This is a genomic window from Caldovatus aquaticus, from assembly GCF_019458025.1.
Taxonomy (GTDB): Bacteria; Pseudomonadota; Alphaproteobacteria; order Acetobacterales; family Acetobacteraceae; genus Caldovatus; species Caldovatus aquaticus.
The window spans coordinates 1-52,686 of the sequence record NZ_JAHZUY010000018.1; the positions used below are offsets into that span (position 1 = coordinate 1).

The window sequence follows — 52,686 nt, forward strand, 5'->3', positions numbered from 1 at the left end:
CGAGCCGCTGCAGCGACGGCGCTTGCGGCGACGGCTCCGGCGCGGCGCCTGCCGACCGAATTCACGCTCCCGCCGGTTTCCCGCCGTCCGCGATCCGCTCGCGCTGCGGGCCGCCCGCGGCGCGGCCGCGCCCGCGCTGGAGGCCCGCGCGGGGGGCGGCCGGGCGCTGCCCGTTCCCGCCGCCTCCGGCCGCCCGCGCGACGCCCTGGCGCCCTCTCCGCCCGGGCGCGCCGGCCGCGGCGACTCCGGCGCCGGCGTCCGCCGGGCGGGCTCAGGCCGGCGGCGGCTCCGCCCGCGGCGGGGCGGCGTTGCCGCGCCGCCCTGCGGCTCGAGCAGCACCGCGCGCACGATGCCGCGCACGGCGTCGAGGAAGGCCTGCTCGCGCGCGCCCTCGACGCGGAAGGCGATGTGCCGCAGCAGGTCGGCGGTCGGCAGCTCGGCGAGGAAGCCGGGCGCGCGGGCGGCGTGGAGGGAGATCAGCGCGCGCCCGGTCAGCGTGTTGCGGGCGCCGCGGATGCGGCGGGGGACCTGGAGGAGCAGGTCGGGGCCGAAGGCCGAGATCAGGCGGGCGAGGTCCAGGCTGACCTCGACGGCGTCGCACCCGGCCGCGGCGGCGTCGCAGGGCGGGCCGGCCGCGCCGGGCGCACCCTCCGTCGGGGATGATCCGCGGTCCTGCGCCGCCACGTGTCCGCCTCTCCGGTCCGGCGGCGCCCGCGGTCCGCCCGGGCGCCGGCCGGAGGATGAGAACAGGGGACGCCGGCCGGGCATGACAGCGGCGGAGGCGGGGATTCCGCGCCGGCAACGGCCGGTTCCGCCTGCCGCGCCGCGCCGGCCGCGGGCCGCGGCCGCCCGCCTCGGGGGCATCGCCGCCTTGCATCCGCGCGCGCCCCGCGCGACGTTGCGGCCATGACCGAGCCCCTTCCCCCCGTGCTCCTCGTCGGCTGCGGCAAGATGGGCGGCGCGATGCTGTCCGGCTGGCTGGAGCGCGGCCTCTCCCGCGCCGTGGTGGTCGAGCCGCACGGGCCGGCCGCCGCCGCCTTCGCCGGGGATCCGGTGGTCCGGGTCGTCGCCACGCCCGAGGCGATCCCCGCCGGCTTCACCCCGGCCGCCGTGGTGCTGGCGATCAAGCCGCAGGAGGCCGACGCCGCCCTGCCTGCCTACGCCCGCTTCGCCGGCCCGGACACGGTGTTCCTCTCGATCATGGCCGGGCGCACGGTGGCGGCGATCCGCCGCGGCGTGGGCGAGGACGCCGCCGTCGTGCGCGCCATGCCCAACACGCCCGCGGCGATCCGCCGGGGCTTCACGGTGGCCTGCGCCGGGCCCGGCGTTACCGCCGCGCAGCGCGCGCTGTGCGGCGCGCTGCTCGCGGCGGTCGGCGAGGTCGCCTGGGTGGGGAAGGAGGAGCTGCTCGATCCCGTCACCGCCGTCTCCGGCGGCGGTCCGGCCTATGTCTTCCTGCTCGCCGAGGTGATGGAGGCGGCCGCCGTCGAGCAGGGCATCCCGCGCGACCTCGCCCGGCGCATGGTGCGGGCCACGGTCAGCGGCGCCGGCGCGCTGCTCGCCGCGAGCGACGAGGAGGCGGCGGAGCTGCGCCGCGCCGTGACCAGCCCGAAGGGCACGACCGAGCGGGCCCTCGCCGTGCTGATGGCGCCCGACGCCTGGCCGGCGCTGATGTCGCGCGCCATCGCCGCGGCCACCGCGCGGGCGCGCGAGCTGGCGGGCTAGGCGGCCCGGCCGCGGGCATCGCGGGGACGCCGATGAGCGCCACCGCCTCCTCCACCGGCCTTCCGCACGATGCGGAGGCGCGGCTGCACGCCGCCTTCTGGCGCGCGGTCGCCGCGCAGGGCTGGCACGGGCTCACCATGCGCCGGCTCGCCGCCGAGAGCGGCCTGCCGCTCGCCGACCTGCGCGCGGCGCTGCCCACGCCCCTGCACGCGCTGCGCCTGCACCTGCGCCTGACCGACCGGGAGGTGCTGCGCGGCACCCTGGCCGGCCAGGGCGGCAGCGCGCGCGACCGGCTGTTCGACGTGCTGATGCGCCGCTTCGACGCGCTGCAGCCGCACCGCCCCGGCGTGCTGCGGCTGCTGCACGACCTCGGGCGCGATCCGCTGCTCGCCCTCGCGCTGGCGCCCGGCCTCGTCGTCTCGATGGCGTGGATGCTGGAGGCGGCGGAGATCGGCGCCGCCGGTGCCGCCGGCCTGGTGCGCGCGCAGGGGCTGGCCGGGCTGTGGCTCGCCGCGCTGCGCGCCTGGGAGCGGGACCCGAGCGAGGATCTCGGGCGCACCATGGCGGCGCTGGACCGCCTGCTCGACCGGGCCGAATGGCTGGCCCGCCGCCTCGACCTCGGCGCGGAGGGGCCGGAGGAGGCCGGCGCCGGCTGAGGCCGCGCCGGGGCGCTCGCGCGGGCGTGACCCGTCCGGGGGTGCCGGCATCGGCGGGGCGGCGGGGCGGCGCTTCCGCGGCCCGCGGCCGCGGGTCTAGAATCGCGGCCGTTCCGGCCGGCGGGGCGGCCTCGCCCGGCCGCCGTCGGCCAGAGAGAAGGGAGCCGCCCATGCCCTCCGGTTCCTCCGGTTCCTCCGGTTCCCGGCCCGAGACGGACCTGCTTCGCCTGCTCGCCGAGTTCCGGCTGCCCCCCATGCCGGACCTCGAGGCGCTGGCCAAGGCGCAGCGGCGCAACCTCGAGGCCCTCTCGGCAGCCAACCGCGTGGCGCTCGAGGGCGCGCAGGCCGTGGCGCGCCGGCACATGGAGATCCTCCAGCAGGCGATGACGGAGATGACCGAGGCGATGCGCGCCCTCGCCTCCGCCGGCGATTCGCCGCAGGCGCGCGCGGCGAAGCAGGCCGAGCTGCTCAAGGCCGCCTACGAGCACGCGGTGGCTAATCTGAAGGAGATCGCCGACCTGATCCAGAAGTCCAATGCCGAGGCGCTGGCCCTGCTCAACCGGCGTTTCGCCGAGGCGATGGACGAGGTGAAGGAGATGTTGAAGAAGGCCGAGGCGAAGAAGACCGGCTGAGGCGCGGCCCGCCGGGGTGCGGCGCGGGCGGGCCCGGCCGCGGCGGCGCGTCTGCCCGGGCCGTGCCGGCCGACCCGGCATGTCTTCTCCCGAGGGGGAGGCGGGACGCCCAGGTCGGTCGTCCGGCCTCTCGGCTCCGGCCGTTGGGGGCTACGGCCCGGCTTGCCGCGCCGCGGAGGCGCGACTATGGTCCCCGCGCGCCGCGCGGGCCGCCCCATCGCCGGTCGGGGCCGGGCGCACGGCGCGGGCCGGCCGGGCGCGGCGGCCCCCCTTGAGCGGGATCGGACGCGGGCGCGGGAGCACGCACGGGGCGCGGGACCGCCGCGACGCGGTTCGGACGGGTGCGGACGACGACGACGGGACACGGGATGCGGCTTTCCAACGAGGGCGGATGGCGCCCGGGGGCGGCGGGGCTGCGGCGCATCGGCGCGCGTCTTGCCGCGGGTATCGCGATGGGGCTGGTCGCCACGGGGGCGGCGCTGGCGCAGGCGTCCTCCGCGGGCGGGGCCGAGCCGGCGTCGGGCATCGGCGCGCCGGTGCCCTGGGGCATCGGGCTGCAGCCCTCGGGCGGGCCGGTGAAGGCGGCGATCGCCGAGCTGAACACGATGGTCCTCGCGATCATCATCGCGATCAGCATCTTCGTGACGCTGCTGCTCGCCTGGTGCATCTGGCGCTACCGCGCCAAGGTGAACCCGACGCCGTCGAAGACCAGCCACAACACGGCGCTCGAGATCGCCTGGACGGTGATCCCGGTGCTGATCCTGATCGTGATCGCGATCCCGTCCTTCCGCCTCGTGTACTACCAGGACCGGGCGCGGGAGGCCGACCTGACGGTGAACGTGCAGGGGCGGCAGTGGTACTGGCACTACGAGTACCCCGACCACGGCAACCTCGCCTTCGACAGCCGGCCGGTTCCCGCCGACGAGCTGAAGCCGGGCCAGATCCGCAACCTCTCGGTGGACGAGCCGCTGGTGATCCCGGTCGGCCAGACGGTGCGGGTCCTGACCACGGGCCAGGACGTGATCCACTCCTTCTTCGTGCCCTCGCTCGGCGTGCAGAAGTACACGATCCCGGGCCGCACGCTGGAGACCTGGTTCCGCGCCGACCGGCCGGGCGTCTATTACGGCCAGTGCAACCAGATCTGCGGCACGAACCACTGGTTCATGCCGATCGAGGTGCATGCCGTGCCGGAGCGCGAGTTCCGGGCTTGGCTTGAGCGGGCGCGGGCGCGCGCCGCGCTGGGCCTGCCGCCGGGCGGGGCGCCGGGCGCGGCGGTGGCGGAGGGCGCGCCCGGCGCGCCGACGAACCGGCAGACCGCGGAGGTCCGCCGGTAGTCCCGGCGGCCCGAGGGGAAAGAGGCATCATGGCGACCGCGACCCACGCGCATCACGGCGACCACCACGACCACAAGCCCGGCTTCGTGGCGCGGTGGCTGTTCTCGACCAACCACAAGGACATCGGCACCCTCTACATCGCCTTCTCGATCGTCGCCGCGCTGATCGGCGGGGCGATCTCCTGGGCGATGCGCTTCGAGCTGCAGCACCCCGGGCTGCAGATCTTCCCCGACGGGCAGGTGTGGAACGCCTTCGTCTCCGCCCACGGGCTGATCATGGTGTTCTTCGTGGTCATGCCGGCGCTGATCGGCGGCTTCGGCAACTGGTTCGTGCCGATCATGATCGGCGCGCCGGACATGGCCTTCCCGCGCATGAACAACATCAGCTTCTGGCTGCTGGTGCCGTCCTTCCTGCTGCTCGGTGCCAGCCTGTTCGTGGGCGAGGGGCCGGGCGCCGGCTGGACCATCTACCCGCCGCTGTCCTCCGGCCAGTACCACCCGAGCCCGGCGATGGACATGGCGCTGTTCTCGCTCCACCTCGCCGGCGCGAGCTCGATCCTGGGCGCGGCCAACTTCATCACCACGATCTTCAACATGCGCGCGCCGGGGATGACGCTGCACAAGATGCCCCTCTTCGTGTGGTCCATCCTGGTGACGGCGTTCCTGCTGCTGCTCGCCGTGCCCGTGCTCGCCGGCGCCATCACCATGCTGCTGACGGACCGCATGTTCGGCACCGCCTTCTTCAAGCCCGAGGGCGGCGGCGACCCGGTGCTGTTCCAGCACCTGTTCTGGTTCTTCGGCCATCCCGAAGTGTACATCATGATCCTGCCGGCCTTCGGGATCATCAGCCACGTCGTCTCGACCTTCTCCAAGAAGCCGGTGTTCGGCTACCTCGGCATGGCCTACGCGATGGTGGCGATCGGCTTCGTCGGCTTCATCGTCTGGGCGCACCACATGTTCACCTCGGGCATCGGGGTGGACACGCGCGCCTACTTCATGGCCGCGACCATGGTCATCGCCGTGCCCACGGGGATCAAGATCTTCTCCTGGATCGCCACCATGTGGGGCGGCTCGCTCGAGCTGCGCGTGCCGATGCTGTGGGCGATCGGCTTCATCTTCCTGTTCACCATCGGCGGCGTGACCGGCGTGGTGCTGGCGAACGCCGGCCTCGACCAGATCCTGCACAACACCTACTACGTCGTGGCGCACTTCCACTACGTGCTGAGCCTCGGCGCCGTGTTCGCCATGTTCTGCGGCTTCTACTACTGGATCGGCAAGATGAGCGGCCGCCAGTACCCGGAGTTCTGGGGCAAGGTGCACTTCTGGCTCGCCTTCATCGGCGCCAACCTCACCTTCTTCCCTCAGCACTTCCTCGGCGCCCAGGGCATGCCGCGGCGCTACCCGGACTATCCGGACGCCTTCTGGGGCTGGAACTTCGTCTCCTCGGTCGGCTCGATCATCTCGATGATCTCGGTCGCGGTGTTCCTCTACGTGGTGTACCGCACCTTCGCCGCCGGCGAGCGGGTGGCGGAGAACTACTGGGGCGCGGGCGCGACCACGCTGGAGTGGCAGGTGAGCAGCCCGCCGCCCTTCCACACCTTCGAGGAGCTGCCGCGCGTGCGCTGAGCGCGCGCCGGAGGGAGCCGCACGGCGATGAGCGAGAGCGCCATCGGCCCGGCGAAGGGGGGCAGCGGCGCCCCCCTTCCGCTTTCCGGGCCCGGCACGGCGGCGGACCTGTCCGAGGTCCGCGACTGGATCGCGCTGCTCAAGCCGCGCGTGATGTCGCTCGTCGTCTTCACCGGGCTGGTCGGGCTGCTGGTCGCGCCGGCGCGGCCGCATCCCGCGCTCGCGCTCGCCGCGATCCTCTGCATCGCGGTCGGCGCCGGCGCGGCGGGCGCGATCAACATGTGGTACGACCGCGACATCGACGCGCTGATGCGCCGCACCGCGGGCCGGCCGATCCCCGCCGGGCGCATCGCGCCGCGCGCCGCGCTCGGCTTCGGCGTGACGCTCGCGGTGGCGGCGGTGGCGGTGATGGCGCTCGCGACCAACTGGCTCGCCGCCGGGGTGCTCGCGCTCTCGATCGCCTTCTACGTCTTCGTCTACACGATGTGGCTGAAGCGGCGCACGCCGCAGAACATCGTCATCGGCGGCGCCGCCGGCGCCTTCCCGCCGGTGATCGGCTGGGCCGCCGCGACCGGCGCGGTCGGGCTCGAGCCGCTGCTGCTCTTCGCCATCATCTTCGCCTGGACGCCGCCGCACTTCTGGGCGCTGTCGCTGTTCGCGCACCAGGACTACGCGCGCGCGGGCGTGCCGATGCTGCCGGTGGTGGCCGGGGCGCGCGAGACGCGGCGGCAGATCCTGCTCTACACCGCGCTACTCGCCCCGCTCGGCCTCGCGCCCTGGGCGGTCGGCCTCGCCGGGCCGGCCTATGCCGGCGCGGCGGCGCTGCTCGGCGCCGGCTTCCTGCGCCACGCCTGGCGCGTGCTGCGCGACGCGCAGGACGCGGAGGGGCGCAGCCTCACCGGCGACGCGCCGGCGCGGCGCTGCTTCCGCTACTCGCTGCTCTACCTCGCCGCGCTGTTCGCCGCGCTCGCCGCCGACCGGCTGGTCCTCGGCGGAGGCGCCGGATGACGCCGGAGGAGCGGCAGGCGTTCGAGCGGCGGCGGCGCGGGCGCAACATCGCGCTCCTCGTCGCGCTGCTCGCCCTGGTCGTGCTGTTCTACCTGATCAGCATGGCGCGCCTCTCGCGCGCCGACGGCCTCGGCTGAGGCATCGCCGCGCCATGCCGCCGCACCCGCCGCGCCCCCCCGCCGCCGACCTCGCCCGCCGCAACCGCCGCCTCGCCGCCGGCGCCTTCGCGGTGGTGTTCGGGATGGTCGGCCTCTCCTTCGCCGCCGTGCCGCTCTACCGGCTGTTCTGCCAGGTCACCGGCTATGGCGGCACGCCGGCGATCTCCGCCGGCGCCGGGCCGGACCGCGTCGGCGAGGCGGTGGTCACCGTGCGCTTCGCCGCCGCCACCCACCCCGACCTCCCCTGGCGCTTCGCGCCGGCGCAGGGGCCGATGCGGCTGCGCGTGGGCGAGGAGGCGCTCGCCTTCTACACCGCCCGCAACCTCGCCGACCGGCCGGTCACCGGCGTCGCGGTGTACAACGTCACGCCGGAGAAGGCCGGACGCTACTTCCACAAGACCGCCTGCTTCTGCTTCGAGGAGCAGACCCTCGCCCCCGGCCAGGAGGTGGAGATGCCGCTCTCCTTCTGGGTGGACCCGCGTCTCGCCGAGGATCCGGCGACGCGGGAGGTGCGCACCATCACCATCCACTACAGCTTCTTCCGCAGCCTCTCCGACGCCGAACGCGCCGGGACGCTGGCGAGCGCCGGGCCGCATGTCGGCCGCCGCGCCGCGCCCGCCGGCGCCGCCGCCACCGTGCCGGGCGGGACGGGGGCGAACTGATGCGCCCCGCGCCGCTCCTTGCCCCGCCGCGTGCCCGCCCGGGCTTGATCGAGGCCGGCTTTTCGGCATTGATGCGCCCGACCGTTCAGCACAACCCGTCGCCGCGGCGCGGTCGGGCAGCGGCCCGATGCCAGCGGCGCCCCGCCGCCTGAGACCAGGACAGACCATGGCCAGCACTGCCGCGACCACCGCCACCTCCCTGCCGGCAACCCACGGCCCGGCGACGAGCGTGGCCGCCGACGAGTACGAGGCGCCGCCGCCGCACAAGCACCCCTACCACCTGGTGGACCCGTCGCCCTGGCCGATCCTCGGCGCCTTCGCCGGCGGGCTGCTGGTCGGCGGCTTCATCCTGCTCGGCCACTACGGCCAGATCTGGCTGCTGCTGGTCGGCCTCGCCGCGACCCTCGCCGTGATGGCGCTGTGGTGGCGCGACGTGATCCGCGAGGCCAAGACGCCCGGCCTGCACACCCCGGTGGTGCGCATCGGCCTGCGCTACGGCATGGCGCTGTTCATCGCCTCGGAGGTGATGTTCTTCGTCGCCTTCTTCTGGGCCTATTTCCACTACGCGCTGTTCCCCGAGCACGTCTCCGGCGCCGAGGCCGCGACCTGGCCGCCGCCGGGGATCAGGACCTTCGATCCCTTCGACCTGCCGTTCCTCAACACGCTGATCCTGCTGCTCTCGGGCACCACCGTCACCTGGGCGCACCACGCGCTGCTCGAGAACGACCGCAGGGGGCTGATCAACGGCCTGGCGCTGACCGTGCTGCTCGGGCTGACCTTCACCGGCTTCCAGGCCTACGAGTACGCGCACGCGCCGTTCAAGTTCTACAACGGCGGCGTGTATCCCTCGGTGTTCTTCCTCGCCACCGGCTTCCACGGCTTCCACGTCATCGTCGGCACCTGCTTCCTGCTGGTGAACCTGGTGCGCGCCATCCGCGGCGACTTCACGCCGCGCCGGCACTTCGGCTTCGAGGCCGCGGCCTGGTACTGGCACTTCGTGGACGTGGTCTGGCTGTTCCTGTTCACCGGCATCTACTGGTGGGGCGCGGGCGAGATTGCCCAGCACTGAGGCCCCTCGGGGCGGGATGCCCGGCGCCGTCCCTCCCGCGGCCCCGCCGGACCCTGGCGGGGCCGCGCCGCTTTCCACGGCGGCGCTGCTCGGCCGCTGCCCGCGCTGCGGGCGCGGCGCGCTGTTCGAGGGGCTGCTCGCGGTGCGCGAGCGCTGCGCCGTCTGCGGGCTCGACCTGCGCGCGCAGGACGCGGGCGACGGGCCGGCGGTGGCGGCGATCTTCGTGGTCGGCGCGCTCGCCATGCTCGCCGCCTTCGTCGTGGAATTCCGCTACGAGCCGCCGCTCTGGCTGCATGCGGTGCTGTGGCCGGCCCTGGTGCTGCCGCTCTCGGTGCTGACCATGCGCGTCGCCAAGGCGGCGCTGATCGCGCTGCAATGGCGCCATCGCCGCTCCGCCGAGGGGGTGTGAGCGGGGCGGAGGGCGGCCTGCCGGCGGCGCGCCCGCCCCGGCGCGGCGTGCTGCTTGCCGCGCTCGCCGGGCTGCCGGTGCTGCTGGCGCTGGTCGCGCTCGGCACCTGGCAGCTGCAGCGGCTGGCCTGGAAGACGGCGCTGCTCGCGCGCCTCGACGCGGCCGCGGCGGCGCCGGCCGTGCCGCTCGAGACGCTCGCCTCCCCGCCCGAGCCCTACGCCAAGGTCAGCGTCCGCGGACGCTTCCTCCACGACCGCGCGGCGCTGCTCGGCGCCGAGGTCCGCGGCGGCCGGCTGGGCGCGCGCCTGCTCACCCCGCTGCAGCGCGCGGCGGGCGGCCCGGCGCTGCTCGTGGACCGCGGCTGGGTGCCGCTCGCCCCGGACGGCGCCGCGCCGGACCCGGCGGCGCGCATCGCGCGGCCGGAGGGCGAGGCGACCGTGGTCGGCTATGTCCGCCCCGCCCAGGCGCGCGACTGGCTCGCCGCGGCGGACGACCCGGCGCGCCGGCGCTTCTTCACCTTCGATCCGGCGGCGATCGGCGCCGTGCTCGGCCTGCCCGCGGTCGAGCCCTTCGGCGTGGTCGCGCTCGCCGACGGCGCGGGCGGCGAGACGCTGCCGATCCCGGCCGCCGCCCTGCCGCGCCCGGACAATCCGCATCTCGGCTACGCCGTCACCTGGTACGGACTGGCCCTGGCGCTGGTCCTCGTCTTTCTCGCCTGGGCCCGCCGGAAGGAGTCCCGCGCCGCATGAAGAGCCCCCGCGCCGCCGCCTACGCCCGCCTGAAGGCCCGCTTCGCCCGCATCGCCACGCTCGGCGAGGCGGCTGCGATGCTGCACTGGGACGCGAGCGCGATGATGCCGCCGGGCGGCGCCGCGGCGCGCGGCGAGCAGCTCGCGGTGATCGCCGGCCTCGCGCACGAGCTGCTGACCGCGCCGGAGGTCGCCGAGGACCTCGCCGCCGCCGAGGCGCAGGGCGCGTGGGACGAGGCCAACCTGGCGCTGATGCGCCGCGCCCATGCGCGCGCCACCGCGCTGCCGACCGCGCTGGTCGAGGCCACGGCGCGGGCCAATTCCGCCTGCGAGAAGGTCTGGCGCGAGGCCAAGGCGCGCGCCGACTTCGCCCTGGTGCGCCCGCACCTCGCGGAGGTGGTGCGGCTGCAGCGCGAGACGGCGCAGGCGCTCTCCGCCGCGCTCGGCCTCGATCCCTACGACGCGCTGATGGACGGCTACCAGCGCGGCGTCACCGCCGCCGAGGTCGCGCCGATCTTCGCCCGCTACGAGGCCTTCCTGCGCGAGGCGCTGCCGCGCGCCGAGGCGCTGCAGGCGGCGCGCCCGGCGCCCGTTCCGCCGCGCGGGCCGTTCCCGGTCGCCGTCCAGCGGGCGCTGTGCCGGCGGCTGGCGGAGCGGCTCGGCCTCGACTTCACACACGCCCGGCTCGACGAGTCGCTGCACCCCTTCTGCGGCGGGATCCCGAGCGACGTGCGCCTCACCACCTTCTACGACGAGGCCAATTTCGCCAAGGCGCTGCTCGGCGTGGTGCATGAGACCGGCCATGCGCTCTACGAGCGCGGCCTGCCGGAGGCCTGGGCGCGCCAGCCGGTGGGCGAGGCGGCGGGGATGGCGGTGCACGAATCGCAGAGCCTGCTGGTCGAGATGCAGGCCTGCCGCTCCGACGCCTTCCTCGCCTTCCTCGGGCCGGAGCTGCACGCGGCCTTCGGCGGCGATCCCGCCCCCTATGCGCCGGAGAACCTGGCGCGGCTGTGGCGGCGGGTGGAGCGCGGCTTCGTCCGGGTGGACGCCGACGAGCTGACCTACCCCGCGCATGTGATCCTGCGCTTCCGCCTGGAGCGGGCGCTGATCGCCGGCGAGCTCGCCGTCGCCGACCTGCCGGGGGCGTGGAACGAGGGCTTCGCCGCGCTGCTCGGCCTGACGCCGCCGGACGATGCGCGCGGCTGCCTGCAGGACATCCACTGGTACGACGGCGCCTTCGGCTACTTCCCGAGCTACACGCTCGGCGCCATGGCGGCGGCGCAGCTCATGCGCGCGGCGCGGCGCGAGCTGGCGGAGCTCGACGCCGCCCTGGCGCGGGGCGCGTTCGGGCCGCTGCTCGCCTGGCTGCGCGCGAGGGTGCATGGCGAGGGGGCGCGGCTCGGCTTCCAGGACCTGCTCCGGGCGGCGACCGGCAAGCCGCTCGACCCGGAGGACTTCCTCGCCCATCTGCGCGCCCGCTATCTCGCCGAGGGCTGATCGCGGCCGCGCCGGCCGGGCGCCGGGCGGCGGCCAGGCGGCACGCCGCGGCGGCGCCGGACCGGACGCCTGCGGAGCGGCTTCGCGCCTCCGGCGCCCGCCCTCCGCGATCCGCCCGCGGGGCGGCCCGCTTCCCCGGCGCCGGCGCGGCCCCTACTGTGCCCCGCCATGCGCTATGTCTCGACCCGCGGCGAGGCCGCCCCGCGCGACTTCGAGGGCGTGCTGCTCGCCGGCCTCGCCGAGGACGGCGGGCTGTTCGTCCCCGAGTCCTGGCCCGTGCTCTCGGCGGCCGAATGGCGCGCCCTGCGCGGCCTGCCCTATGCCGAGCTGGCGGCGCGGCTGATCCATCCCTTCTGCGGCGCCTCCCTCTCCTTCGCGGCGCTCGCCGCGATGGCGCGCGAGGCCTATGCGGGCTTCGGCCACGCCGCGGTGGCGCCGCTCGTGCAGCTCGACCACCGCACCTTCGCCCTCGAGCTGTTCCACGGCCCGACCCTCGCCTTCAAGGACATGGCGCTGCAGCTCCTCGGGCGGCTGTTCGACCACGTGCTGGCGCGCCGCGGCGAGCGCATCACCATCGTCGGCGCCACCTCGGGCGACACCGGATCGGCGGCGATCGAGGCCTGCCGCGACCGCGCGGCGGTGGACATCGTGATCCTCCACCCGCGGGGCCGCACCTCGGAGGTGCAGCGGCGCCAGATGACCACGGTGCTCGCGCCGAACGTGCTGAACATCGCGGTCGAGGGCAGCTTCGACGACTGCCAGGACCTGGTGAAGGCGATGTTCGCCGACGCGCCGTTCCGGCGCGAGCTGCGCCTCGCCGCGGTGAACTCCATCAACTGGGCGCGCATCGCCGCGCAGATCCCCTACTACGCGGCCGCCGCCCTCGCCCTCGGCGCGCCCGACCGGGAGGTGGCGTTCAGCGTGCCGACCGGCAATTTCGGCAACGTGCTGGCGGCCTGGGCGGCGCGGCGGATGGGGCTGCCGGTGGCGCGGCTGATCGTGGGGTCCAACCGCAACGACATCCTCGCCCGCTTCCTCGCCGCCAACGACATGTCGGTGCGCCCGGTCGAGCCTTCGCTCTCGCCCTCGATGGACATCCAGGTTTCGAGCAACTTCGAGCGGCTGCTGTTCGAGCTGCTCGGCCGCGACGCGCAGGCGACGCGCGAGGCGATGCGCCGCTTCCGCGCCGAGGGCCGGATGCCGGTGCCGGAGGCGGCCTGGCGCGCGGCGACGGCGCTGTTCGCGGGCTTCGCCCTCGACGATCCGGGCACGCTCGCCGAGATCCGGCGCCTTGCGGCGGAAAGCGGCTACCTCGCCGACCCGCACGGCGCCGTCGGCGTCGCCGCGGCGCGGGCGCGGGCGCCGGAGGACCCGGCGATCCCGGTCGTCGCCGTCGCCACCGCCCACCCGGCCAAGTTCCCGGAGGCGGTGGAGCGGGCGACCGGCCGCCGCCCCCCCCTGCCGCCGCGCCTGGCCGACCTATATGAGAGGACGGAACGCTACCGCGTGCTGCCGCCCGATCTCGGCGCGATCGAGGCCGCGGTGCGCGCCCACGCCCTCCGCAACGACCCCGCCTGACACCAGGAAAGCCGAAGACTTGAGCGAGTCCGTCCGCCTCACCCGCCTGCCCAGCGGCCTGACCGTCGTCACCGAGCGCATGCCGCGCGTCGAGACCGTCTCGATCGGCGCCTACGTCGCCGCCGGCACGCGCAACGAGCGCCCGGAGGAGAACGGCGTCTCCCACTTCCTCGAGCACATGGCCTTCAAGGGCACGGAGAAGCGCGACGCCGCCGCCATCGCGCGCGAGATCGAGGCCGTCGGCGGCCACCTCAACGCCTACACCGCGCGCGAGCAGACCGCCTACTACGCCAAGGTGCTGAAGGAGGACCTGCCGCTCGCCGCCGACATCCTCGGCGACATCCTCACCCACTCCACCTTCGTTCCCGAGGAGCTGGAGCGCGAGCGCGGCGTGATCCTGCAGGAGATCGGCCAGGCGAACGACACGCCGGACGACATCGTCTTCGACCACTTCCAGGCCACCGCCTATCCCGGCCAGCCGATGGGCCGCCCGGTGCTGGGCACCGAGGAGACGATCCGGGCGATGCCGCGCGCGGCGCTGCTCGACTACATGCGCCGCCACTACGGGCCGGAGCAGATCGTCGTCGCCGCCGCCGGCGCGCTCGAGCACGAGACGGTGGTCGAGCTGGTGCGCCGCCACTTCGCCGACCTGCCCGAGACCGCGCCGCCGCCGCCCGAGCCCGCGCGCTACGAGGGCGGCGAGTTCCGCGAGGAGCGCGACCTCGACCAGGTGCACATCGTGCTCGGCTTCCCCGCCGTGCCCTACCGGCACCCGCTCTACTGGCCGACCCAGCTCCTCTCGACGCTGCTCGGCGGCGGCATGTCCTCGCGCCTGTTCCAGGAGATCCGCGAGCGGCGCGGGCTGGTCTATTCGATCTACTCCTTCGCCTCGCCGTTCCGCGATTCGGGGATGCTCGCCATCTACGCCGGCACCGGCGAGGCGGAGGCGGAGGAGCTGATGCCGGCCACGCTCGAGGAGCTGCGCAAGGTCCAGCGCGACGTCACCGAGGAGGAGCTGGTCCGCGCCAAGGCCCAGCTCCGCGCCTCGCTGCTGATGTCGCTCGAATCGACCGGCAGCCGGATCGAGCAGCTCGCCCGCCAGATCCAGGTGCATGGCCGCGTCATCCCGGTCGAGGAGACCAAGGCGCGGATCGCCGCCGTCACCGTCGAGCAGGTGCGCGAGGCGGCGGCGCACGCCTTCCGCGGCCGGCCGACGCTCGCCGCGATGGGGCCGGGCGGCCGGGTGCCGCGGCTGCCGGAGATCGCGGAGAGGCTCGCGGCATGACAACGGCCGCCTCCGACCCCGTCGCGACGCTGCAGGAGCTGGTCGCCGCCGCGCGCCGCGCCGGCGCCGACGCGGCGGATGCGGTCCTCGTCGCCGGCCGCGCGCTCACCGTGCAGCGCCGGCTCGGCCGGATCGAGCAGCTCGAACGCGCCGAGGACTGCGATCTCGGCCTGCGCGTCTTCGTCGGCCGCCGCCAGGCGATCGTCTCCACCACCGACCCCGCGCCCGCGCGCTTCGCCGCGCTCGCCGAGCGCGCGGTGGCGATGGCGCGGGCGGTGCCGGAGGATCCCTTCGCCGGCCTCCCCGAGGCGCCGGACGGCGACCCCGCGCTCGCCGCGGCGCTCGATCTCGAGGACCCGGCGGAGCCCTCCGCCGAGGACCTGATCGCCCGCGCCGCCGCGGCCGAGGAGGCGGCGCTCGCCGTCCCCGGCGTCACCAACAGCGAGGGGGCGGAGGCCGGCTGGTCGCGCAGCCTGATCGCGCTCGCCGCCAGCAACGGCTTCGCCGGGGCCTTCGTCCGCACCGGCCACTCGGTCTCCGCCACCGCGCTCGCCGGGCAGGGCACGGCGATGGAGCGCGACTACGACTTCGCGACCGCGGTGCACCTCTCCGACCTCGAGGACCCCGCCGCCATCGGCCGCCGCGCCGGCGAGCGCGCGGTGGCGCGGCTGAACCCGCGCCGGCCGCGTACGGCGCGCCTGCCGGTGGTGTTCGACCAGCGCGTGGCGGGCTCGCTGCTCGGCCACCTCGCGGCCGCGATCAACGGCGCGGCGGTGGCGCGCGGCACCTCCTTCCTCAAGGACCGGCTCGGCGAGCGGGTGATGGCGCCGGGCCTCGCCGTGCGCGACGATCCGCTGCGCCGCCGCGGCCTGCGCTCGCGCCCCTTCGACGGCGAGGGCATGGCGGGCGCGCCGCGCGCGGTCGTCGAGGACGGCGTGCTGACCACCTGGCTGCTCGACTGGCGCAGCGCGCGCCAGCTCGGCATGGCCTCGACCGGGCATGCGAGCCGCGGCACCTCCGGCCCGCCGGCGCCGGCGCCGAGCAACTTCTGGCTCGCCCCCGGCGCGCCGACCCCGGCCGAGCTGATGGCCGATATCGCCGAGGGGCTCTACGTGACCGAGCTGATCGGCATGGGCGTGAACATGGTGACCGGCGACTACAGCCGCGGTGCGGCCGGCTTCATGATCCGCGGCGGCAGGCTGGCCGAGCCGGTGAGCGAGTTCACCATCGCCGGCAACCTCAAGGACATGCTCCTCCGCCTCACGCCGGCGAACGACCTGGTGTTCCGGCGGGGGACGGACTCGCCGACGGTGCGGGTCGAGGGCCTCACCCTGGCGGGGGCCTAGAGCGGATCGCGGACGGCGGGAACCGGCCGGGGGCGTGACCGGCGCGCGCCCGCCCGCGGCGGGGGCGGATGGCGGGGCGGGGGCGGAGCGCGATCCGCGCCGCGGACCGCAGCGGCTCCGGCCGGGGAAGGCGTCCGCCACCCGGCCGGCGAACACGGAGGACAGCCATGGCGACCGAGGAATGGAAGAAGGATCTCGCGCGGATGCGCGCCGAGGCGATCGCCGCCATCGCCGCCCTCGCCTCCGGCCGGCAGCAGGCCACGGCCCCGGCGCGCGAGACCGCCGCGCTCGCCATTATCGCCGCCCACCAGATCCCGGAGCTGGTCGAGGCCGGGGCGTTCCGGCCGGGCGACCTCGACGACCATGCGATGCGGGCGATGGCGACCGTGGTGGACATCGCCGCGGGCTGGGACGACGAGGCGGAGGCCCTGGAGGCGTATGTCGGCAGCCTCGCCGAGGACGAGCTGCGCGACCTGATCGTCGCCGCGGGGCCGTGGGCGCGCGGCGTGTGGGAGACGATGGTGCCGCTCGACGAGGAGGAGAAGCGCCGGACCCTGGCGGCGCTGGGGGGCTGAGCGGGGCGTGCCGCTCCCCGGTCCGCCGGGGCGTCCGGCCGGATCGGCCTGCCGCGGCGGCCGCCGCGCTCGCGCGCCCCTGCCGCAGGCGGAGCGGATCGGAAGGCGGTCGCCATCCGTCCGAATCTTACCTATATTCAAGTTCACGGTAACCTGCCGGAGATGCCCGCCGCCATGCGCCGCCTTCCGACCCTCCTCGCCGCCGCCGCGGCGGTCGCGCTCGCCCTCGCCCCCGCGCTGGCGGATGCGCGCGTGGGCGGCGGCCGCTCCTCCGGCAGCGCCGGCAGCCGCACCTACTCGGCCCCGCCGCCGACCCAGACCGCGCCCGGCCCGGCGCGCCCGGTGGAGCGCAGCATGACCGAGCCTTCGCGCGCCAATCCCGGCCTGGCGGCGCCGGCGAGGCCGGGCATGCCCGCCGCGGGGGCGCCCGCGACCGGCGGCTTCTTCTCCCGCTCGCCCTTCCTGGCCGGGCTGATGGGCGGCCTGATCGGCGCCGGCCTCGGCGGGCTGCTGTTCGGCGGCGGCCTGTTCGGCGGGATGCATGGCTTCGCCGGGTTCCTCGGCTTCCTACTGCAGATCGCGTTGATCGCCGGGCTGGTCTGGCTCGGCCTGCGGCTGTTCCGCGCCCTGCGGGGCGGGCAGCCGGCGCCGGCGGGCGGCGTGCCGCCGCACGCCCTCGGGCGGACCGGGCACGGCCCCGGCCTGGGCGCGGCCGGCGGCGGCCCGGCGGGCGCGGGGATGAGCGCGGCCGCCGCGCCGCACGGGGGCGAGCCGATCCGGCTCGAGAAGGCCGACTTCGACACCTTCGAGCGCCGGCTGATCGAGGCCAACGAGGCCTGGTCGCGCCAGGACCTCGCCGCGCTGCAGCGGATCGCCACCCCTGAGATGGTGCAGTACTTCGCCGACGACCTCGCCGAACTCGCCAGCCGCGGCCTGCGCAACGAGACCCGCGACGTGCGGCTCGAGCAGGGCGACCTCGCCGATGCCTGGCGCGAGAACGGGCGCGACTACGCCCGGGTGGCGATGCGCTTCTCGATGGTGGACGTCACCCGCCGCCTTTCCGACGGCGCGGTGGTGGAGGGCGATCCGGAGCGCCGGACCGAGGCGACCGAGATCTGGACCTTCGTCCGCGCGCGCGGCGGGGAGTGGCTGATCTCGGCCATCCAGCAGACGGTGCCGGCCTGAGCGCGCGCATAGCCGAGCGGGAACGGCTTTGGCGCCTTGTCTGACGCACGAACTCGCGCTCCCGGCTGTTTCCGGACGTCGGCAGTCCGCTCTGGGGCGGAGCGCGGATGGTCGGGAACGGCCGGGCGCGTGAGCCGGCCGGCAAGCAGCGCGCCGGCGCCGGTGCCGCGCGCATAGCCGAGCGGGCTCGCCTCCGCGCGCGGGTCGCGCCGGCGGGCGTGCCGGGCGCCGGCCGGGCCGCGCGCCGGAGGGCGGGGGCCTCGGCCGATCAGGCGGCGCCTCTCGCGCGCATGTCCCGGCGGGAGCCTGCGCCGCGGCACGGCCCTCCTCCTCGCCCCCCGAGCGACCGCGGACGGCTGCGGGGAGCCGGGGGCGTGAACCGACTCCCGCGCCGCATCCGGGCGGACCCGGCGTCGCGGCGCTGATCGCGCTGCCGGTCTCCGGGCCGCCGTCGCCCGGCACGGGGCGGGCCGAGCCGGGCCGGGGGTGACGCGGCGCGGGCTCCGTCCGGCCCTCGCCTTCCGCTCCCCCTCCTCTTGCCCCCGCGCCGCCGATCGGGTCCGGTTGCGCCAGGCACGCCGCGCATCCGCGGGCGGATGCGATGGCCGGGCGAAGGGAGATCCGGGGATGCAGCAGCCGATGACGACGCCGGGGGAGGCGTCCACGCCGGGGGCCGACGACCTGCCGCGCAACGCGGCCAACCACGTGCCGCTGTCGCCCGTCTCGTTCCTGTTCCGCGCCGCCCGCGTCTGGGGCGGGCGCGTCGGGGTGGTGCACGGGCCGCGGCGCATCACCTATGCGGCGCTGCTCGAACGCTCGCGCCGCCTGGCCTCCGCCCTGGTGCGGGCAGGCGTCGGCCCGGGCGAGGCGGTCGCCGCGCTGCTGCCGAACGTGCCGGAGATGCTGGAGGCGCATTACGGCGTGCCGATGGCCGGCGCGGTGCTGTGCCCGATCAACACCCGGCTCGACGCGGCGACGATCGGCTTCATCCTGCGCCACTCCGGCGCGCGGGTGTTCGTGGCGGACCGCGAATACGCCGCCGTCGCCGCCGGCGCGCTCGCCGCGATGGAAGGGCCGCGGCCGCGCGTCGTCGTGGTGGACGATCCGCTCGGGCCGGGCGGCGCCGCGCTCGACGGCACGCCCTACGAGGAATTCCTCGCCTCCGGCGACCCGGATTTCGCGCCGCGCCCGCTCGCGGACGAGTGGGCGGCGATCTCGCTCTCCTACACCTCCGGCACGACGGGCGACCCGAAGGGCGTGGTGATCCACCACCGTGGCGCCTACCTCAACGCCTGCGGCAACGCGCTCGCCTTCGAGCTCACGCCGCGCAGCGTCTATCTCTGGACGCTGCCGATGTTCCACTGCAACGGCTGGACCTACACCTGGGCGGTGACGCTCGCGGGCGGGGTGCATGTCTGCCTGCGCCGCGTCGAGCCGGCGGCGATCTTCCGCCTGGTCGCCGAGGAGGGGGTGACGCATCTCTGCGCCGCGCCGGTGGTGCTGACCATGCTGATCCACGCGCCGGCCGAGGTGCAGCGCCGCCCGGCGCAGGTCGTGAAGGTCGCGACCGGCGGCGCCGCCCCGCCTTCCGCCGTGATCGCGAAGATGGAGGCGATGGGCTTCTCCGTCCTGCACCTCTACGGCCTGACCGAGAGCTACGGCCCCTCGCTGCTCTGCGCCTGGCAGCCGGGGCTCGAGGACCGCCCGCTGGAGGAGCGCGCCGCCTTCATGGCCCGCCAGGGCGTGCCGCTGCCGACGCTCGAGGACGCGACGGTGCTCGACCAGGCGACCGGCCGCCCGGTGCCGGCGGACGGCGCGTCCCTCGGCGAGATCGCGCTGCGCGGCAACACCATCATGAAGGGCTACCTGCGCAACCCGAAGGCCAACGAGTCGGTGTTCGTCGCGGGCTGGTTCCGCACCGGCGACCTCGGCGTGCTGCACCCGGACGGCTACATCGAGGTGAAGGACCGCGCCAAGGACATCGTCATCTCCGGCGGCGAGAACATCTCCTCGCTCGAGGTCGAGGAGGCGCTGTACCGCCACCCGGACGTGATGGAGGCGGCGGTGGTGGCGCATCCGGACGAGAAGTGGGGCGAGGTGCCGCACGCCTTCGTCACGCTGAAGCCGGAGGCGGAGGGGCGGGTGAGCGCGGAGGACATCATCGCCTGGTGCCGCGGCCGGCTGGCCCGCTTCAAGGTGCCGAAATACGTCACCTTCGGCCCGCTGCCGAAGACGGCGACGGGGAAGATCCAGAAGTTCGAGCTGCGCGCGCGGGTGCGGGGCGGATGACGGGCGCGCCGGCCATCTCCCGCGCCGGCGCCGGTCGCCGAGGGGCGGACCCGGCGGGGAGCGCGCGCCGGCCCCGGCGGAGGGGCTAGCGCCGTTGCCGCGCGCCCGGCCGGGCGAAGACGCCGGCGCGGCGGCGGCCCCCGCCCTGCCGCGCCGCGAGGCCCGGCGCGCTCTGGCCGGCGCCGGGCTCGCGCACGCGCTGCACGACGGCTACGCCGACCTGATCTACGTGCTGCTGCCGCTCTGGCAGGCGGAATTCGGGCTCGGCTACGGCGCGCTCGCCGCGCTGCGCGGGCTCTACTCCGCCGCCATGGCCGGGCTGCAGATCGCCGCGGGGCGGCTCGCCGAGCGGTGCGGCGGGCGGCGGGTGCTGGCGGCGGGAACGGCGCTCGCCGCGCTCGGCTACGCGCTCGCCGGCCTCTCGGGCGGCCTGCTCGGGCTCGGGGCGGCGCTGGCGCTGGCCGGCGCGGGGAGCAGCGCCCAGCATCCGCTGGCCGCGGCGGCGGTCGCCCGCGCCTACGGCGCGGCGGCGCGCGGCCCGCTCGGCGCCTACAACTTCGCCGGCGATCTCGGCAAGGCGGCGCTGCCGGCGCTGACCGCGCTGCTGCTGGTCCGGATGCCCTGGCGCGAGGCGCTGTGGCTGCTTGCCCTGGCCGGGCTCGCCACCGCCCTCGCCGTGCGGGCGCTGGTCCCGGCCGGTGCCGGGCCCGTCGCGGCGGCGGAGGGACGGGCGCCGCCGGCCGCGGCGCCGGCCCGCGGCCGGGGCGCCGCCTTCGCGCTGCTGCTCGGCATCGGCGTGCTCGACAGCAGCGTGCGCGCCGGCTTCCTGCTCTTCCTGCCGTTCCTGCTCGCCGCCAAGGGCGCCGGGCTGCCGCTGGTCGGCCTCGCCCTGACGCTGACCTTCCTCGGCGGCGCCGCGGGCAAGTTCGCCTGCGGCTGGCTGGCCGCGCGGCTGGGCGTGCTCGCCACCGTGCTCGCCACCGAGCTCGGCACCGCGGCGGCGATCCTCGCCGTCCTCGCCCTGCCGCCGGCGCCGGCGCTGGCGGCGCTGCCGCTGCTCGGCGCGCTGCTGAACGGCACCTCCTCGGTGCTCTACGGCACGGTGCCGGAGCTCGCGCCCGCCGGGCGGATCGAGCGCGCCTTCGCCCTCTTCTACACCGGCACCATCGGCTCGAGCGCGCTGTCGCCGGTGCTCTACGGCGTGATCGGCGACCTTGCCGGGCCGGCCTGGGGCGCGGCCGCGGCGGCGGGAGCGGCGCTGCTCGCCTGCCCGCTCGCCCTGCTGCTCGCGCCGCGGCTCGGCGCGGCGCGGTGACGGCGGGGCCGGACCGCGGGGCGGGGCCGCGCGCGATTTTCGTCCGGATGGGCTTTTCGCGCGCGCGCATTCGGTCCACCTTGCGCCGCGACCGGGAAAGGGGAACGGATCGGCATGGCCGGGGCGCTCGAGGGCGTGCGCGTTCTGGATCTCACGCGCGTGGTGGCGGGGCCGCTCTGCGCGCAGACGCTCGGCGACCTCGGCGCCGAGGTGGTGAAGGTGGAGCGCCGCGGCGACGGCGACGACCTGCGCGCGCTCGGCCCCCCCTTCGTGCCGGGCAGCGAGGACTCCACCTATTTCGTCGCGCTCAACCGCAACAAGCGTTCGCTCTCGCTCGACTTCGCCCGGCCGGAGGGCGCGGCGATCCTCCGGCGGATGGCGGCGCGGGCCGACGTGCTGCTCGAGAATTTCCGCCCCGGGACGCTCGCGAAGTACGGCCTCGACTGGCCGAGCCTGCGCGCGGTCAACCCGCGCCTCGTCTACTGCTCGATCTCCGGCTTCGGCCAGAGCGGGCCCTACGCCGACCGCTCGGGCTACGACTTCGTCGCCCAGGCGATGTCGGGGCTGATGGAGGTGACGGGCGAGCCGGACGGCGCCCCGGGCGGCGGGCCGCAGCGCGTCGGCGTGCCGGTCGCGGACATGTTCACCGGCCAGGCGGCGGCGATCGCCGTGCTCGCCGCGCTGCGCCACGCCGAGCGCACGGGAGAGGGGCAGCAGGTCGAGGTCTCGCTGTTCGAGACCATGACGGCGCTGCTGCAGCATCCGATGTCGGCCTGGCTCAACGCCGGCGTCCTGGTGCGCCGCAGCGGCAACGAGTCGCACGTCGCCGTGCCCTACGGGGTCTTCTCCGGCTCCGACGCGAAGCTGGTGATCGGGGTGCTGAACGACCGCGAGTTCGTGCGCTTCGCCGCCGCGCTCGGCCATCCCGAATGGGCCGAGGACGAGCGCTTCCGCCGCAACCGCGACCGCGTGGCGAACCGCGAGCTGCTGCTCGGCATGATCCGCGAGGCGATGGCGACGCGCCCGCGCGCCGAGTGGCTGGAGCGGCTGCGCGCGGCGAAGATCACCTCCGGCCCGATCAACACCCCGGCCGACATCGAGCACGACCCGCACATCCGGGCGCGCGGCATGATCGTCGAGGTCCCGCACCGCGGCACCGCGGGCAGGGTGCGCGTGCTGGCGAGCCCGATGCGCCTCTCCGCCACGCCGGCCGAATACCGCCGCGGCGTCCCGACGCCGGGCGAGCACACCGACGCGGTGCTGGCCGAGTGGGCCGGCATGAGCGAGGCGGAGATCGCCGCCGCCCGCGCCGCCGGCATCGTGTGAGGGAGGGGCGGATGCCCGGCCTGCGCTTCGACCTGCGCGACGCCCCGCCCGGCAGCGCCGCGCTGCGGCGCGAGGTGCGCGCCTTCCTCGCCGAGCACGGCCGCGGCTGGACTCCGGAGGTGCGCGGCCGCTCCTGGATGGGCTTCGACCGCGCCTTCTCCCGCGCCGTCGGCGCGCGCGGCTGGATCGGCATGACCTGGCCCCGGCGCTACGGCGGGGGCGAGCGCAGCGCGCTCGAGCGCCACGTCGTGCTCGAGGAGATGCTCGCCGCCGGCGCCCCGGTCGGCGCGCACTGGATCGGCGACCGCCAGTCCGGCCCGCTGCTGCTGCGCTACGGCACGGAGGCGCAGCGGATGCGCCTCCTGCCCGCCATCGCGCGCGGCGAGGCGGCGTTCTGCATCGGCCTCTCCGAGCCCGATGCCGGCTCCGACCTCGCCGGCCTGCGCACGCGGGCGGAGCGCGTGCCGGGCGGCTGGCGGCTCAACGGGCGCAAGGTCTGGACCAGCTTCGCCCATCTCTGCGACTGGATGATCGCGCTGGCGCGCACCGCGCCGGCCGGGGAGGGGGAGCCGCGCCATGCCGGGCTCTCGCAGTTCCTGGTGGACCTCCGCCTCTCCGGCATCGCGATCCGCCCGATCCGCGAGCTGACGGGCGAGGAGGGCTTCGCCGAGGTTACCTTCGACAACGTGCTGCTGCCGGAGGACGCGCTGATCGGGCGCGAGGGCGCGGGCTGGGCGCAGGCGACCGCGGAGCTCGCCCTCGAGCGCAGCGGGCCGGAGCGCGTGCTCTCCAGCTATCCGCTGCTCGCCGCCGCGGTGGAGGTGGCGGCCGATCCGGTGCCGCTCGGCCGCCTGGTGGCGCGGCTCGCCACCCTGCGCGCCATGTCGCTCTCGGTCGCCGGCATGCTGGAGGAGGGCCGGACGCCGGCGGTCGAGGCGGCGCTGGTCAAGGATCTCGGCGGCGCCTTCGAGCAGGCGGTGCCGGAGCGGCTGCGCGACCTGCTCGACGTCGCCGACGCGCCGGAGGAGCTGCGCCGCCTGCACGCCTGCGTCACGCAGGTGGCGCCGACCTTCTCGCTGCGCGGCGGCACGCGCGAGATCCTGCGCGGCATCATCGCGCGCGGGCTGGGGCTGCGATGAGCGCGACGCACGACGCCGATCCGGGCGCGCTGCTCGCCGGGCAGGTCGGGCGCCTGCTCGCCGCGCGCTGCGATGCCGCCACCCTCGCCGCGATCGAGCGGGGCGAGTGGCCGGGGCCGCTGTGGGACGCGCTGGAGGAGCTCGGCCTGCCGCTCGCCCTGGTGCCGGAGGCGATGGGCGGAGCGGGGCTCGGCTGGCAGGCGGCGGGCCGGGTGTTCGTCGCGCTCGGCCGCCACGGCGCGCCGGTGCCGATGGGCGAGACCATGCTCGCCGCCGCCCTGCTCGCCGCCGTCGGCATCGCCCCGCCGGCGGGACCGCTCTCGCTCACCGCCAATGGCGGCGAGCGGGTGCCGTGGGGGCGGCATGTGCGCCATGTCGCCTGCTGCGACGGCGAGACCGTCGCGCTCTGCGACGCCGCCGGCGTGACCTGGACGCCGGGCGCCAACCTGGCCGGCGAGCCGCGCGATTCCGCGTCGCCCGGCGGGGTGGTGCTGCGCGTGGCGCCGCTGCCCGAGCGCCTCGGCGGCGAGGCGGCGGCCTCCGGCCTCGCCCTGCTGCGCGCCTGCCAGATGGCGGGGGCGCTCGCCGCCGCGCTCGACCTCGCGGTGGACTACGCCGGCACGCGCCGGCAGTTCGGCCGGCCGATCGGGCGCTTCCAGGCGATCCAGCAGCAGCTCGCGGTGTTCGCCGGCGAGGCCGCGGCGGCGCAGGTGGCGGCGGAGCGCGCCTGCCGCGCGGTGGACCGCCACGGACTCGCCGCCGCCGCCTTCGAGATCGGCTGCGCCAAGATCGTCGCCGGCGAGGCGGCGGGCACCGGCGCCGCCATCGCGCACCAGGTGTTCGGCGCCATCGGCTTCACCGCCGAGCACCCGCTGCACCACCTGACGCGCCGCCTCTGGTCCTGGCGCGAGGAGGCGGGCACCGAACGCTACTGGGCCGCGCGCCTCGGCCGCGAGGTGCAGGCGCTGGGCGGCGCCATGCTGTGGCCCTTCCTCACCGCCCGCGACGACCAGGACCCCATCCCATGACCGCCGAACCCTTCCTGCGCGTCGAGCGCGACGGCCACATCGTCACCCTGACCCTGAACCGGCCGGACAAGCGCAACGCCATCTCCACCCGCGAGGAGTGCGAGGAGATCGTCGCCGCCTGCCAGCGCATCCAGCACGACGATTCGGTGCGCGCGGTCATCCTGACCGGCGCCGGGCCCGCCTTCTGCGCCGGCGGCGACCTCAAGGGGATGAAGGCGCGCACCGGCATCACTGCGGGCGACACCGGCGCCGAGATCCGCGAGAGCTACCGCCGCGGCATCCAGCGCATCCCGCTCGCCCTCTACGAGCTCGACGTGCCGACCATCGCCGCGGTGAACGGCCCGGCGATCGGCGCCGGGCTCGACCTCGCCTGCATGTGCGACATCCGCATCGCCAGCGAGCGCGCGAGCTTCGCCGAGAGCTTCGTGCGCGTCGGCATCGTGCCGGGCGACGGCGGGGCCTGGCTGCTGCAGCGCGCCGTCGGCCTCTCGCGCGCGATGGAGATGAGCTTCACCGGCGAGACCCTGGATGCGCAGGCCGCGCTCGCCTGCGGCCTCGTCAGCCGCGTGGTGCCGGAGGCGGAGCTGATGCCCGCGGCGCGCGCGCTGGCCGCGAAGATCGCCGCCAACCCGCCGCAGGCGGTGCGCATGACCAAGCGCCTGATGCGCGAGGCGCAGCACACCAGGCTCTCGACCCTGCTCGAGCTCTCCGCCGCCTTCCAGGCGCTGGCGCACGGCACGCGCGACCATGCCGAGGCGGTGGACGCGCTGCTCGGGAAGCGCGCGCCGCGCTTCGAGGGGCGCTGAGCGGCCTCAGCGGAGAGGCCGCGGCGCGCCGCCGCCCGGGTGGACGCGCCCGCCGGCGCGGCGCAGTCTTGGCGCGCCGCGGCCGGCCGCGCCGCATCGCCGCACGCGCAGGAGGAGCGCCATGTCCGACCCCGAACCCTACCGGCACCCCCACGACGCCACCCGCCTCGCCGGCATGGTCGCCATCGTCACCGGCGCCGGCTCGCGCGGCGAGGGCATCGGCAACGGCCGCGCCATCTCCATCCTCCTCGCCCGCCGCGGCGCCAGGGTGCTGCTGACCGACATCCAGCCGGAGTGGATGGAGGCGACCGCGCGCATGATCGCCGCCGAGGGCGGCGAGTACGCGACGCGGATCTGCGACGTCGCCGACGAGGCGCAGTGCCGCGCCGCGGTCGAGGCGGCGGTCGCGCGCTGGGGCCGGCTCGACATCCTGGTCAACAACGTCGGCATCTCCGGCCCGCCGGGCGATGCGACGCAGGTGGACCCGGCGGCCTGGGACCACGCCATGCGCGTCAACGTCGCCTCGATCATGCTGATGTCGAAGTACGCGATCCCGGAGATGCGCAAGGCGGGCGGCGGGGCGATCGTCAATCTCGCCTCGATCGCGGGCCTCCAGGGCGGCCACCCCGGGCTGCTCTACCCGACGAGCAAGGGCGCGATCGTGCAGATGACGCGCGCCATGGCCTCGCACCACGGGCCGGAGGGCATCCGCGTCAACGCGGTGGCGCCGGGCTACGTCTACACGCCGATGGTCGCCGCGCGCGGCATGTCGGAGGAGCTGCGGCGCTTCCGGCGCGAGATGGGGCTGCTCAAGACCGAGGGCACGGCGTGGGATGTCGCCGAGGCGGTGGCGTTCCTCGCCTCGCCGGCGGCGCGCTGGATCACCGGGCACACCCTGCCGGTGGATTCGGGCCGCTCCTCCGGCACCACCCATCGCGGCTCGCCGGTGCCGGACGGCGCGCCGCGGTAGGGACCGGGTCCTCGGCCGCGCGCCCGAGTGGGGCGGAGCCGGCTCCCGGGCGGCATCCGGCGCGGCACGCGCGGGGCGGCGGAACGCCGTGCCGCCGCGCTCGTTGGTGCGGCTGGGCCGACCGTCCACAGGAGCATCCGGATGAACTGGGAACAGATCAAAGGCATTTGGAATCAGCTCAAGGGCCGCGTGAAGCAGCAGGGGGGCAAGCTCACCGACGACGACCTCACCCGCATCGAGGAGCATCGCGACGAGCTGATCGGCCGGCTGCAGGAGCGCTACGGCTACGCGAAGGAGGAGGCGGAACGCTCAAGGCCCGGGAGCAGTCCGCCCCGAGCCGCCGCGAGCCGGGGATGTGACGACCGCGCCGCGGGGGGCCGGCGCCATGCCCGGCCTCCCGCGGGCTGCGGGCGGGCGCTGCCGGGTCACGCGCCGTCGCTCGGCGCCCGGCGCAGCCGTGCCGGTCCGAGGCTCGCATACACGTCGCCGCTGTTCGCCGCGTGCGGCAGGGCGGCGATCCAGGCGGCCATCGCCGCGGCGTCGAGCGGCGCCGCGTGGGCAAACGCCATCGTCTCGCCGAGGCAGGCGTTGAAGGCGCGGTAGCCGAGCGCGGCAAGGCGCGCGAGGCATTCCCGCGCCACGGCGCGCTGGATGGTGGTGAACTCGAAGGAGAGCGTCCGGATCGGGCGCGACAGGCCGGCGAGCACTGCGGCCTCGTGGCCCTCGACGTCGATCTTGGCGAAGGCCGGCACGCCGTGCGCCGCGATCAGCGCATCCAGCGTGGTGACGGGCCGCGCGATCGCCGCGTCCCACACCTGGTCCTCCCAGCCCGGCGCGCCGGAGGCGGCGGCGATGAAGGACGCGGAGGCGGTGGCGACGGTCGGATTGGCGGTGTTGAGCCGGAGCACCGCCTCGCCCGGCGCCGCGCCGAGCAGCGCCTCCACCCGCACGACGCCGGGATCGCGCCCGAACAGGAGACGCAGGAGCCGCGCGAGGCGCGGCTGCGGCTCGACCGCGACGACGCGGGCGCCGAGGCGGCGGAAGCTCGCGGTGCGGTCGCCGACATGGGCGCCGATGTCGAAGGCGAGCTCGCCCGGACCGAGGAAGCGCGCGTGGAAGGCATCGAGCCGCGCCGCCCGCCCCGGCGCGTAGTAGGTGCGCAGGCTGCGGCCGATCGCCGCGGCGGCGCTCATGCCGGCGCGAACACCACCGCCGCGCCGCCGGCGTGCTCCGGCGGCACCATCAGCCCGCCCGCCGCCGCTTCCGGCGCCGCGCGCAGCGGCAGCCCGGCGAGCAGGCGCCGCACGGCGGCGTTGCCGTCCGCCGTGCGCAGCACCATTCCGGCCATCGCCGGCAGCGCCGGCGGCGCCATGCCGGGCAGCACGCGCGCGAGCCCCTCCGGCGTCAGGATGCGCACGCGGGTCTCCATCGCCGGCGCGCGCGGCCCGGCCGCGCCGGCCGCGCCCGGCAGCGCCAGCGCGAAGCCGCCGGCGGGGTCGGGCTCGACCGGCAGGCCGGCGAGGCGCGAGAGCCGCGCCGCGCTCTCCGCCGGGGCGGCGGCGACCAGGATCGCCGCCTCCAGCGCCACCGCGCGGTTGGCGTGGTCCATCCAGCGCTCCTGCCACAGCAGCTCCGGCGTCAGGTGGCGGATGAGCTGGATGCGGCCCTCCGGCGCGTCGGGGAAGGGCAGGCGGGCGAAGCGGGCGACCGGCCCGCCCTCCTCCACCGGCCGCTCCAGGTAGGCGACGCCCGGGATCGGCACGCCGGCACGGCGCAGGCGCGCGAGGTTCGCCTGCTCGTCCGCCATCGCCAGCGCCAGGATGTGCATCCCCTGGTAGCGGGCGAGGAAGGCGCCGAGGCCGTTGTCGTGGAGCGCGGGGTCGAGGATCGCGATCAGCTCGACATAGCCGTGGCGGAGGAAGGCGCAGCGGTTGCCGGTGCCGAACCGCTCCACCGGCAGGTCGGGCCGCCGCCGCCCGCTCTGCTGCGCCACCGGCGTCAGGGTGAAGCCGAGCCGCTCGTAGGCGGCGGCGAGCGGGGCGAGGTCGCGCGCCGCGACCCCGACATGGTCGAGGGCGAGCACGGTGCTCATCGCGACACCGCCCCCGGCGGGTTCTCGTACTTGTCGAGCAGCCAGGCCGCGGGCTCGGCGAGCGCCGCCGCGTACCACGTCTCCATCAGCGGATGGGCGCGCACCGCCGCGACGTAGGCGCGGCTCGCCGGCGCGAGCTCCGGCTGCCAGGTGAGGAAGCGCGTCACCACCGGGGCGAACATCGCGTCGGCGAGGCCGAATTCGCGCCCGAACAGGAACGGGCCGCCGGAGGCGGCCAGCGCCTCGCGCCAGATCGCCTCGATGCGCGCGATGTCGGCGAGCGCCTCCGGCGTGCGGCCGCCGCCCGGGAAGGTGCGGCCGAGATTCATCGGCATCGCCTGGCGCAAGGCGCGGAAGCCGGCGTGCATCTCGGCGGCGATGCTGCGGGCGTGGGCGCGCGCGGCGGGATCGGCGGGCCAGAGGCCGCTCTTCTGCTCGGCGCAGTACTCGGCGATGGCGAGGCTCTCCCACACCCGCGCGCCGCGGTGCTCGAGATAGGGGACGAGGCCGCTCGGCGTCGCGGCCTTGATCGCCGGGGTCCCCTCGGCGCCGAGCGGCAGCACCACCTCCTCGACGTCGAGGCCGGCGAGGCGCACGGCGAGCCAGCCGCGCAGGCTCCAGGACGAGTAGCGACGGGTGCCGAGGACGAGACGGCCTGCGGGCATGGAAAGGCGGCCTCCTTCGCGATGGGGGCGCGCACCATGCCATGCGCCGGGCGCGGGACGAAGCCGGTGCCGGCGCGGCCGCCGCCCCCGCGTCAGAGCGCGGAGATCGGGCGCCTGATGCCGGGCGTCCAGGCCGCGCCGGCGCGCGGCGTGCGGGGGCGCGGGGCGAAGGTGGCGCGCAGCTCCTCGGCGCCGTCGATGCGGGCGACGTCGAACATGCGCCAGCCTTCGCGCGAACCGGAGCGGCCGAGGCCCGCGGTCTGCCAGGCGAGCAGGACGAGCTTGCCGCGCGCGGTCCGCCCGACGGCGTGCGGATGCACCACGCGCCAGGACCCGCCGTAGAGCAGGTACAGCGCGCGGTGCGCGCGGACCGCCGCGCCCAGCCAGGCGGCGCGCCGCGCGAGGCGGGGATCGTCGTGGTCGCGATGCCCGTCGTCCTCCGGCTGCGCCGCCGCGGCCAGGGGCGGCGCGGGCGCGGCGGGCCATGGCCCGGATATATCTTCGCCGGATTCGAGGCGCGGAAACCCGCGCGGAACCACGCTTGCAGCGAGGGAACGGACGGTTTTCCGAACCATCCGCCCGGCCGCGCGGGTTGCAGGAGAAGGGCCGCGGCGGCACCGGCGGGAGGCTCAGCGCCGGCGGGGCAGCGGGTCCTCCTTGCAGGTCACGCTGCCGTCGGGCCCGCGTTCGAAGGTGACGCGCGCCGTCGCATCGAAGCCGCGCCAGCCCGGAGCGTCGCGCGGGCGCAGGCGGATGCCGTCCTCGACATGGGCGTTGGTCAGGCACACCTCGCGCCAGGCGCCGTTCGCGCCGCGGGTCGGCGCGAAGACCGCGCATCCCGCGGTGCCGCACCAGCCGGGGAGGTCGAGACGGAGCAGCACCTCGGCCCGGCCGTCGCCGTCGAGGTCAACCGCGATCTGGCGCAGGCCGCGCGCGGGGCGGAAGCGCGCCGCCCGGGCATCGGCGGCGAGGTCCGGATCCTCCGCGCGCAGCGCCCGCCAGGCCGCTTCGCCGGTCGCGTCCGGCACGCGCCAGCGGAGCGGGCCGGGGCCCGTCTGCGCGAGGACGGGCGGGGCGCACGGCGGGAGGAGAGCGGCCGAGCGGGAGAAGAACGCGCATGCCGCCGGAATGATTTCGCCCTCCGCGCGCCCTGTCCAGCGAGCGCGCCCCGGGCGGGCGCCGCCGCCGCGCGGGACGGAAGGCGGGGCCGGCCCGCTTGCGGGCCCGTCAGTCCCGCTTCTTCCGGCTGCCGAGCGCGCGGTGCGCCTCCGCCAGCAGCCGCGCCGCCTCGGCCGCCTCGATGTGCAGCGCGCTGGCGGCTTCCGCGACCGACAGCCGGTGCACGCCGGTGAGCAGCAGGAGCCGCCGCGCGGTCCGCGGCAGCGCCCGTCCCTCCTTGCGTTCGAGGGCGGCGACGATCTGCTCGGGCGTGGCCGCGGCGGCCGGGATCACGTCCTCCCAGCGCGTGCTCTCGTCCGGCTGGTACCATTCCCAGAAGGACTCGTCGTCGTCGTAGAGGGGCTCCGGCGGCACCGGGGCCTCGAGGGACACCGCCGCCGCCTCGCGCCGCCGCGCCTCCTGCCGGGCGAGGCTGTCCGCCACGCGGAACAGCAGCCCGAGCAGCCAGGGGCGGAGGCCGAGCAGCGGCGGGCGCCGGTGCCGGTCGCGCCAGGCGCGGGCCAGCGTCTCGCCCACCAGCTCCTCGGCCGTGAGGTCGTCCAGGGTGAGGTCCCCGACCGCCTGGCGGTATTCCAGCTCGTGCCTCGCGGCCGAGAGGAGCTCGTCGAGATGCGGCTCGACCTGGGCGCGGAAGGCCTCCTTTTCCTGCGCCTCCCCCTGCGGCGCGGCGCCGTGCGGCCCGGTTTCGCCCGCCGGGCGCGGGGGGGGCGGTTCGGCGGACATGGCCGGCCCCTCAGGCCTTCTCCGGCGGCGGCAGCGCGAGGGGCTCCTTCAGCCGCACGATCTGCCGCCGGCCGTCCGCGTCCACGATCTCGACGCTCTCGAGGCCTTCCGGTCCCTCCAGGACATAGACTTCCTGCGGCGCGCGGATGAGGTGATCGAGCCCCTCCAGCGCGATCTCGAACAGGTTGTCCTTGGGGTCGAAGGTGATGCCGTAGATCGGCAGCCACTCGGCCTGGACCTGGTGGCCGAGGTCGAGGCTCACCACCTCGACCTCGGCGCGCTTGCCGACGAGGGCCTTGGAAACGCGGTCGGAATAGGGCTTCCACTCCGACCGTTCGAGCTTGCGCGAGCGCATCGTCATCCTTCCTTCCGTTCGGTTGCTGGCCGCGAATGCCGGCCTGCCGGGCGGGCGCCGGAGCCCCCCGCCGCGCGTCGGCCACAACGCCGGACGGTCGCGTCAGTCCCTGCCCGGTCCATGACCGGCCCCGTCCCGCAGGCGGGCAATCCGCTGCGCCAGTTCGTGCCAGCCGGCCTCCAGGCGGCTGCGCAGCCGCGACCAGGCGCGCTCGCCGGAGGCCTCCACCTCCTTGAGCAGTTCGGCGAACCGGTCGGCGGCCCGCTCCAGCTCCGCGAGCCGCCGCTTCAGCCCCTCCGCGAGGGACTCGCCGGCCTTTCCGGCCCGCTCCCGCAGCTCCTCGAGCCGCGCCCGGAGGCGGCCGAGCTCGTCGCGGTAGCGGGCGAGGGCGTCCTGCCGCCCTTCCGCGGCGCGGACGGGGATGCGCCGCGCGCCCGGCGGCGGCTCCTGCCGGCGCGGCAGCACCACCGTCAGCACGCCGTTCCGCAGCGTCGCCTCGGCGCGATCGCGGTCCACGCCCGGCGGCAGCAGGACCGAATGCTCGAGCAGGGCGCAGCCCTCCTCCCGCCGGTCGCCGCGGGCGGCCGCCGCGAAGCGGCGCTCGGCCCGGATGGTGAGGAGGCCGTCGGCGAGGAGGACGTCGATGTCCTCCTCCTCGACGCCGGGCAGCTCGGCGCGGACGGTGAGGTTGCCGTCCCGGTCCTCCTCGACCGCGAAGCGGAAGCCCGGCGGGCCGGCAGCGGCCAGGGCTTCGATCTCCGCCAGGCGGCGCCGCATCTCCGCGAGCGCCGCCTCCAGGCCGCCGAGGGGGTCCGGCGGCCGGGGGAGGAGGACGTCATGGCCCTCCGCCGGCAGCGGCACGATGGCCCGGCGCGCCACGGCGCGCTCCTCCCGCGCCGCTCAGGCCCGCCGCACCGCGATCCGGCGCGCCGGCTCGGGCGCCGCCTTCGGCACCGTAAGCCGCAGCACGCCGTCCGCCGCCACGGCGTCGATCCGCGACGGGTCCACGGCGTCGGAGAGGGTGAAGGCGCGCTGGTAGTCGGCGTCGCGGTATTCGGCGTGCACCAGGGTGCAGCCGGGCGGCGCCTTCGCCGAGCTGCGGCCGGTCACGGTCAGCACGCGGTTGTCCACCGCGATCTCGACGTCGTTCGCGTCCACGCCCGGCATCTCCATCAGCAGGACCAGTGCGTCCCGCGTCTCGTAGATGTCGGTCACCGGCGAGCGGAGCGGAACCTTCCGCGTCGTCTCGGGCTGGGTCTGGGCCGGTGTGGCGGCGGTCTGCTCGGACATGGTTCGGCTCTCCCTGCCTCAGGCCTTCTTCACCTGGATGCGGCGCGGCTTGTCGGCCTCGGGGCGCGGCAGCTCCACGGTGAGGATGCCGTTGTCGAAGCGCGCGTTCACCTTCTCCGGATCCACGCGGAAGGGCAGCGCCACCGTGCGCGCGAAGCTGCCGTAGCTGCGCTCCTGCCGGTGGTAGGCGACGTCCGGGGCCGCGGCCTGCGGATCGGGCTCGCGCCGGCCCTTCAGCGTCAGCGTGTTCTCGTGCACCGTGATCTCGAGATCGTCCGGCCGCACGCCCGGGACCTGCGCGGTCACCACCACGCCGTTCTCGCCCGCCCAGATGTTCATCGGCGGGAATTCGCGCCGCAGCGTGGGCATCAGTTCGCCGAACAGGCGGTCCATCTCCTGGCGCATCCGCTCCATCTCGCGCAGCGGATCGAGCCAGCCGGAGCCGGGCGTGGTGTAGAACATGGCGGTTCCTCCTGCCGGTGAGAGGGATCAGGCGTGCGCGGCACCGCGCGGTGCCGCGGCAGAACGGCGTGCCGGAGGGAAGTCTACCCTCTTTCCACCCCCGACATTTGACATGCGTCAATCGCGCGGCTCTTTCACGCGCCCGTGCCGGCCGCCGCGGCGGCCGTCGCCTCCTCGTGCCGCAGCGCGTCGCGGAGGCGCTCGGCGAGCATCCCGATCGTCCGCCGCACCTCGGCGGGCGGCTTCCCCACGACCATCGCCACCTCCTCCGGCGCGAATCCCTCGTGGAAGTGCAGGTCGAAGATCTCGCGCTCCGCCGCGGACAGTCCCGCGAGCGCCTGGTCCAGGGCGGCCACCAGCGCCTGGCGCGCCTGGTCCGCCTCCGCGGGCGAGGCGGGCGGCGCGGACGGCGCGGCCGGTGCGGCGCCGATCCGGCGCAGCCGCGCCTGCAGCGCCTCGCGCACCAGGCGGTAGTGCCAGGCGCGCTCGCTCATGCGCGCGGGCTTGTCCGCCATCAGGGCCGGCAGCTTGTCCGCCGCCTCGCCGACCAGGCTCGCGACCTCGGCCTCCACCCGCTCGGCCGGAAGGGACGGCGCGGCGCGGCCGAGCAGGCGGCGGGCGTAGCGCGCGAGGCCCGCGCGGTGCATCTCGAACAGGCTGCGCGCGACCTCGCCCGCGGTTTCGGGCCCGGCGCCGGCCGGCAGCGGCTCGGCCGCGAAGGCGACGCGTTCGCGACGCGCCTTGCGCTTCCAGGCGGGCTCGCGGCGCAGCCGCTCCTTCAGCGCCTCGAGCTGGCGCACCAGCACGCTCACCGCCTCCTCGACCGCCCGGGCGGCGTCGGCATGCGCCTTCTCGGCATGCAGGATGTTGGAGGGCAGGCGCAGGGTCAGCGCCGCCGTGATCCGGTTCGGCTGCGCCTCGCCGTCCAGGCGGATCTGCAGGTGCACCGTGTCGGGCGGGAAGGTCTGCAGGTGCCGCTCGAGCCGCGCGATGGCGCGGCGCAGCCGCTGCCGCAACTGCGGATGGCCGTGGACCTCCTTGGTGACGATGTTCCAGCGGAAGCTCTCCGCCGCGGCGGGCGTCATTGCGTCCATGCGGGATCTCCGGTTGCGTGGTCTCGGCTTCTCGGTGCCGGTCCTGGGCCGGCGGGCGGCGCGGGAGCGGCGGCGGGGGCCGGCCGCGGGCCGCCGCGCGGTCAGCCCGTCCCCGGCGCGGGGGCGGCGCCGGCGGGGGCGGCGTGGCCGCCGAGCCGGAGTCCGGTCCAGCCCGGCGGATCGCTGGCGGGGAAGGATTCGCGGCTTGCCTCCTCGACGGCATCGGGCCGCTCGCCGCGGGCGGGCGCACCGCCTCCGGCCGGCGCCGCGGCGTCGCGCCACGGTCCCGTCTTCCCGATCGCCCCGGCGAGCTCGTAGCGGAGCTGGTCGGCGTAGCTCCGGTAACGGATCCGCCGCGGCGGCGGCGCCTCGACCTCGTAGCGCCACCCCTGCCGCTCGGCGAAGGCGATCGCGCTCTCGGCGTCCGGGAATTCGAGGCGGAGCTGTGCGAGCGGGTCGGCGCTGCCGGTCCAGCCGGTGAGCGGATCCACGAAGGGCCGCACGCCGTGGCCGAATTCGAGGACCCAGAGGTCGCGGCCGCGGCCGGACTGCAGCACCGATCGCGCCAGGCGACGGATGCGCACGGAGGGCAGCGGCGCGGCCGGCGGCGTCGTGGTGCCGGGAAGGCGCGGCGGCGGGCGCAGGGCCTCCGCCGCGCGGGGGGCCGTTCGCGTCGGTTCGGGCGACATCCCGCGCGTCATCGGTCCGTCCTCCGCTGTCACGCGCTCGCGCCGCCCGAGTCGCGCGCCGGCTCGGGCTCGGCCTCGCGCCGGTCCTGGTCGCGCACCAGCCAGTACACCGCGCCGAGCGCGAGCACCGACGCGGCGAGGCCGATGATGGTCAGCGGCGCGGTGTGGGCGGCGTCGAGGATGATGAACTTGCGCACCAGGGCGAGCAGCGCGATCAGCACCACGGTGCGGAGCTGCACGATGCCGTGCCGGCGCTGCAGCACGCCCAGGATCGTGTGGTTGAACTCGAGCGCGATCAGCACCGTCATCACCATGCCGAACACGGCCTGGAACACCGCCTGATCGGCCGGGTCGGCGAGGTTGTAGAGCACCAGCAGCACGATGTTTATGGCGAGGTGGATCAGCGCCGCAGCGATCACCACCGAGACCAGCGCGCTGATCACCAGCACCGCCACCTGCTCGAACCGCTCGTAGCCGGTCAGGCCGGGCCAGGCCTCGCGGGTCTGGCGCAGGCTCGTCGCCGCCGCGTCGGGCCAGCGTCTCGCGGCACCCTCCGGCGCGGAGGCCGGCGGAGCGGGGATGCTCGCCGCATCCCGGTTCGCCTGCATCTGGTCGGGCGTCATGGGGCGCTCCTGCGCTGTTGCCGTGCGCGGGCCATGGCGGTTCGGGCTCCGTGTCGCTGGTCGCTGCCGGGACGTTGGCGTCGTTCTCTAGATGAGACGGGAGGCCGCCGTTCCAAGATCCGCCGGCCGCATCCCCTGTTCCCGCGGGCGGCGGCCGCGGCGGGCAGGGTGCCGGCCCGGCCCCGACCCGCCGCCCCCCTTGCCAATTCCTTGCCCAGGCGCATAGGATTCGCCTGCGCACCACCGCGGGGACCGGCGGTCGGCCGCGTCAGGACGCCGCACGGGCCCCGGCCCGGCGGACGGGGGCGAAGGGATTCCGAATGGCGGCTCGGCAGGCGCGATGATTCCCGTCCGCGATTCGGTGCCGGTGCGCGCGCCGCCGTTCGTCACCTGGGCGCTGATCGGCCTCTGCGTCGCCGTGTTCCTGTTCCAGGTCTCGCTGCCGCCGCGCGCGGCGGAGGCCTTCGTGCGGCGCTACGGCCTGGTGCCCGCCCGCTATGCCGATCCCGCCTGGGCGCTTGCGGCGGGGCTGCCGCCGGACGACTGGCTGCCCTTCCTGACCCACATGTTCCTGCACGGGGGATGGGCGCATCTCCTGCTCAACATGTGGACGCTCTGGCTGTTCGGCGCCGCGGTGGAGGATCGCCTCGGCCACCTCCGCTATCTCGCCTTCTATCTCGCCTGCGGCCTCGCCGCCGGGCTCGCCCATGCCTGGGTGAACGCGGCCTCCACCGTTCCCGCCCTCGGGGCCTCCGGGGCCATCGCCGGCGTGCTCGGCGCCTATGCGCGGCTGTTCCCGCGGGCCTGGATCATCCTGCTGGTGCCGGTGCTGTTCGTGCCCGTGTTCTTCGCCGTGCCGGCCATGACCTACGTCGCCGTCTGGTTCGCGCTGCAGCTCCTGCAGGGCACCGCGGCGGCGCTGCTGCCCGGCGAGAGCGGCGTCGCCTGGTGGGCGCATATCGGCGGCTTCCTGGCCGGCTGGGCCCTCGTGCCCCTGCTGCGCCGGCCGCGGCCTGCCCGCCGGCCGCTGTACGCCGACGAGGGCGTGCTGGGCTTCGGCCCGTGCGGCCAGAGATGACAGCAGCCGAGGGTCCTGCCGATGAGCCTCATCGACCTGTTCTGGATGTTCCTGATCGTCTCCTCGCTGCAGCCGGTGCTCCAGCAGCGGCTGCTCCTGGCGATGCGCCAGCGCAAGATCGCCGAGATCGAGCGCAAGCGCGGCTCGCGCGTGATCCTGCTGGTGCACCGGCAGGAGACGATGCGCCTGCTCGGCTTCCCGGTGATGCGCTACATCGACATCAACGATTCCGAGGAGGTGATGCGCGCCATCCAGCTCACCGACCCGGAGGTGCCGCTCGACATCGTGCTGCACACGCCGGGCGGGCTGGTGCTGGCGGCGCTGCAGATCGCGCGGGCGCTGAAGCTGCGCAAGGCGAGGACGACGGTGTTCGTGCCCCACTTCGCCATGTCCGGCGGGACGCTGATCGCGCTCGCGGCCGACGAGATCGTGATGAGCCCGCACGCGGTGCTCGGGCCGGTGGACCCGCAGCTCAACGGCCTGCCGGCGGCCTCCATCCTGCGCGCCGTCGAGCAGAAGCCGGTCGGAGAGCTCGACGACCAGACGCTGATCCTGGCCGATGTCGGGCGCAAGGCGATCGCCCAGGTGCAGGGCGCGGTGACCGAGTTCCTGGCCGAGCACATGCCGCAGGACCGCGCGGCGGAGCTGGCCGGCCGGCTGAGCCGGGGCGAGTGGACCCACGACTACCCGATCTCGCCCGCCGAGGCGCAGGCCCTGGGCCTGCGCGTCTCCACCGAGATGCCGCCGGAGGTGCTGGAGCTGATGACGCTCTACCCGCAGCCGGTGCGCACCCTGCCCACGGTCGAGTACCTGCCGCAGCCGCGCTCGCTGCCCGGCCAGCGGCCGCGCTGAGGCGCGCCGCAGCCGGGTCAGGCCGGCGCCGCCCGCCCCGACAGGGCGCCGATCAGCGGGCAGCCCGGCGCCTCGCCCGCGTCGCAGCGCCGGACCGCCTCGGCCAGGGCCGCCTCCATCGCCCGCAGGTCGGCGATCCGCGCCCGCACGTCGGCGAGGTGGGCCGCGGCGAGCTCGCGCGCCTCGGCGCAGGCGCCCTCGCCCTCCGCGGCGAGGGCCAGCAGGGCGCGCACCTCCTCCAGCGTGAAGCCGAGCTCGCGCGCCCGCCGCACGAAGGCCAGCCGTGCCACGTCCGCGGCGCCGTAGAGCCGGTAGCGGCCCCGCCGGGCCGGCGCCGGCAGCAGGCCGATGCGCTCGTAGTAGCGGATCGTCTCGACGTGGCAGCCGGTGCGCCGCGACAGCGCCCCGATCGCGATCCCGCTCCGCCGGTCCATGGCCGCCTCCCCGGAAAGGGGCTTGAGTCTGTAGTCGCTACAGACGGTAGGGTCGCCCCCGGGTTCCGGACAGAGGAGGGCGGCCATGCCCGACACGTCACCGTCGCCCGGCCCCGGCGGGCGGGAGACGGGCGCCGCGCTGCTGGCCGCGGGCGGGCTCGCCGCGGCCTTCGGCGCCGCCGCCTGCTGCGCCCTGCCGGCGCTGCCGGGCGCGCTCGGCCTGGGCGGCGCCTGGCTGTTCGGCCTCGCGCTCCTCGCCGGCCCGCACCGGACGCTGCTGCTCGCCGCCGCCGCGGTGTGCCTCGCGGGGGCCGCGCTCCTGCTCTGGCGCCGGCGCCGGACGGACGCCGCCACGGCCTGCGCGCCGGGGGCGGCCTGCCCGGCGCGCCCGGCCCTCCGCCGCCTCGCCGCGGCCGGCCTCCTGCTCGGCACCGTCCTGCTCGCGCCCGGCTACGCCTATGCCTGACGCCGCGCCGATCCTGCAGGCCACGATCACCTGCCCGGTCTGCGGCACCGCCCGGACCGAGACGATGCCGACCGACGCCTGCCGGTTCTTCTACGACTGCACCGGCTGCGGCGCGCTGCTGCGCCCGAAGCCGGGCGACTGCTGCGTGTTCTGCTCCTACGGCGACGTGCCCTGCCCGCCGGTCCAGGCGGCGCGCCGCGCCGCGGCGCCTGCGCCCGGGCGCCCGGCCGCGGGGGAGGGCATCACGGCGGACGCCGGCGACCCCCCGTCCGCGGCGCCGGAGGGGCGGTGCGGGCCGCGGGCGCCCGGTTCCGGGCGGCGACCGGACTGACCGCCGCGCCGGCGCCGGCCCCGCGCGCCGGCCGCGCTGACATATCAGACGTGGACCAGTCCCGCCCGCCGCCGCTAGACTGCCGTCGCGAGCCCGGGGAGGACGAGGATGCCGAACGCGAGCGAAGCCGAGCCGGCCCGGCCCGGCGGCGCGCAGCGGCGCTGGCGCGCGCGCGCCGCCGTGCTGCGCGAGATCGGCCGGCCCCTGCGCATCGAGGAGATCGCGGTCGGCCCCCTGATGCCGGGCGACGTGCTCGTGCGCATCCGCGCCGCGAGCCTCTGCCACACCGACCTCGAGGCGATCGAGGGCCAGCTCCCGGTGCGCCTGCCCGCCGTGCTCGGCCACGAGGCGGCGGGCACCGTCGCGGCGCTCGGCGAGGGCGTGGAGGGGCTCGCGGTCGGCGACCCCGTGGTGCTCTCCTGGAACCCGCACTGCGGGCATTGCTTCTGGTGCGCGCGCGCGCAGCCGATCCTCTGCGCGCAGTACCTCGCCAACGGACCGAAGGCGCTGCACTTCGACGGCCGGCCGCGGCTCGCCTGCGACGACGGCGCGGTGCTGCACCAGCTCATGTACCTCGGCAGCTTCGCCGAGTACTGCATCGTGCCCGCGCATTGCGCGGTCAAGGTGCCGCCCGGGATGCCGCTCGACCGCGCCTGCCTGCTCGGCTGCGCGGTGATGACCGGGTTCGGCGCGGCGACGCGCATCGCCGATCTCCGCTGGGGCGCGGCCTGCATGGTGATCGGCGCCGGCGCGGTCGGCCTCGCCGCGGTGCAGGGCGCGCGGCTCGCGGGCGCGGCGCGGGTCATCGCCGTGGACCCGAACCCGCAGCGGCGCGCGCTGGCGGCCGAGATGGGGGCGACCGACCTCTGCGACCCGGCCGCGCAGGACCCGGCGGCGCTCGCCAGGGCGCTGACCGAGGGGCGCGGGGCGGACGTGGTGATCGAGGCCGCCGGCGTGCCGGCCGCCTTCCGCGCCTCGGTCGAGTGCGTGCGGCCGGGCGGCCAGGTGGTCTGGCTCGGCAAGGTCGGCGTGAACGAGGAGGTCGCCTTCCGCTGGGGGGCGCTGATGCAGGAGAAGCGGATCACCCGCTCGAGCTACGGCGGGGCGCGCCCGCAGCAGGACTTCCCGGCGCTGGCGCGCGCCTATCTCGACGGCGCGCTGAAGCTCGACGCGCTGGTCACGGCGCGCATCCGGCTCGAGGAGATCAACGAGGGCTTCGCGGCGCTGAAGCGCGGCGCGGCGATCCGCTCCGTCGTGGTGTTCGACCGAGGGAGGGAGGCAGGATGAAGGTCTATGAGGGGGGCCGCGGCCTGGCCGGCGCGCAGGTGACGGTGAACGGCGCGCCGCTCGATCCGCGCTTCGACGTCAGGCGCTTCTCGCCGGCCGGCTTCGAATGGACCTATGTGGGCGACGGGCCGCGCCAGCTCGCCCTCGCGATCCTCTGCGACCATCTCGGCGACGAGCAGCGCGCCCTCGCGCTGACCGAGGCCTTCATGCGCGAGGTGGTGGCCGAGCTCGACAACGGCTGGGAGCTGACCAGCGCGGACATCGACGAGGCCCTGGCGCGCCTCGGCGCGGCCGCGCGCTAGGGCGATCGCGGACGGGCGGGGACGGCGGGGAGCGCGAACCGGCCCGGCAAGCAACGGGCCGGAGCCGTCGCGGCGGGAACGGCCGGGCGGGAACGGCCCTAGGCGGCGGCCGCGACGATCGCCATCGCCGCGGGGTCGGCGCGCAGCGCCGCGAGCGTGCCGCCGAAGACGATCTCGCCGCGCTCGATGACGTGGACGCGGTCCACCTCCTCCGGCACGTGATGCAGGTTGCTCTCGGCGATCAGCACGGCGCGGCCCTCGGCGCGGATCGCGCCGATGCCGCGCGCGATCTCCGGGATCACCAGCGGCGAGAGGCCCTCGAAGGGCTCGTCGAGGAGCAGCAGCTCCGGGTCGAGGGCGAGGGCGCGCGCGATCGAGACCATCTTGCGCTCCCCGCCCGAGAGCTGCGCGCCGCCGCGCGCGAGGTACTGGCGGAGCTTCGGGAAGACGGCGTAGGCGTGGGCGATGCGCGCCTCCGCCGGGCGCCCCTCGGGGCGGGTCCAGGTCGGGAGCGCCACGTTCTCCGCGACCGTCAGCTCGGCGAAGACCTCCGACTCCTCGGGCGAGAAGCCGATGCCGAGGCGGGCGATGCGGTGCGGCGGCAGGCCGAGCAGATCGCGGCCGCGGAAGCGGATCGCGCCGCCCGCCGCGCGGCGGTGGCCCATCACCGCGTTCAGCGTCGTCGTCTTGCCCGCGCCGTTGCGCCCGAGCAGGCAGACCAGCTCGCCGGCGCCGACCGCGAGCGAGACGCCGCGGAGGATCGGGCTGCCCGCGATGTCCACGCGGAGGTCGCGGATCTCCAGCATCTCAGCCCTGCGCTCCCCTGGCCGGGCGGCGGCCGACCAGGGCGGCGGTGACCTCCTCGTCGGCGAAGAAGGCGCGCACGGGCAGGTCCGCCAGCACCTCGCCGCCGCGCAGGCCGACCACGCGCGTCGCGTAGGTCTCGACCAGGTCTATGTCGTGCTCGACCAGGAGCAGCGCCTGCACGCCGGCGCGGCGCGCGGCCTCCGTCAGCGTCGCCATGATGCCGTGCTTGTCGGCCGTGGCCACGCCGCTGGTCGGCTCGTCCAGCAGGATCACGGTCGGGCGGAGGGCGAAGGCGGAGGCGACGTCGAGCAGCTTCTTCTGCCCCTGCGAGAGCTCGCGCGCCGGGCGGTGCAGGACGGGGCCGAGGCCGAAGACGGCGGCGACCTCCTCGACCCGGGCGCGCAGCGCGCGATCGGCGCCGAGCGAGGCGAGCATGCGCCGCCCGCGCCCCGCCTGCGCGAGCGCGCCGACGGCGATCGTCTCCGCCGCCGTGAGCTCGGGGAAGACCTGCACGAGCTGGAAGGCCCGCGCCATGCCGAGCTGGGCGAGCCGCACCGGCCCGGCGCCGGCGATGTCGGAGCCGAGGAAGCGGACCCAGCCCTCCGAGGGCCGCAGCAGGCCGGTGAGGACGTTCACCAGCGTGGTCTTGCCGGCGCCGTTCGGGCCGACGATCGCGACCGTCTCGCCCGGATGGACGCGCAGCGTCACGTCGCGCAGCGCGACGAAGTCGCCGTAGCGGCGGCCGACCCGGTAGGTCTCGAGCAGCGGCGGGCTCATTCGGCGGGGGCCGGGTGCGGGGCGGCGGCGCGGCGGCGCCGCGCGGCGAGGCGGGCGCGGAGCAGCGCCGGCAGGCCCATCAGCCCCTGCGGGCAGGCGAGCACGATGAGCGCCAGCACGGCGCCGAGCAGCAGGCGCCAGTAGGGCGTCAGCGACATCAGCCAGTCCTGCAGCAGCACGTAGGCGAGCGCGCCGAGCAGCGGCCCGGCGAAGTGCGCGAAGCCGCCGAGCAGCGTCATGAAGACGAGCGTGCCGGAATGCGTCCAGTAGGCGAGCTCCGGGTCGGCGAGGCCGGTCGGCACCGCGAGCATCGCCCCGCCGACCGCGCCGAAGGCGGCGGAGACGAGGAAGGCGACGAAGCGGGTGCGGCGGACCTCGACGCCGAGATACTCGGCCTTGCGCGGGTTGTCGCGCTGGGCGCGCAGCGCCAGGCCGAAGGGCGAGCGGACGATGCGCCACATCAGGAGGGCGAGCAGCGCGGCAACCGCGAGGCAGTACCAGTAGTAGGGGCCGACGAGGAAGGCGGTCTTGTCGAGCTCCTCGAATTCGAGGCCGAGCAGCGTCGGCCGGCGCACGCGCATGCCCTGGTCGCCGCCGGTGAGCCCGTAGAACTTGAACAGGAAGGAGTGGAAGAGCATGCCGAAGGCGAGGGTCAGCATGCCGAAGAAGATCTTGGTGTAGCGCGCGCAGAGCGCGCCGACCGGCAGCGCGAGCGCGAGCCCCGCGGCGGCGGCGGCGAGCAGCACCGCCTCGAAGCTCTCGATCCGCCAGACGCCGGTGACGACCGCCGCGGCGTAGGCGCCGGCGGCGACGAACATCGCGTGGCCGAAGGAGACGAGCCCGCCGTAGCCGAACAGCAGGTTCAGCCCGAGCAGCGCCACGCCGTAGCCGAACACCGGCAGCAGCAGCGTCGTGCGGTACTCGCCGAGCAGCGGCGGCGCCGCGGCGAGGGCGGCGACGGCCGCGAGGGCGGCGAGGAGCGCGCCGCCCCTCACGCCGCCGGCCTCCCGAACAGCCCGGCGGGGCGGAGCAGCAGCACCGCGACCACCACGGCATAGACCGCGAGCAGCTCGAGCTCCGGCCAGACGAGCAGCGCACCCGCGCGCAGCAGGCCGACGATCGCCGCGCCGGCGAGCGCGCCCGGCATCGAGCCGAGGCCGCCGATGACGACGACGGCGAAGGCCTCCACCACCAGCTCCACCGCCTTCTCCGGCACCGCGGCGGCGGCCGGGACGACCAGCGCGCCGCCGATCCCGCCGAGCGCCGTGCCGAGCGTGAAGACCGCGGCATAGACGCGGCCGGTGTCCACGCCGAGCGAGGCGGCCATGCGGCGGTTCTCCGCGGTGGCGCGCAGGATGCGGCCGAAATCGGTCCGCTGGAGGAAGAGCCCGAGGCCGCCGGCGATCGCGATCGCCGCGGCGAGGACGAGCAGGTTCCAGACCGGGATGCGCGCGGCGCCGAGCTGCACCTGGCCGTAGGCGAGATAGACGCCCTCCACCTGCTGCGGCTGGCTGCCCCAGCCCATGCGGATCAGGTCCTGGAACATCAGCACCAGGGCGAAGGTGAGCAGGAGCTGGAAGCTCTCGTCGCGGTCGTAGACCAGCCGGAGCAGGCGCTCGACCGGCGGGCCGAGCGCCGCGACCGCGGCGCCGGCAAGGACGAGCAGGGGCAGGGCGAGCAGCGGCGAGAGGCCGGCGCCGAGCGCGAGGCCGCCCGCGGTGACGCCGAGATAGGCGCCGAGCGCGTAGAAGGAGCCGCAGGCGAGGTTGAGGATGCGCTGCACCCCGAAGACGAGCTGCAGCCCGGCCGCCACCAGGAACAGCACCGCGGCGTGGAACAGCCCCGCCGCCAGCACCTCGATCAGCGCCGCCATGCCCGCTCCCTGTTCCGCCGTTGCCCTGCCCGCGGGCGGCTAGAGGTCGAACCGCGCCTCGGCGATCCAGCGCCAGAAGTCCTGGCCCGGGCCCTTCTGGAGCTGCCTTCCGTCCATCCGCGTGATCCGGTCCGGACCGAGGATCGGGAAGTCGTAGCGCGGGTCGTGGACGGTCAGGCCCTGGATGAAGGTCTGCTCCGCGACGCCGTCGGGGCGCATGCGCCCGGGGCCGCCGAGCGAGACCACCTCGATGCCGCGGATCGCCTCGGCGATCTCGGCGTTGCTCGGCCAGGCGCCGCCGCCCTTGGCCTGCACCGCCTTCTCGACGCCGCGGCGCCAGACCTCCATGGCGAAGAAGGCGCGGTCGGCCTCCCAGTGCGGCCAGTCGCGCGTGCGCTCGTGGTACCACTGCACGAACTCGCGCGCGAGCGGCGTCGCCTGCGGGTCGGCGAAGTAGAGCGTGTTGTGGCCGAAGACCATGCCGGGCGGGGTGAACTCCTTCTTCAGCGCCGTGTGCTGGAAGCCGGCCGCCGGGAACACCCACTTCCGCCCCTCGAGCAGGCCCGCGGCGTGCGCCTGGCGCATGAACACGGGCAGGTCGGCGAACAGCAGCGAGGAGAAGACCAGGTCCGGATTCGCCGCCTTCAGCGCCGCGACGTTCGCGGTGAGGTCCATGCCGCCGACGCGCGGCCACTGCTCCGTCACCACCCGGTGCTCGATGTTGAAGCGCCGGAGGAGGGCGAGGAAGGCGGCCCAGTTGTTGCGGCCGTAGGAGTAGTCCGGGTTGATGCCGGCGACCGTCAGGAATTGCCCGCGGAAGTGCTTGATGGCCATGAGCGAGCCCATCACCGCCTCGCACTCGTTGTCGGTGCTGCGGAACACCCAGCGCGGGCGCGGCATCGTCTCGTTCACGCCGTCCTGGGTGGTGCCGTCCCAGAACACGGTGAGGATGCGCGATTCCTCGAGCGCCGGGCCGAGCGCGAGGGAGACGCCGGAGGAGACGACGCCCTGGATCACGTCAACCCGCTCCTGCAGCGCGAGGCGGCGCGCGCGCTCCACCGTCTCGCGCGGGTTGGTCTCCTCCTCGATCACCAGCTCGACGCGCCGCCCGGCGACGCCGCCCGCGGCGTTGAGCTTCTCGACCGCGAACTCGACGCCCTTGAGGCCGACCTCGCCCACCGTGCCCGCCACGCCGGCGCGCGGCGCGAGGATGCCGACCCGGAGCGGCCGCGCCTGGGCGTAGGCCGGCAGCGGCAGCGCGGCGCCGAGCGGCGCGGCCGCCGCCGCGGCGCCGGCGAGGAGCTCTCGTCGTGTGGTGCGCATCCCGTTTCCTCCCGATCCGCTCAGGGGCGGAATTCCGTCTTGCCGGTACCGGCGTAGAGCGCCGCGACCTGCCGCGCCATGGCGTCGCGGTGCGCGGCGAGCGCCGCCTCGTCGAGGTCGGCGCGCGGCGCGGGCTCGAGCGCGTAGTGGCCGCCGGTGTCGCGGCCGCGCACCAGCGTCGCGCTGTCGCGCACCTTGAGCTGGCGCACGTGCGGCGGGATGTAGCGGATGGCGAGGCCGATGCGCCGGTCGCCGGTCCGGTTCGGCCCGCTCGCGTGGGCGAGCTTGACGTGGTGCAGCGACATCTCCCCGGCGGCGAGCGGCACCGCCACCGCCTTCTCCGTGTCCACCTCCACCGCGATCTCCTGGCCGCGGGAGAGCAGGTTGTGCTCGTGGAAGGTGTCGGCGTGCGGCAACTGGCCCATGCGGTGCGAGCCGGGGAGGAACTCCATCGCGCCCGACTCGACCGGCGCGTCGGAGATCGCGACCCAGGCGGTGATCACGTCGTCGGGATCGAGGCCCCAGTAGGTCGCGTCCTGGTGCCAGGAGACGTAGGCCGGGCTGTGCGGCTCCTTGATGAAGAAGTTGGTCGTCCAGCAGAGGATGTCGGGGCCGATCAGGTCCTCGACCGCGTCGAGGAGGCGCGGGTGGCGGATCAGCTCGGCCGCCCAGGTGAAGAGCAGGTGCACCTTGTGGCGCATGTTGGAGGCGATCGGGCCGCCCGCCGCCCGCTCGTAGGCCTCGAGGCGGGCGCGCATCGCGCGCGCCTCCGCGGGCGCGAGGACGCGCACCGGGAAGTGGAAGCCGTCGCGCCAGAACGCCGCGACCTCGGCCTCGGTCAGCACCTTGGGCACGCCATTCCTCCCCTCCCCGCGCGGGCCGTGCCACGCGAGTGACATATCATTGGACTGGCAGCGTGGCCGCGCCGGGGGCGGGCTGTCAACCTCCTGTCGCCGCCCGCGGGGCGCGGTTGCGCGCCGGCCGTCTTCGCGCCAAATGCTCCGCCCGCCATGCCCGACACCGCCCCGCCGCGCCGCGCCGGGGCGACGGCGCGCCGCCCCTCCGCCGGCGACAAGCCGCGCCGCCGCGCCGCGCCGCCGCCCGACGAGACGCTCGCCGAGCGCGCCTACCAGGCGCTCGAGGAGGAGATCGTCACCCTTCGCCTCCCGCCCGGCGAGGTGGTGAGCGAGGCGCTGCTCTCCGCCCGCCTCGGTTTCGGCCGCACCCCGGTGCGCGAGGCGCTGCAGCGCCTCGCGCGCGAGCGGCTGGTGCGCATCCTGCCGCGGCGCGGCATCGTGGTGGCGGCGGTGGACGTGCGCGAGCAGCTGCGCCTGCTCGAGGTGCGGCGGGAGCTCGAGCGCCTCCTCGCCCGGCTCGCCGCGCGCCGCGCGGACCCGGCGCAGCGTGCCCGCTTCGCCGCCATCGCCGAGGGCATGGACCGCGCCGCCGCGACCGGCGACGAGACCGCCTTCCTCCGCCTCGACCGGGCGCTGAACCTGCTCGTGCTGGAGGCGGCGCGGAACGAGTTCGCCGCCGCCGCGATGACGCTGATGCACGGGCTCTCGCGCCGCTTCTGGTTCATCCACTGGCGCCAGAGCGCCGACCTCGCGGAGGCGGCGCGGGTGCACGCGGACCTCGCCCGCTGCATCGCCGCCGGCGACCCGGCCGCCGCTGCCGCCGCCTCGGACCGGCTGCTCGACTACATCGAGGCGTTCACGCGCGCGACCGTGAGCGCGGACGCCTGAGCCGGTCGCCGCCGGCGTTGACCCCGCGCCGCGGGGTCTGATATATCAGCGCCACGGCAACCCGCCCGGAGGGCGCACCCATGACCGTCTCCGCCACCCCCGCGGCCGAGTCCCGCGCCGAGAGGATGTCGCGGCGCCAGGCCGCCTTCCGCGCCGACTTCCGCGCCAAGATCGGCCGTCTCTACAGCGGCTGGGCGCATGTCGCGCTGATCTACGCGATCGGGCTTGCGGCGATCTGGTACTTCGCGCGCCAGGTCGATAGCCCCGCCTGGTACGAGTGGCTGGCCGTCCCGGTCGCCTTCCTCGCCGCCAACATCTTCGAGTGGTGGATCCACAAGTACATCATGCACCGCCCGGTGAAGGGGTTCATGGGCATCTACAAGCGCCACACCCTGGCGCATCACCAGTTCTTCACCGAGCACGAGATCAGCGTGGACAACAGTCGCGACTTCCGGATCGTGTTCTTCCCGCCCTACGCGCTCGTCACCTTCATCGCGATGACGCTGGTGCCGGCGGCGCTGCTGATGCGGGCCGGGCTGCCGAACGCGGGCTGGCTGCTGCTGATCACCAACACCGCGATCTACCTGAACTACGAACTGTTCCACTACTGCTGCCACGTGAAGGACGACCGGATCGTGCGGCACATCCCGCTGGTCAACACGATCCGCCGCCACCACGCGGCGCACCACAACACCTCCATCATGATGGAGCGGAACTTCAACCTGACCTACCCGATCGCGGACTGGCTCTTCGGCACCTCCGACCTGCGGCGCGGCCTGCTTGGGCACCTCTTCAACGGCTACGACACGACCCATCTGCGCCCCGACCTGCGGCGCGCGAAGCACACCAAGGACGACCCGCGCGCGGGCGAGCCGCGGGTGGCGCGGACGGCGGCCGCGGAGTGAGCGCGATGGACGCCCGTCCGCCGTCGCCGCTGCGCGGCGAGATCAAGACCTCCCGGGTCTCGCTCGCCGGCGGGATCGCGGTGGCGGTGGCGGTGATGGCGCTCTGGGTCGCGCTCGCGCGCGACCTCGGCGCCGACGGCGCGGGGCCGGTCGCGCTCGGGGCGCTCGTGGCGGCCGGGATCGGCGCCTGGATCTGGAAGGCGGAGCTCTGAAGCCGCCCGGGCGCGGGCAGCGGCGCTCCGGAAGCCGGGCGAGCGCCAACCGCGCCGGGCCGCAGCGGACGACCTGCCTCGGGATCTTCCCCGGAATGCGAGGCGGCGCCGGCCTCCGGAGGGAAGGCCGGCGCTGATCCGCGGCTGGCGGACGGAGGCGGGCGCGGACGCGGCGCCCTGGCTCGCGCCCCGCCGGCCGAACCCGCCGCGCCGGCGCCGGATCGCCGCCGGTTCGCGAGGCGTCGGGCTCCCGTCCTGCCCGGCGGCGAGGGGCGCGGTGCCGGCGGACGTCGCTGTGGTCCGCCCCCTTGGCCGGGACACGTGGCGTGCAAGGCGCGGCCGGGCCTCGGCGGCGAGAGGGAGGGGGCCGGCCTTCATCGTCCGCCGGGGGCCGGGGCAGGGCGCGTCCCCGGATCGCCCCCACGGCCGCCGGCACCGGCGGGAAACCCGAGGAGCTGGCGGAGGGAGTGGGATTCGAACCCACGAGGCCCTTTTGGGGCCTACGCGCTCTCCAGGCGCGCGCCTTAGACCACTCGGCCATCCCTCCAAAGGGCTGCGGACCATAATCGCCGCGCCCCCGGGCGGCAACAGACCGGCGGCCGGGCGGGAGTTCCCGGCTGCGGCGCCTCCGCCGCCTGCGGCCCGTCCGTCGCCGGTCCCGGCATGGCCCGCCGCAGCGCGGTCCGGAAGGCGAAGACCGCAGTCCGCGCCGTGCGGGTGGCGCCGCCGCGACGCCCCGGCAGCCCCCGCCGCGGCGTCATGTTCCGCTTGCGTTCTCGCTCGCTCTCTGGGAAAATATTCTCAACTTCCGCGCAGCGAGGAGACGCCGCATGACGCCTTTCGCCGGCAAGGGCCTGCCGCTCACCGACCAGGGCTTCCGCACCGCGCTCGGCCTCGCCGGGCTCGGCGGCGATCCGGCCGCGGACGCGCCGCGGCTCTGGGCGGTGCTCCAGGTGGAGAGCGCCGGCTTCGGCTTCGACGCGCGCCGCCGGCCGCGCCTCCTGTTCGAGCGCCACGTCTTCCGGCGCGAGACCGGCGGCGCCTACGACGCGGAGGCGCCCGATCTCTCGCACCCCACGCCCGGCGGCCACGGCCCCGCGGCCGCGCAATACCGGCGGCTCGCGCGCGCGCTCGCCCTCTGCGCGCGCGACGGCCGCGGCCCGGAGCCGGCGCTGCGGAGCGGCTCCTGGGGGCTCGGCCAGGTGATGGGGTTCAACGCGGAACAGCTCGGCTACCCCTCCGCCGCCGCCATGGTCGCGGCGATGCGCGAATCCGAGGACGCGCAGCTCCGCGCGGTCGCGGCGTTCCTCCGGCGCCACGATCTCGCCGCCGCGCTGCGCGCCGGCGACTGGCGCGCGGTGGCGCGCGCCTACAACGGCGCGGGGTTCGCGCAGGGCCGCTACGACGAGCGGCTGCGCGAGGCGCATGCGCGCTTCGTCGCCCGCGGCGTGCCCGACCTCGCGCTGCGCCAGACCCAGGCGGCACTGCTCTACTGCGGCTTCGACCCGCGGGGGGTGGACGGGGTGCCCGGCCCCGGCACGCGGCGCGCGATCCGCGCCTGGCGGCGCGCGGTGGGCGCGGGCGAGGGCGAGACGCTGGACGCCGCGCTGCGCGAGCGCCTGCTGCGCCAGGCCGGCCTGGCCGCGCTGCTTCCCGCGCGGGCTGGGCCCCGGCCGCGGAACCGCTACGGCGCGGCGAGCAGGGCGAGCGCGGCCGCGGGATCGATCCGCCCGTCGTAGAGCGCGCGGCCGACGATCACGCCCTCGATGCCCTCATGCGCCACCGCCTTGAGCGCGGCGAGGTCGTCGAGCGAGGCGACGCCGCCCGAGGCGATCACCGGCGTCCGCACCGCGCGCGCCAGCGCCACGGTGGCGTCGAGGTTCACGCCGCCCAGCATCCCGTCGCGCTCGATGTCGGTGTAGATGATCGCCGCCGCGCCGGCGTCCTCGAAGCGCAGGGCGAGCTCGCGGGCGGTGACGGCGGAGGTCTCCGCCCAGCCCTCCGTCGCCACCAGCCCGTTGCGCGCGTCTATCCCGAGCGCGACGCGGCCCGGGAAGGCGCGGCAGGCGGCGCGCGCGAACGCCGGGTCCTTGACCGCGGCGGAGCCGAGGATCACCCGCCGCACGCCGCGCGCGAGCCAGGCCTCGGCGGTCGCCATGTCGCGGATGCCGCCGCCGAGCTGGACGCCGAGCGTGGGGCCGGCGGCGGCGAGGATCGCCTCCACCGCCGCGGCGTTGGCCGGGCGCCCGGCGAAGGCGCCGTCGAGGTCCACGACGTGCAGCCAGGTGAAGCCCGCGGCGCGGAAGGCGCGCGCCTGCGCCGCCGGATCGGCGGAATAGACCGTGGCCTCGGCCATCTCGCCGCGCCGGAGCCGCACCACCGCGCCGGCCCGGAGATCGATCGCGGGATAGAGCGTGAGGGTCACGGCGGCGCCTCCGCCGCCCGCGCGGCGCGCCGGCCGCCGCGCGGCGGGTCGAGCAGCTTGTAGTAGTAGTGCCCGGCCACGATCCTGCCGCGCACCCGCGCATAGGCCGGGTGCGTTCCCCAGCGGACGTAGCCGAGCGATTCGAACAGCGCGATCGCCGTGGTCTGGGTCTCGCGCACGTCGAGGTTGAGCACGCGATGGCCGAGCGCGGCCGCGCGCTCCTCCACCCGCCGCACCATCATGCGCGCGAGGCCGTGCCCGCGCGCGTAGGGCGCGAGGTAGGCGTGGGTGAGGTGCGCCGCGAAGGCCTGCGCCTCGTTGTTGCGCGGCGGGCGGACGAGCTGGACCGAGCCGACCACGTGGCCGTCGAGGCGGGCGATGAACAGCTCGCGCTCCGGCACCAGCAGCACGCCGCGGAAGTGGCGCTCGAGCGCGGCGCGGCCCTGCGGCTCGATCCAGCCGAAGCCGCCGCCCTCGATGATCGCGGCGTCGGTCGCCTCGCACAGCTCGGCGAGCTCGGCGTCGCTCAGCCGCTCGCAGCGCTCGACCTCGAGCACGTGCTGCCGCGGCGCGGCGGCCGGGGGCGGATCGGCGGTGTCGCTGCTCATGGCTCCCAGCGCAGGAAGTTGGTCAGCAGGCGCAGGCCGACGGCCTGGCTCTTCTCGACATGGAATTGGGTGCCGACATAGTTGGCGCGCCCGACGATCGCCGCCACCGGGCCGCCGTAGTCGGTGGTCGCCAGCACGTCCTCCGCATCGCGCGCGCGGAAGGCGTAGGAGTGCACGAAGTAGGCGTGATCGCCCGGCGCGATCCCGTCGAGCAGCGGATGGTCGAGGTCCGGCGCGAAGTCGAGCGCGTTCCAGCCCATCTGCGGCAGCGGCAGCGGCGCGCCGTCGGGCCCGCGCGGGTCCATGAGCTCGACCGTGCCGGGAATCCAGCCGAGGCCGAAGGAGACGCCGTGCTCCAGCCCGCGCTCGGCCAGCAGCTGCATGCCGACGCAGATGCCGAGGAAGGGCACGCCCTGGCCGCGCACGCGCGCCTCCAGCGCCTCGACCATGCCGGGCAGCGCGTCGAGCCCGCGCCGGCAGGCGGCGAAGGCGCCCTGGCCGGGCAGGATGATGCGGTCGGCGGCGCGGAGATCGGCCGGATCGGTGGTGACGCGGACGCGCAGCGCCATCTCCGCCTCGCGCGCGACGCGCTCGAGCGCGCGGCGGACCGAGGCGAGGTTGCCCGAGCCGGGATCTATGACGGCGACCTGCATCGGCGGGGGGCTCCTGCGGCGCGGACGGTCGGGGCTCACGCGAGGGCGGCGGCCCGGGCCAGGTCGGGGCACGCCCGGAGAAGCCGCGCCCAGGCGGCGTCCTCGTCGCGCGCGGCGACGACCGCGGCGAGGCGCCAGCCGTGCCGCTCCAGCGTCCAGCGGCGCAGATCGCGCGCGTGGAAGCCGACGAGGAGGTGCAGCGCGAGGGCGGCGTAGGGCGCCGCCCCTTCCGGCAGCAGCGCGCCGATCAGCGCCGCGGTGGCGAGGTAGAGCGCGAGGACGAGCCACATCCGGTGCCAGAGGAGCCACGGGCCGGCGAAGAGGAAGGCGCCCCAGGAGAAGCCCTCGCGGAGCAGCACCGGCGCCCGCGGGCGCCGCGCGGGCTCCCCGCCGGCCGCCGCCCCGGCGGCGGGGTCCGGCGCGGCCGGCTCGGGCTCCGTCCCGGGCGGGGCGTGGACGGTCCAGACACGCATGCGCGGCTCAGCCCTCCAGCACGCCCTTGGTCGAGGGGATCGCGCCCGCGGCGCGCGGATCGGGCTCGCAGGCCGCGCGCAGCGCCCGCGCCGCGGCCTTGAAGCAGGCCTCCGCGACGTGGTGCGCGTTGCTGCCCGCCTTCAGCGCGAGATGCAGCGTGATGCCGGCGTTGAACGCGAAGGCGCGGAAGAACTCCTCGAACAGATCGGTGTCCATCCCGCCGACCTTGTCGCGCGCGAACGGCACCGACCAGGCGAGGAAGGGGCGGCCCGAGAGGTCCACCGCGCATTCCGCCAGTGCCTCGTCCATCGGCACGAGGGCGTGGCCGTAGCGGCGCACGCCCCGCTTCTCGCCGAGCGCGCGGCGCAGGCACTGGCCGAGGACGATGCCGACGTCCTCGGTGGTGTGGTGGAAGTCGATGTGCAGGTCGCCGCGCGCCTGCACGTCGAGGTCGAACAGGGCGTGGCGCGCCAGCGCGGCCAGCATGTGGTCGAGGAAGCCGATGCCGGTCGCGACCTCCGCCCTGCCCGCGCCGTCGAGGTCGAGGCTGGCGCGGATGTCGGTCTCGGTCGTGGCCCGGTGGATCTCCGCGCGGCG

60 protein-coding genes, 1 tRNA gene and 1 pseudogene are annotated in these 52,686 nt (G+C 76.0%); 35 read left to right on the forward strand and 27 right to left on the reverse strand.

Annotated elements, in window-relative coordinates; all coding sequences use genetic code 11:
• The coding region (locus K1J50_RS08820) for a hypothetical protein (protein ID WP_456304554.1) at positions 1 to 684 on the reverse strand (684 nt) is incomplete at its 3' end.
• 222 nt (positions 685 to 906) lie between these two features.
• Between K1J50_RS08820 and proC the strand changes: the two genes are divergently transcribed.
• The 25 genes and pseudogenes from proC to K1J50_RS08945 form a co-directional block, all read left to right on the forward strand.
• On the forward strand, positions 907 to 1,725 hold the full coding sequence (gene proC / locus K1J50_RS08825) for a pyrroline-5-carboxylate reductase (RefSeq protein WP_220117347.1): 819 nt from the start codon (positions 907 to 909) through the stop codon (positions 1,723 to 1,725).
• 32 nt (positions 1,726 to 1,757) lie between these two features.
• Positions 1,758 to 2,381 (forward strand): TetR family transcriptional regulator, encoded by a 624-nt coding sequence (locus K1J50_RS08830; protein ID WP_220117348.1) that lies wholly within the window; start codon positions 1,758 to 1,760, stop codon positions 2,379 to 2,381.
• A gap of 170 nt (positions 2,382 to 2,551) precedes the next feature.
• Entirely contained in the window at positions 2,552 to 3,013 is a 462-nt protein-coding gene (locus K1J50_RS08835) for a phasin family protein (protein ID WP_220117349.1), read from the forward strand.
• A 368-nt stretch (positions 3,014 to 3,381) separates the two neighbouring features.
• Positions 3,382 to 4,347 carry a cytochrome c oxidase subunit II gene (gene coxB / locus K1J50_RS08840; protein ID WP_255575108.1) on the forward strand — a complete coding sequence of 322 codons (966 nt, stop codon included), beginning with the start codon at positions 3,382 to 3,384 and terminating at the stop codon, positions 4,345 to 4,347.
• A gap of 29 nt (positions 4,348 to 4,376) precedes the next feature.
• Positions 4,377 to 5,972: a cytochrome c oxidase subunit I gene (gene ctaD, locus K1J50_RS08845; protein ID WP_220117350.1), complete on the forward strand. Its 1,596-nt coding sequence runs from the start codon at positions 4,377 to 4,379 to the stop codon at positions 5,970 to 5,972.
• A 27-nt stretch (positions 5,973 to 5,999) separates the two neighbouring features.
• Positions 6,000 to 6,980, forward strand: coding sequence for a heme o synthase (locus K1J50_RS08850; protein ID WP_220117351.1), 981 nt, complete (start codon positions 6,000 to 6,002; stop codon positions 6,978 to 6,980).
• Positions 6,977 to 7,117 carry a hypothetical protein gene (locus tag K1J50_RS08855; RefSeq protein ID WP_220117352.1) on the forward strand — a complete coding sequence of 47 codons (141 nt, stop codon included), beginning with the start codon at positions 6,977 to 6,979 and terminating at the stop codon, positions 7,115 to 7,117. The genes K1J50_RS08850 and K1J50_RS08855 overlap by 4 nt, the downstream gene beginning before the upstream one ends.
• Positions 7,118 to 7,131: 14 nt before the next feature.
• Positions 7,132 to 7,800, forward strand: coding sequence for a cytochrome c oxidase assembly protein (locus K1J50_RS08860; protein WP_220117353.1), 669 nt, complete (start codon positions 7,132 to 7,134; stop codon positions 7,798 to 7,800).
• A gap of 166 nt (positions 7,801 to 7,966) precedes the next feature.
• A complete protein-coding gene (locus K1J50_RS08865; protein WP_220117354.1) occupies positions 7,967 to 8,869 on the forward strand; it encodes a cytochrome c oxidase subunit 3 in 903 nt (300 codons plus the stop codon).
• Between the two features lie 16 nt (positions 8,870 to 8,885).
• Positions 8,886 to 9,278: a DUF983 domain-containing protein gene (locus K1J50_RS08870; RefSeq protein ID WP_220117355.1), complete on the forward strand. Its 393-nt coding sequence runs from the start codon at positions 8,886 to 8,888 to the stop codon at positions 9,276 to 9,278.
• A complete protein-coding gene (locus tag K1J50_RS08875; protein ID WP_369413560.1) occupies positions 9,275 to 10,027 on the forward strand; it encodes an SURF1 family protein in 753 nt (250 codons plus the stop codon). Before K1J50_RS08870 ends, K1J50_RS08875 begins: the two co-directional genes overlap by 4 nt.
• Entirely contained in the window at positions 10,024 to 11,523 is a 1,500-nt protein-coding gene (locus tag K1J50_RS08880) for a carboxypeptidase M32 (RefSeq protein WP_220117357.1), read from the forward strand. Before K1J50_RS08875 ends, K1J50_RS08880 begins: the two co-directional genes overlap by 4 nt.
• Before the next feature lie 168 nt (positions 11,524 to 11,691).
• Entirely contained in the window at positions 11,692 to 13,101 is a 1,410-nt protein-coding gene (gene thrC / locus K1J50_RS08885) for a threonine synthase (protein WP_220117358.1), read from the forward strand.
• 19 nt (positions 13,102 to 13,120) lie between these two features.
• Entirely contained in the window at positions 13,121 to 14,386 is a 1,266-nt protein-coding gene (locus K1J50_RS08890; protein ID WP_220117359.1) for a M16 family metallopeptidase, read from the forward strand.
• Positions 14,383 to 15,732, forward strand: a complete 1,350-nt coding sequence (locus K1J50_RS08895) for a TldD/PmbA family protein (protein WP_220117360.1) — start codon at positions 14,383 to 14,385, stop codon at positions 15,730 to 15,732. Before K1J50_RS08890 ends, K1J50_RS08895 begins: the two co-directional genes overlap by 4 nt.
• 167 nt (positions 15,733 to 15,899) lie before the next feature.
• Complete coding sequence (locus K1J50_RS08900; RefSeq protein WP_220117361.1) at positions 15,900 to 16,307, forward strand: hypothetical protein; 408 nt, start codon at positions 15,900 to 15,902, stop codon at positions 16,305 to 16,307.
• A 174-nt stretch (positions 16,308 to 16,481) separates the two neighbouring features.
• A complete protein-coding gene (locus K1J50_RS08905) occupies positions 16,482 to 17,492 on the forward strand; it encodes a Tim44 domain-containing protein (protein WP_220117362.1) in 1,011 nt (336 codons plus the stop codon).
• A 627-nt stretch (positions 17,493 to 18,119) separates the two neighbouring features.
• Positions 18,120 to 19,781, forward strand: a complete 1,662-nt coding sequence (locus tag K1J50_RS08910) for an AMP-binding protein (protein WP_255575109.1) — start codon at positions 18,120 to 18,122, stop codon at positions 19,779 to 19,781.
• A 94-nt stretch (positions 19,782 to 19,875) separates the two neighbouring features.
• Complete coding sequence (locus K1J50_RS08915; RefSeq protein ID WP_255575110.1) at positions 19,876 to 21,096, forward strand: MFS transporter; 1,221 nt, start codon at positions 19,876 to 19,878, stop codon at positions 21,094 to 21,096.
• Positions 21,097 to 21,210: 114 nt separating this feature from the next.
• Complete coding sequence (locus tag K1J50_RS08920) at positions 21,211 to 22,422, forward strand: CaiB/BaiF CoA transferase family protein (RefSeq protein WP_220117363.1); 1,212 nt, start codon at positions 21,211 to 21,213, stop codon at positions 22,420 to 22,422.
• A gap of 11 nt (positions 22,423 to 22,433) precedes the next feature.
• On the forward strand, positions 22,434 to 23,561 hold the full coding sequence (locus K1J50_RS08925) for an acyl-CoA dehydrogenase family protein (protein WP_220117364.1): 1,128 nt from the start codon (positions 22,434 to 22,436) through the stop codon (positions 23,559 to 23,561).
• Positions 23,558 to 24,589: an acyl-CoA dehydrogenase family protein gene (locus tag K1J50_RS08930; protein ID WP_220117365.1), complete on the forward strand. Its 1,032-nt coding sequence runs from the start codon at positions 23,558 to 23,560 to the stop codon at positions 24,587 to 24,589. The genes K1J50_RS08925 and K1J50_RS08930 overlap by 4 nt, the downstream gene beginning before the upstream one ends.
• Positions 24,586 to 25,395, forward strand: a complete 810-nt coding sequence (locus K1J50_RS08935; RefSeq protein WP_220117366.1) for a crotonase/enoyl-CoA hydratase family protein — start codon at positions 24,586 to 24,588, stop codon at positions 25,393 to 25,395. Before K1J50_RS08930 ends, K1J50_RS08935 begins: the two co-directional genes overlap by 4 nt.
• A 121-nt stretch (positions 25,396 to 25,516) precedes the next feature.
• Complete coding sequence (locus K1J50_RS08940; RefSeq protein ID WP_220117367.1) at positions 25,517 to 26,365, forward strand: SDR family NAD(P)-dependent oxidoreductase; 849 nt, start codon at positions 25,517 to 25,519, stop codon at positions 26,363 to 26,365.
• 141 nt (positions 26,366 to 26,506) lie between these two features.
• Positions 26,507 to 26,662, forward strand: a pseudogene (locus tag K1J50_RS08945) (CsbD family protein); the annotation flags it as partial.
• Between the two features lie 128 nt (positions 26,663 to 26,790).
• Here the strand turns inward: K1J50_RS08945 and K1J50_RS08950 are convergent.
• The 13 genes from K1J50_RS08950 to K1J50_RS09010 all read right to left on the reverse strand — a co-directional run bounded on the left by K1J50_RS08950 (position 26,791) and on the right by K1J50_RS09010 (position 35,537).
• On the reverse strand, positions 26,791 to 27,558 hold the full coding sequence (locus K1J50_RS08950; protein WP_220117368.1) for an FkbM family methyltransferase: 768 nt from the start codon (positions 27,556 to 27,558) through the stop codon (positions 26,791 to 26,793).
• Entirely contained in the window at positions 27,555 to 28,457 is a 903-nt protein-coding gene (locus K1J50_RS08955; RefSeq protein WP_220117369.1) for a VOC family protein, read from the reverse strand. The genes K1J50_RS08950 and K1J50_RS08955 overlap by 4 nt, the downstream gene beginning before the upstream one ends.
• Complete coding sequence (locus tag K1J50_RS08960; protein WP_220117370.1) at positions 28,454 to 29,122, reverse strand: glutathione S-transferase family protein; 669 nt, start codon at positions 29,120 to 29,122, stop codon at positions 28,454 to 28,456. The genes K1J50_RS08955 and K1J50_RS08960 overlap by 4 nt, the downstream gene beginning before the upstream one ends.
• 92 nt (positions 29,123 to 29,214) lie before the next feature.
• On the reverse strand, positions 29,215 to 29,661 hold the full coding sequence (locus tag K1J50_RS08965) for a WYL domain-containing protein (RefSeq protein WP_220117371.1): 447 nt from the start codon (positions 29,659 to 29,661) through the stop codon (positions 29,215 to 29,217).
• Positions 29,662 to 29,751: 90 nt separating this feature from the next.
• Positions 29,752 to 30,150, reverse strand: a complete 399-nt coding sequence (locus K1J50_RS08970; RefSeq protein ID WP_220117372.1) for a hypothetical protein — start codon at positions 30,148 to 30,150, stop codon at positions 29,752 to 29,754.
• 199 nt (positions 30,151 to 30,349) lie between these two features.
• Positions 30,350 to 31,024, reverse strand: a complete 675-nt coding sequence (locus tag K1J50_RS08975; protein ID WP_220117373.1) for an RNA polymerase sigma factor — start codon at positions 31,022 to 31,024, stop codon at positions 30,350 to 30,352.
• A 10-nt stretch (positions 31,025 to 31,034) separates the two neighbouring features.
• The gene (locus tag K1J50_RS08980) at positions 31,035 to 31,385 is read right to left on the reverse strand and encodes a DUF5335 domain-containing protein (RefSeq protein ID WP_255575111.1); all 351 of its coding nucleotides are present in this window, start codon (positions 31,383 to 31,385) and stop codon (positions 31,035 to 31,037) included.
• Between the two features lie 96 nt (positions 31,386 to 31,481).
• Positions 31,482 to 32,258, reverse strand: a complete 777-nt coding sequence (locus K1J50_RS08985) for an Hsp20/alpha crystallin family protein (protein ID WP_220117374.1) — start codon at positions 32,256 to 32,258, stop codon at positions 31,482 to 31,484.
• A 21-nt stretch (positions 32,259 to 32,279) separates the two neighbouring features.
• The gene (locus tag K1J50_RS08990; RefSeq protein WP_220117375.1) at positions 32,280 to 32,669 is read right to left on the reverse strand and encodes an Hsp20/alpha crystallin family protein; all 390 of its coding nucleotides are present in this window, start codon (positions 32,667 to 32,669) and stop codon (positions 32,280 to 32,282) included.
• Positions 32,670 to 32,687: 18 nt separating this feature from the next.
• Complete coding sequence (locus K1J50_RS08995) at positions 32,688 to 33,131, reverse strand: Hsp20/alpha crystallin family protein (protein WP_220117376.1); 444 nt, start codon at positions 33,129 to 33,131, stop codon at positions 32,688 to 32,690.
• A 134-nt stretch (positions 33,132 to 33,265) separates the two neighbouring features.
• A complete protein-coding gene (locus K1J50_RS09000; RefSeq protein WP_220117377.1) occupies positions 33,266 to 34,225 on the reverse strand; it encodes an HPF/RaiA family ribosome-associated protein in 960 nt (319 codons plus the stop codon).
• Between the two features lie 101 nt (positions 34,226 to 34,326).
• The gene (locus K1J50_RS09005; RefSeq protein WP_220117378.1) at positions 34,327 to 34,926 is read right to left on the reverse strand and encodes an ETC complex I subunit; all 600 of its coding nucleotides are present in this window, start codon (positions 34,924 to 34,926) and stop codon (positions 34,327 to 34,329) included.
• A gap of 17 nt (positions 34,927 to 34,943) precedes the next feature.
• Entirely contained in the window at positions 34,944 to 35,537 is a 594-nt protein-coding gene (locus K1J50_RS09010; protein WP_255575112.1) for a phosphate-starvation-inducible PsiE family protein, read from the reverse strand.
• Between the two features lie 340 nt (positions 35,538 to 35,877).
• Between K1J50_RS09010 and K1J50_RS09015 the strand changes: the two genes are divergently transcribed.
• Together K1J50_RS09015 and K1J50_RS09020 are read left to right on the forward strand one after the other, a co-directional pair.
• Complete coding sequence (locus K1J50_RS09015) at positions 35,878 to 36,615, forward strand: rhomboid family intramembrane serine protease (RefSeq protein ID WP_220117379.1); 738 nt, start codon at positions 35,878 to 35,880, stop codon at positions 36,613 to 36,615.
• Between the two features lie 21 nt (positions 36,616 to 36,636).
• Entirely contained in the window at positions 36,637 to 37,467 is an 831-nt protein-coding gene (locus K1J50_RS09020) for an SDH family Clp fold serine proteinase (protein ID WP_220117380.1), read from the forward strand.
• 17 nt (positions 37,468 to 37,484) lie between these two features.
• On the opposite strand, the gene K1J50_RS09025 is transcribed toward K1J50_RS09020, so the two are convergent.
• The gene (locus K1J50_RS09025; RefSeq protein ID WP_220117381.1) at positions 37,485 to 37,901 is read right to left on the reverse strand and encodes a MerR family transcriptional regulator; all 417 of its coding nucleotides are present in this window, start codon (positions 37,899 to 37,901) and stop codon (positions 37,485 to 37,487) included.
• A gap of 85 nt (positions 37,902 to 37,986) precedes the next feature.
• Here K1J50_RS09025 and K1J50_RS09030 point away from each other — a divergent pair, with 85 nt between their 5' ends.
• The 4 genes from K1J50_RS09030 (at position 37,987) to K1J50_RS09045 (ending at position 40,287) form a co-directional block, all read left to right on the forward strand.
• Complete coding sequence (locus tag K1J50_RS09030) at positions 37,987 to 38,367, forward strand: mercuric transporter MerT family protein (RefSeq protein ID WP_220117382.1); 381 nt, start codon at positions 37,987 to 37,989, stop codon at positions 38,365 to 38,367.
• Positions 38,360 to 38,698 carry a GDCCVxC domain-containing (seleno)protein gene (locus K1J50_RS19720; RefSeq protein WP_255575113.1) on the forward strand — a complete coding sequence of 113 codons (339 nt, stop codon included), beginning with the start codon at positions 38,360 to 38,362 and terminating at the stop codon, positions 38,696 to 38,698. Before K1J50_RS09030 ends, K1J50_RS19720 begins: the two co-directional genes overlap by 8 nt.
• Before the next feature lie 108 nt (positions 38,699 to 38,806).
• Positions 38,807 to 39,985, forward strand: a complete 1,179-nt coding sequence (locus K1J50_RS09040; RefSeq protein ID WP_220117383.1) for a Zn-dependent alcohol dehydrogenase — start codon at positions 38,807 to 38,809, stop codon at positions 39,983 to 39,985.
• Positions 39,982 to 40,287 carry a DUF6166 domain-containing protein gene (locus K1J50_RS09045; protein WP_220117384.1) on the forward strand — a complete coding sequence of 102 codons (306 nt, stop codon included), beginning with the start codon at positions 39,982 to 39,984 and terminating at the stop codon, positions 40,285 to 40,287. Before K1J50_RS09040 ends, K1J50_RS09045 begins: the two co-directional genes overlap by 4 nt.
• A 98-nt stretch (positions 40,288 to 40,385) precedes the next feature.
• Here the strand turns inward: K1J50_RS09045 and K1J50_RS09050 are convergent, their stop codons facing one another.
• The 6 genes from K1J50_RS09050 to K1J50_RS09075 are packed head-to-tail and all read right to left on the reverse strand — an operon-like array spanning position 40,386 to position 45,921.
• On the reverse strand, positions 40,386 to 41,093 hold the full coding sequence (locus tag K1J50_RS09050) for an ABC transporter ATP-binding protein (RefSeq protein WP_220117385.1): 708 nt from the start codon (positions 41,091 to 41,093) through the stop codon (positions 40,386 to 40,388).
• 1 nt (position 41,094) lies between these two features.
• On the reverse strand, positions 41,095 to 41,871 hold the full coding sequence (locus K1J50_RS09055; RefSeq protein WP_220117386.1) for an ABC transporter ATP-binding protein: 777 nt from the start codon (positions 41,869 to 41,871) through the stop codon (positions 41,095 to 41,097).
• Entirely contained in the window at positions 41,868 to 42,866 is a 999-nt protein-coding gene (locus K1J50_RS09060) for a branched-chain amino acid ABC transporter permease (protein ID WP_220117387.1), read from the reverse strand. The genes K1J50_RS09055 and K1J50_RS09060 overlap by 4 nt, the downstream gene beginning before the upstream one ends.
• A complete protein-coding gene (locus K1J50_RS09065) occupies positions 42,863 to 43,744 on the reverse strand; it encodes a branched-chain amino acid ABC transporter permease (protein WP_220117388.1) in 882 nt (293 codons plus the stop codon). The genes K1J50_RS09060 and K1J50_RS09065 overlap by 4 nt, the downstream gene beginning before the upstream one ends.
• 39 nt (positions 43,745 to 43,783) lie before the next feature.
• Positions 43,784 to 45,067, reverse strand: a complete 1,284-nt coding sequence (locus K1J50_RS09070) for an ABC transporter substrate-binding protein (protein WP_220117389.1) — start codon at positions 45,065 to 45,067, stop codon at positions 43,784 to 43,786.
• A gap of 20 nt (positions 45,068 to 45,087) precedes the next feature.
• Positions 45,088 to 45,921: a phytanoyl-CoA dioxygenase family protein gene (locus K1J50_RS09075; protein ID WP_220117390.1), complete on the reverse strand. Its 834-nt coding sequence runs from the start codon at positions 45,919 to 45,921 to the stop codon at positions 45,088 to 45,090.
• Positions 45,922 to 46,077: 156 nt separating this feature from the next.
• On the opposite strand from K1J50_RS09075, the gene K1J50_RS09080 reads away from it, so the two are divergent.
• The 3 genes from K1J50_RS09080 (at position 46,078) to K1J50_RS09090 (ending at position 47,929) form a co-directional block, all read left to right on the forward strand.
• A complete protein-coding gene (locus K1J50_RS09080) occupies positions 46,078 to 46,812 on the forward strand; it encodes a GntR family transcriptional regulator (RefSeq protein ID WP_220117391.1) in 735 nt (244 codons plus the stop codon).
• Positions 46,813 to 46,892: 80 nt separating this feature from the next.
• Positions 46,893 to 47,717: a sterol desaturase family protein gene (locus K1J50_RS09085; protein ID WP_220117392.1), complete on the forward strand. Its 825-nt coding sequence runs from the start codon at positions 46,893 to 46,895 to the stop codon at positions 47,715 to 47,717.
• Positions 47,718 to 47,722: 5 nt separating this feature from the next.
• Entirely contained in the window at positions 47,723 to 47,929 is a 207-nt protein-coding gene (locus K1J50_RS09090) for a hypothetical protein (protein ID WP_220117393.1), read from the forward strand.
• 456 nt (positions 47,930 to 48,385) lie between these two features.
• Here K1J50_RS09090 and K1J50_RS09095 read toward each other — a convergent pair.
• A tRNA-Ser gene (locus K1J50_RS09095) sits at positions 48,386 to 48,476 on the reverse strand.
• 283 nt (positions 48,477 to 48,759) lie between these two features.
• Between K1J50_RS09095 and K1J50_RS09100 the strand changes: the two genes are divergently transcribed.
• A complete protein-coding gene (locus K1J50_RS09100; RefSeq protein WP_220117394.1) occupies positions 48,760 to 49,668 on the forward strand; it encodes an N-acetylmuramidase family protein in 909 nt (302 codons plus the stop codon).
• On the opposite strand, the gene hisA is transcribed toward K1J50_RS09100, so the two are convergent.
• From hisA to hisB, 5 genes are all read right to left on the reverse strand, one after another.
• The gene (gene hisA / locus K1J50_RS09105; RefSeq protein WP_220117395.1) at positions 49,614 to 50,354 is read right to left on the reverse strand and encodes a 1-(5-phosphoribosyl)-5-[(5-phosphoribosylamino)methylideneamino]imidazole-4-carboxamide isomerase; all 741 of its coding nucleotides are present in this window, start codon (positions 50,352 to 50,354) and stop codon (positions 49,614 to 49,616) included. The genes K1J50_RS09100 and hisA overlap by 55 nt on opposite strands.
• Entirely contained in the window at positions 50,351 to 50,962 is a 612-nt protein-coding gene (locus tag K1J50_RS09110; RefSeq protein WP_220117396.1) for a GNAT family N-acetyltransferase, read from the reverse strand. The genes hisA and K1J50_RS09110 overlap by 4 nt, the downstream gene beginning before the upstream one ends.
• On the reverse strand, positions 50,959 to 51,615 hold the full coding sequence (gene hisH, locus K1J50_RS09115) for an imidazole glycerol phosphate synthase subunit HisH (protein ID WP_220117397.1): 657 nt from the start codon (positions 51,613 to 51,615) through the stop codon (positions 50,959 to 50,961). The genes K1J50_RS09110 and hisH overlap by 4 nt, the downstream gene beginning before the upstream one ends.
• A 35-nt stretch (positions 51,616 to 51,650) precedes the next feature.
• Positions 51,651 to 52,088 carry a DUF2628 domain-containing protein gene (locus K1J50_RS09120; RefSeq protein ID WP_220117398.1) on the reverse strand — a complete coding sequence of 146 codons (438 nt, stop codon included), beginning with the start codon at positions 52,086 to 52,088 and terminating at the stop codon, positions 51,651 to 51,653.
• 7 nt (positions 52,089 to 52,095) lie between these two features.
• A partial coding sequence (hisB, locus tag K1J50_RS09125; RefSeq protein WP_255575115.1) for an imidazoleglycerol-phosphate dehydratase HisB occupies positions 52,096 to 52,686 on the reverse strand: 591 nt, incomplete at its 5' end.

Excerpts from the sequence above, each read along its gene's own strand:
- K1J50_RS09050 (WP_220117385.1), bottom strand. The coding sequence starts at position 41,093 with ATGCTGGAGATCCGCGACCTCCGCGTGGACATCGCGGGCAGCCCGATC.
- K1J50_RS09015 (WP_220117379.1), top strand. The coding sequence starts at position 35,878 with ATGATTCCCGTCCGCGATTCGGTGCCGGTGCGCGCGCCGCCGTTCGTC.
- K1J50_RS09085 (WP_220117392.1), top strand. The coding sequence starts at position 46,893 with ATGACCGTCTCCGCCACCCCCGCGGCCGAGTCCCGCGCCGAGAGGATG.
- K1J50_RS08990 (WP_220117375.1), bottom strand. The coding sequence starts at position 32,669 with ATGTCCGAGCAGACCGCCGCCACACCGGCCCAGACCCAGCCCGAGACG.
- coxB (WP_255575108.1), top strand. The coding sequence starts at position 3,382 with ATGCGGCTTTCCAACGAGGGCGGATGGCGCCCGGGGGCGGCGGGGCTG.
- K1J50_RS09010 (WP_255575112.1), bottom strand. The coding sequence starts at position 35,537 with ATGACGCCCGACCAGATGCAGGCGAACCGGGATGCGGCGAGCATCCCC.
- K1J50_RS09080 (WP_220117391.1), top strand. The coding sequence starts at position 46,078 with ATGCCCGACACCGCCCCGCCGCGCCGCGCCGGGGCGACGGCGCGCCGC.
- K1J50_RS09070 (WP_220117389.1), bottom strand. The coding sequence starts at position 45,067 with ATGCGCACCACACGACGAGAGCTCCTCGCCGGCGCCGCGGCGGCGGCC.
- K1J50_RS08870 (WP_220117355.1), top strand. The coding sequence starts at position 8,886 with ATGCCCGGCGCCGTCCCTCCCGCGGCCCCGCCGGACCCTGGCGGGGCC.
- K1J50_RS09000 (WP_220117377.1), bottom strand. The coding sequence starts at position 34,225 with ATGGACGCAATGACGCCCGCCGCGGCGGAGAGCTTCCGCTGGAACATC.
- K1J50_RS09090 (WP_220117393.1), top strand. The coding sequence starts at position 47,723 with ATGGACGCCCGTCCGCCGTCGCCGCTGCGCGGCGAGATCAAGACCTCC.
- ctaD (WP_220117350.1), top strand. The coding sequence starts at position 4,377 with ATGGCGACCGCGACCCACGCGCATCACGGCGACCACCACGACCACAAG.
- K1J50_RS08865 (WP_220117354.1), top strand. The coding sequence starts at position 7,967 with ATGGCCAGCACTGCCGCGACCACCGCCACCTCCCTGCCGGCAACCCAC.
- K1J50_RS09030 (WP_220117382.1), top strand. The coding sequence starts at position 37,987 with ATGCCCGACACGTCACCGTCGCCCGGCCCCGGCGGGCGGGAGACGGGC.
- K1J50_RS08955 (WP_220117369.1), bottom strand. The coding sequence starts at position 28,457 with ATGAGCACCGTGCTCGCCCTCGACCATGTCGGGGTCGCGGCGCGCGAC.
- K1J50_RS08940 (WP_220117367.1), top strand. The coding sequence starts at position 25,517 with ATGTCCGACCCCGAACCCTACCGGCACCCCCACGACGCCACCCGCCTC.
- K1J50_RS09045 (WP_220117384.1), top strand. The coding sequence starts at position 39,982 with ATGAAGGTCTATGAGGGGGGCCGCGGCCTGGCCGGCGCGCAGGTGACG.
- K1J50_RS08835 (WP_220117349.1), top strand. The coding sequence starts at position 2,552 with ATGCCCTCCGGTTCCTCCGGTTCCTCCGGTTCCCGGCCCGAGACGGAC.
- K1J50_RS08830 (WP_220117348.1), top strand. The coding sequence starts at position 1,758 with ATGAGCGCCACCGCCTCCTCCACCGGCCTTCCGCACGATGCGGAGGCG.
- K1J50_RS08995 (WP_220117376.1), bottom strand. The coding sequence starts at position 33,131 with ATGTTCTACACCACGCCCGGCTCCGGCTGGCTCGATCCGCTGCGCGAG.
- K1J50_RS09100 (WP_220117394.1), top strand. The coding sequence starts at position 48,760 with ATGACGCCTTTCGCCGGCAAGGGCCTGCCGCTCACCGACCAGGGCTTC.
- K1J50_RS08895 (WP_220117360.1), top strand. The coding sequence starts at position 14,383 with ATGACAACGGCCGCCTCCGACCCCGTCGCGACGCTGCAGGAGCTGGTC.
- K1J50_RS08980 (WP_255575111.1), bottom strand. The coding sequence starts at position 31,385 with ATGACGATGCGCTCGCGCAAGCTCGAACGGTCGGAGTGGAAGCCCTAT.
- K1J50_RS08975 (WP_220117373.1), bottom strand. The coding sequence starts at position 31,024 with ATGTCCGCCGAACCGCCCCCCCCGCGCCCGGCGGGCGAAACCGGGCCG.
- K1J50_RS08900 (WP_220117361.1), top strand. The coding sequence starts at position 15,900 with ATGGCGACCGAGGAATGGAAGAAGGATCTCGCGCGGATGCGCGCCGAG.
- proC (WP_220117347.1), top strand. The coding sequence starts at position 907 with ATGACCGAGCCCCTTCCCCCCGTGCTCCTCGTCGGCTGCGGCAAGATG.
- K1J50_RS08910 (WP_255575109.1), top strand. The coding sequence starts at position 18,120 with ATGCAGCAGCCGATGACGACGCCGGGGGAGGCGTCCACGCCGGGGGCC.
- K1J50_RS08930 (WP_220117365.1), top strand. The coding sequence starts at position 23,558 with ATGAGCGCGACGCACGACGCCGATCCGGGCGCGCTGCTCGCCGGGCAG.
- K1J50_RS09055 (WP_220117386.1), bottom strand. The coding sequence starts at position 41,871 with ATGAGCCCGCCGCTGCTCGAGACCTACCGGGTCGGCCGCCGCTACGGC.
- K1J50_RS09110 (WP_220117396.1), bottom strand. The coding sequence starts at position 50,962 with ATGAGCAGCGACACCGCCGATCCGCCCCCGGCCGCCGCGCCGCGGCAG.
- K1J50_RS08925 (WP_220117364.1), top strand. The coding sequence starts at position 22,434 with ATGCCCGGCCTGCGCTTCGACCTGCGCGACGCCCCGCCCGGCAGCGCC.
- K1J50_RS09065 (WP_220117388.1), bottom strand. The coding sequence starts at position 43,744 with ATGGCGGCGCTGATCGAGGTGCTGGCGGCGGGGCTGTTCCACGCCGCG.
- K1J50_RS09025 (WP_220117381.1), bottom strand. The coding sequence starts at position 37,901 with ATGGACCGGCGGAGCGGGATCGCGATCGGGGCGCTGTCGCGGCGCACC.
- K1J50_RS08850 (WP_220117351.1), top strand. The coding sequence starts at position 6,000 with ATGAGCGAGAGCGCCATCGGCCCGGCGAAGGGGGGCAGCGGCGCCCCC.
- K1J50_RS08920 (WP_220117363.1), top strand. The coding sequence starts at position 21,211 with ATGGCCGGGGCGCTCGAGGGCGTGCGCGTTCTGGATCTCACGCGCGTG.
- thrC (WP_220117358.1), top strand. The coding sequence starts at position 11,692 with ATGCGCTATGTCTCGACCCGCGGCGAGGCCGCCCCGCGCGACTTCGAG.
- K1J50_RS09020 (WP_220117380.1), top strand. The coding sequence starts at position 36,637 with ATGAGCCTCATCGACCTGTTCTGGATGTTCCTGATCGTCTCCTCGCTG.
- K1J50_RS19720 (WP_255575113.1), top strand. The coding sequence starts at position 38,360 with ATGCCTGACGCCGCGCCGATCCTGCAGGCCACGATCACCTGCCCGGTC.
- K1J50_RS09040 (WP_220117383.1), top strand. The coding sequence starts at position 38,807 with ATGCCGAACGCGAGCGAAGCCGAGCCGGCCCGGCCCGGCGGCGCGCAG.
- K1J50_RS08880 (WP_220117357.1), top strand. The coding sequence starts at position 10,024 with ATGAAGAGCCCCCGCGCCGCCGCCTACGCCCGCCTGAAGGCCCGCTTC.
- hisH (WP_220117397.1), bottom strand. The coding sequence starts at position 51,615 with ATGCAGGTCGCCGTCATAGATCCCGGCTCGGGCAACCTCGCCTCGGTC.
- K1J50_RS09120 (WP_220117398.1), bottom strand. The coding sequence starts at position 52,088 with ATGCGTGTCTGGACCGTCCACGCCCCGCCCGGGACGGAGCCCGAGCCG.
- K1J50_RS08960 (WP_220117370.1), bottom strand. The coding sequence starts at position 29,122 with ATGCCCGCAGGCCGTCTCGTCCTCGGCACCCGTCGCTACTCGTCCTGG.
- K1J50_RS09005 (WP_220117378.1), bottom strand. The coding sequence starts at position 34,926 with ATGACGCGCGGGATGTCGCCCGAACCGACGCGAACGGCCCCCCGCGCG.
- K1J50_RS08855 (WP_220117352.1), top strand. The coding sequence starts at position 6,977 with ATGACGCCGGAGGAGCGGCAGGCGTTCGAGCGGCGGCGGCGCGGGCGC.
- K1J50_RS08950 (WP_220117368.1), bottom strand. The coding sequence starts at position 27,558 with ATGAGCGCCGCCGCGGCGATCGGCCGCAGCCTGCGCACCTACTACGCG.
- K1J50_RS08860 (WP_220117353.1), top strand. The coding sequence starts at position 7,132 with ATGCCGCCGCACCCGCCGCGCCCCCCCGCCGCCGACCTCGCCCGCCGC.
- K1J50_RS08905 (WP_220117362.1), top strand. The coding sequence starts at position 16,482 with ATGCGCCGCCTTCCGACCCTCCTCGCCGCCGCCGCGGCGGTCGCGCTC.
- K1J50_RS08935 (WP_220117366.1), top strand. The coding sequence starts at position 24,586 with ATGACCGCCGAACCCTTCCTGCGCGTCGAGCGCGACGGCCACATCGTC.